At 41.0% G+C, this 57,671-nt stretch carries 59 protein-coding genes and 2 riboswitches (2 of these 61 cut by a window edge); of the genes, 50 read left to right on the plus strand and 9 right to left on the minus strand.

The window, feature by feature from the left end; all coding sequences use genetic code 11:
• Both HHO41_RS05165 and HHO41_RS05170 read left to right on the plus strand, forming a co-directional pair.
• Positions 1-482, plus strand: the 3' portion of a protein-coding gene (locus HHO41_RS05165; protein ID WP_169096173.1) for a hypothetical protein. The gene continues 145 nt to the left of window position 1, outside the view; only the last 482 of its 627 coding nucleotides appear in the window; the start codon falls outside the window, past its left edge; it ends in the stop codon at positions 480-482.
• A 17-nt stretch (positions 483-499) separates the two neighbouring features.
• Positions 500-1,069 (plus strand): polyhydroxyalkanoate biosynthesis repressor PhaR, encoded by a 570-nt coding sequence (locus HHO41_RS05170; RefSeq protein ID WP_169096175.1) that lies wholly within the window; start codon positions 500-502, stop codon positions 1,067-1,069.
• 170 nt (positions 1,070-1,239) lie between these two features.
• Here the strand turns inward: HHO41_RS05170 and HHO41_RS05175 are convergent, their stop codons facing one another.
• Positions 1,240-2,028: an alpha/beta fold hydrolase gene (locus HHO41_RS05175; RefSeq protein ID WP_169096177.1), complete on the minus strand. Its 789-nt coding sequence runs from the start codon at positions 2,026-2,028 to the stop codon at positions 1,240-1,242.
• Between the two features lie 157 nt (positions 2,029-2,185).
• Here HHO41_RS05175 and phaQ point away from each other — a divergent pair, with 157 nt between their 5' ends.
• A complete protein-coding gene (phaQ, locus tag HHO41_RS05180; protein ID WP_248278372.1) occupies positions 2,186-2,629 on the plus strand; it encodes a poly-beta-hydroxybutyrate-responsive repressor in 444 nt (147 codons plus the stop codon).
• Complete coding sequence (locus HHO41_RS05185) at positions 2,610-3,182, plus strand: hypothetical protein (protein ID WP_169096179.1); 573 nt, start codon at positions 2,610-2,612, stop codon at positions 3,180-3,182. Before phaQ ends, HHO41_RS05185 begins: the two co-directional genes overlap by 20 nt.
• A 42-nt stretch (positions 3,183-3,224) precedes the next feature.
• Here the strand turns inward: HHO41_RS05185 and HHO41_RS05190 are convergent, their stop codons facing one another.
• A complete protein-coding gene (locus HHO41_RS05190) occupies positions 3,225-4,157 on the minus strand; it encodes a DMT family transporter (RefSeq protein ID WP_248278373.1) in 933 nt (310 codons plus the stop codon).
• Positions 4,158-4,541: 384 nt separating this feature from the next.
• Here HHO41_RS05190 and HHO41_RS05195 point away from each other — a divergent pair, with 384 nt between their 5' ends.
• The 25 genes from HHO41_RS05195 (at position 4,542) to HHO41_RS05315 (ending at position 27,734) form a co-directional block, all read left to right on the plus strand.
• A complete protein-coding gene (locus HHO41_RS05195) occupies positions 4,542-5,378 on the plus strand; it encodes a formate/nitrite transporter family protein (RefSeq protein ID WP_169096181.1) in 837 nt (278 codons plus the stop codon).
• The gene (locus tag HHO41_RS05200; RefSeq protein ID WP_169096183.1) at positions 5,378-5,743 is read left to right on the plus strand and encodes a DUF3147 family protein; all 366 of its coding nucleotides are present in this window, start codon (positions 5,378-5,380) and stop codon (positions 5,741-5,743) included. Before HHO41_RS05195 ends, HHO41_RS05200 begins: the two co-directional genes overlap by 1 nt.
• Before the next feature lie 14 nt (positions 5,744-5,757).
• A complete protein-coding gene (locus tag HHO41_RS05205) occupies positions 5,758-6,150 on the plus strand; it encodes a DUF3147 family protein (protein WP_169096185.1) in 393 nt (130 codons plus the stop codon).
• A 164-nt stretch (positions 6,151-6,314) separates the two neighbouring features.
• Positions 6,315-6,508: riboswitch (cobalamin riboswitch) on the plus strand.
• A 127-nt stretch (positions 6,509-6,635) separates the two neighbouring features.
• Complete coding sequence (locus HHO41_RS05210; RefSeq protein WP_169096187.1) at positions 6,636-7,349, plus strand: HoxN/HupN/NixA family nickel/cobalt transporter; 714 nt, start codon at positions 6,636-6,638, stop codon at positions 7,347-7,349.
• Positions 7,350-8,981 carry a precorrin-3B C(17)-methyltransferase gene (gene cobJ / locus HHO41_RS05215; protein WP_169096189.1) on the plus strand — a complete coding sequence of 544 codons (1,632 nt, stop codon included), beginning with the start codon at positions 7,350-7,352 and terminating at the stop codon, positions 8,979-8,981.
• Between the two features lie 40 nt (positions 8,982-9,021).
• A complete protein-coding gene (locus HHO41_RS05220; RefSeq protein ID WP_169096191.1) occupies positions 9,022-10,011 on the plus strand; it encodes a sirohydrochlorin chelatase in 990 nt (329 codons plus the stop codon).
• The gene (gene cobK / locus HHO41_RS05225; RefSeq protein ID WP_169096193.1) at positions 10,008-10,796 is read left to right on the plus strand and encodes a precorrin-6A reductase; all 789 of its coding nucleotides are present in this window, start codon (positions 10,008-10,010) and stop codon (positions 10,794-10,796) included. The genes HHO41_RS05220 and cobK overlap by 4 nt, the downstream gene beginning before the upstream one ends.
• Positions 10,797-10,814: 18 nt before the next feature.
• Complete coding sequence (locus HHO41_RS05230; protein ID WP_169096195.1) at positions 10,815-11,462, plus strand: precorrin-8X methylmutase; 648 nt, start codon at positions 10,815-10,817, stop codon at positions 11,460-11,462.
• Between the two features lie 33 nt (positions 11,463-11,495).
• Entirely contained in the window at positions 11,496-12,614 is a 1,119-nt protein-coding gene (locus tag HHO41_RS05235; protein WP_169096197.1) for a cobalt-precorrin-5B (C(1))-methyltransferase, read from the plus strand.
• Positions 12,598-13,806 (plus strand): precorrin-6y C5,15-methyltransferase (decarboxylating) subunit CbiE, encoded by a 1,209-nt coding sequence (gene cbiE / locus HHO41_RS05240; RefSeq protein ID WP_169096199.1) that lies wholly within the window; start codon positions 12,598-12,600, stop codon positions 13,804-13,806. The genes HHO41_RS05235 and cbiE overlap by 17 nt, the downstream gene beginning before the upstream one ends.
• 1 nt (position 13,807) lies before the next feature.
• Positions 13,808-14,509, plus strand: a complete 702-nt coding sequence (gene cobI, locus HHO41_RS05245) for a precorrin-2 C(20)-methyltransferase (protein ID WP_169096201.1) — start codon at positions 13,808-13,810, stop codon at positions 14,507-14,509.
• Positions 14,510-15,283, plus strand: a complete 774-nt coding sequence (cobM, locus tag HHO41_RS05250) for a precorrin-4 C(11)-methyltransferase (RefSeq protein ID WP_169096203.1) — start codon at positions 14,510-14,512, stop codon at positions 15,281-15,283. It abuts the gene before it with no gap.
• Positions 15,284-16,417, plus strand: coding sequence for a cobalt-precorrin 5A hydrolase (locus tag HHO41_RS05255; RefSeq protein ID WP_169096205.1), 1,134 nt, complete (start codon positions 15,284-15,286; stop codon positions 16,415-16,417).
• Positions 16,418-16,559: 142 nt separating this feature from the next.
• Positions 16,560-16,747, plus strand: a riboswitch (cobalamin riboswitch).
• A gap of 124 nt (positions 16,748-16,871) precedes the next feature.
• Complete coding sequence (locus HHO41_RS05260) at positions 16,872-18,251, plus strand: cobyrinic acid a,c-diamide synthase CobB (protein WP_169096207.1); 1,380 nt, start codon at positions 16,872-16,874, stop codon at positions 18,249-18,251.
• On the plus strand, positions 18,244-19,800 hold the full coding sequence (locus tag HHO41_RS05265) for a cobyric acid synthase (RefSeq protein ID WP_169096209.1): 1,557 nt from the start codon (positions 18,244-18,246) through the stop codon (positions 19,798-19,800). The genes HHO41_RS05260 and HHO41_RS05265 overlap by 8 nt, the downstream gene beginning before the upstream one ends.
• Positions 19,763-20,806 carry a nicotinate-nucleotide--dimethylbenzimidazole phosphoribosyltransferase gene (gene cobT / locus HHO41_RS05270; protein ID WP_169096211.1) on the plus strand — a complete coding sequence of 348 codons (1,044 nt, stop codon included), beginning with the start codon at positions 19,763-19,765 and terminating at the stop codon, positions 20,804-20,806. Before HHO41_RS05265 ends, cobT begins: the two co-directional genes overlap by 38 nt.
• Before the next feature lie 18 nt (positions 20,807-20,824).
• Positions 20,825-21,574: a uroporphyrinogen-III C-methyltransferase gene (gene cobA / locus HHO41_RS05275; protein WP_169096212.1), complete on the plus strand. Its 750-nt coding sequence runs from the start codon at positions 20,825-20,827 to the stop codon at positions 21,572-21,574.
• A 61-nt stretch (positions 21,575-21,635) separates the two neighbouring features.
• Positions 21,636-22,193: a cob(I)yrinic acid a,c-diamide adenosyltransferase gene (cobO, locus tag HHO41_RS05280; protein ID WP_169096460.1), complete on the plus strand. Its 558-nt coding sequence runs from the start codon at positions 21,636-21,638 to the stop codon at positions 22,191-22,193.
• The gene (gene cobD, locus HHO41_RS05285; protein WP_169096214.1) at positions 22,193-23,305 is read left to right on the plus strand and encodes a threonine-phosphate decarboxylase CobD; all 1,113 of its coding nucleotides are present in this window, start codon (positions 22,193-22,195) and stop codon (positions 23,303-23,305) included. Before cobO ends, cobD begins: the two co-directional genes overlap by 1 nt.
• Positions 23,296-23,832, plus strand: a complete 537-nt coding sequence (gene cobU, locus HHO41_RS05290; RefSeq protein ID WP_169096216.1) for a bifunctional adenosylcobinamide kinase/adenosylcobinamide-phosphate guanylyltransferase — start codon at positions 23,296-23,298, stop codon at positions 23,830-23,832. Before cobD ends, cobU begins: the two co-directional genes overlap by 10 nt.
• Positions 23,832-24,572 (plus strand): adenosylcobinamide-GDP ribazoletransferase, encoded by a 741-nt coding sequence (gene cobS / locus HHO41_RS05295; protein ID WP_169096218.1) that lies wholly within the window; start codon positions 23,832-23,834, stop codon positions 24,570-24,572. The genes cobU and cobS overlap by 1 nt, the downstream gene beginning before the upstream one ends.
• Positions 24,572-25,171 carry a histidine phosphatase family protein gene (locus HHO41_RS05300; RefSeq protein WP_169096220.1) on the plus strand — a complete coding sequence of 200 codons (600 nt, stop codon included), beginning with the start codon at positions 24,572-24,574 and terminating at the stop codon, positions 25,169-25,171. Before cobS ends, HHO41_RS05300 begins: the two co-directional genes overlap by 1 nt.
• A 19-nt stretch (positions 25,172-25,190) precedes the next feature.
• Positions 25,191-25,892 (plus strand): adenosylcobinamide amidohydrolase, encoded by a 702-nt coding sequence (locus HHO41_RS05305; RefSeq protein ID WP_169096222.1) that lies wholly within the window; start codon positions 25,191-25,193, stop codon positions 25,890-25,892.
• An 8-nt stretch (positions 25,893-25,900) separates the two neighbouring features.
• Positions 25,901-26,863 (plus strand): adenosylcobinamide-phosphate synthase CbiB, encoded by a 963-nt coding sequence (gene cbiB, locus HHO41_RS05310; protein WP_211171045.1) that lies wholly within the window; start codon positions 25,901-25,903, stop codon positions 26,861-26,863.
• Positions 26,864-26,879: 16 nt separating this feature from the next.
• Positions 26,880-27,734, plus strand: a complete 855-nt coding sequence (locus HHO41_RS05315; protein WP_169096224.1) for a GHMP family kinase ATP-binding protein — start codon at positions 26,880-26,882, stop codon at positions 27,732-27,734.
• 294 nt (positions 27,735-28,028) lie between these two features.
• Here HHO41_RS05315 and HHO41_RS05320 read toward each other — a convergent pair whose 3' ends face one another.
• Positions 28,029-28,391, minus strand: a complete 363-nt coding sequence (locus HHO41_RS05320) for a cytochrome-c oxidase (RefSeq protein ID WP_169096226.1) — start codon at positions 28,389-28,391, stop codon at positions 28,029-28,031.
• A gap of 173 nt (positions 28,392-28,564) precedes the next feature.
• On the opposite strand from HHO41_RS05320, the gene HHO41_RS05325 reads away from it, so the two are divergent.
• The 3 genes from HHO41_RS05325 to HHO41_RS05335 all read left to right on the plus strand — a co-directional run bounded on the left by HHO41_RS05325 (position 28,565) and on the right by HHO41_RS05335 (position 32,783).
• The gene (locus tag HHO41_RS05325) at positions 28,565-28,723 is read left to right on the plus strand and encodes a hypothetical protein (RefSeq protein WP_169096228.1); all 159 of its coding nucleotides are present in this window, start codon (positions 28,565-28,567) and stop codon (positions 28,721-28,723) included.
• Positions 28,724-28,839: 116 nt separating this feature from the next.
• Entirely contained in the window at positions 28,840-29,772 is a 933-nt protein-coding gene (locus HHO41_RS05330; protein ID WP_169096230.1) for a dipeptidase, read from the plus strand.
• A gap of 311 nt (positions 29,773-30,083) precedes the next feature.
• On the plus strand, positions 30,084-32,783 hold the full coding sequence (locus HHO41_RS05335) for a tetratricopeptide repeat protein (RefSeq protein ID WP_169096232.1): 2,700 nt from the start codon (positions 30,084-30,086) through the stop codon (positions 32,781-32,783).
• A 44-nt stretch (positions 32,784-32,827) separates the two neighbouring features.
• Here the strand turns inward: HHO41_RS05335 and HHO41_RS05340 are convergent, their stop codons facing one another.
• Positions 32,828-33,901 carry a DUF5667 domain-containing protein gene (locus tag HHO41_RS05340; RefSeq protein ID WP_169096234.1) on the minus strand — a complete coding sequence of 358 codons (1,074 nt, stop codon included), beginning with the start codon at positions 33,899-33,901 and terminating at the stop codon, positions 32,828-32,830.
• Between the two features lie 120 nt (positions 33,902-34,021).
• On the minus strand, positions 34,022-34,201 hold the full coding sequence (locus tag HHO41_RS05345) for a Fur-regulated basic protein FbpA (protein WP_169096236.1): 180 nt from the start codon (positions 34,199-34,201) through the stop codon (positions 34,022-34,024).
• A 186-nt stretch (positions 34,202-34,387) separates the two neighbouring features.
• Between HHO41_RS05345 and HHO41_RS05350 the strand changes: the two genes are divergently transcribed.
• The 9 genes from HHO41_RS05350 (at position 34,388) to HHO41_RS05390 (ending at position 45,591) form a co-directional block, all read left to right on the plus strand.
• Positions 34,388-34,714, plus strand: a complete 327-nt coding sequence (locus HHO41_RS05350) for a MerR family transcriptional regulator (RefSeq protein ID WP_348981220.1) — start codon at positions 34,388-34,390, stop codon at positions 34,712-34,714.
• A gap of 295 nt (positions 34,715-35,009) precedes the next feature.
• On the plus strand, positions 35,010-35,828 hold the full coding sequence (locus tag HHO41_RS05355) for a basic amino acid ABC transporter substrate-binding protein (protein ID WP_169096238.1): 819 nt from the start codon (positions 35,010-35,012) through the stop codon (positions 35,826-35,828).
• Between the two features lie 94 nt (positions 35,829-35,922).
• Positions 35,923-36,579 (plus strand): amino acid ABC transporter permease, encoded by a 657-nt coding sequence (locus HHO41_RS05360; RefSeq protein ID WP_169096240.1) that lies wholly within the window; start codon positions 35,923-35,925, stop codon positions 36,577-36,579.
• Complete coding sequence (locus HHO41_RS05365) at positions 36,576-37,298, plus strand: amino acid ABC transporter ATP-binding protein (protein WP_169096242.1); 723 nt, start codon at positions 36,576-36,578, stop codon at positions 37,296-37,298. The genes HHO41_RS05360 and HHO41_RS05365 overlap by 4 nt, the downstream gene beginning before the upstream one ends.
• Positions 37,299-37,618: 320 nt before the next feature.
• Complete coding sequence (locus HHO41_RS05370) at positions 37,619-38,920, plus strand: hypothetical protein (protein WP_169096244.1); 1,302 nt, start codon at positions 37,619-37,621, stop codon at positions 38,918-38,920.
• Between the two features lie 264 nt (positions 38,921-39,184).
• The gene (locus tag HHO41_RS22230) at positions 39,185-41,131 is read left to right on the plus strand and encodes an LPXTG cell wall anchor domain-containing protein (RefSeq protein WP_211171046.1); all 1,947 of its coding nucleotides are present in this window, start codon (positions 39,185-39,187) and stop codon (positions 41,129-41,131) included.
• 71 nt (positions 41,132-41,202) lie between these two features.
• Positions 41,203-42,897 carry a hypothetical protein gene (locus HHO41_RS05380; protein WP_169096246.1) on the plus strand — a complete coding sequence of 565 codons (1,695 nt, stop codon included), beginning with the start codon at positions 41,203-41,205 and terminating at the stop codon, positions 42,895-42,897.
• Between the two features lie 139 nt (positions 42,898-43,036).
• The gene (gene panE, locus HHO41_RS05385; protein WP_169096248.1) at positions 43,037-43,957 is read left to right on the plus strand and encodes a 2-dehydropantoate 2-reductase; all 921 of its coding nucleotides are present in this window, start codon (positions 43,037-43,039) and stop codon (positions 43,955-43,957) included.
• Between the two features lie 479 nt (positions 43,958-44,436).
• Positions 44,437-45,591 (plus strand): CaiB/BaiF CoA transferase family protein, encoded by a 1,155-nt coding sequence (locus HHO41_RS05390; RefSeq protein WP_169096250.1) that lies wholly within the window; start codon positions 44,437-44,439, stop codon positions 45,589-45,591.
• A gap of 217 nt (positions 45,592-45,808) precedes the next feature.
• Here the strand turns inward: HHO41_RS05390 and HHO41_RS05395 are convergent, their stop codons facing one another.
• Entirely contained in the window at positions 45,809-46,366 is a 558-nt protein-coding gene (locus HHO41_RS05395; RefSeq protein ID WP_169096252.1) for a hypothetical protein, read from the minus strand.
• Between the two features lie 443 nt (positions 46,367-46,809).
• On the opposite strand from HHO41_RS05395, the gene HHO41_RS05400 reads away from it, so the two are divergent.
• Positions 46,810-47,571, plus strand: a complete 762-nt coding sequence (locus HHO41_RS05400; protein ID WP_169096254.1) for a threonine/serine exporter family protein — start codon at positions 46,810-46,812, stop codon at positions 47,569-47,571.
• Positions 47,572-47,600: 29 nt separating this feature from the next.
• Complete coding sequence (locus HHO41_RS05405) at positions 47,601-48,044, plus strand: threonine/serine exporter family protein (protein ID WP_169096256.1); 444 nt, start codon at positions 47,601-47,603, stop codon at positions 48,042-48,044.
• Positions 48,045-48,116: 72 nt separating this feature from the next.
• Here HHO41_RS05405 and HHO41_RS05410 read toward each other — a convergent pair whose 3' ends face one another.
• From HHO41_RS05410 to pxpB, 3 genes are read right to left on the minus strand one after another with little or no spacing between them, the layout of a single operon-like run.
• Positions 48,117-48,890, minus strand: coding sequence for a LamB/YcsF family protein (locus HHO41_RS05410; protein ID WP_169096258.1), 774 nt, complete (start codon positions 48,888-48,890; stop codon positions 48,117-48,119).
• 14 nt (positions 48,891-48,904) lie between these two features.
• Positions 48,905-49,909: a 5-oxoprolinase subunit C family protein gene (locus HHO41_RS05415; RefSeq protein ID WP_211171047.1), complete on the minus strand. Its 1,005-nt coding sequence runs from the start codon at positions 49,907-49,909 to the stop codon at positions 48,905-48,907.
• Complete coding sequence (gene pxpB / locus HHO41_RS05420; RefSeq protein ID WP_169096259.1) at positions 49,909-50,619, minus strand: 5-oxoprolinase subunit PxpB; 711 nt, start codon at positions 50,617-50,619, stop codon at positions 49,909-49,911. Before pxpB ends, HHO41_RS05415 begins: the two co-directional genes overlap by 1 nt.
• 767 nt (positions 50,620-51,386) lie before the next feature.
• Between pxpB and HHO41_RS05425 the strand changes: the two genes are divergently transcribed.
• The 7 genes from HHO41_RS05425 to HHO41_RS05455 all read left to right on the plus strand — a co-directional run.
• Positions 51,387-52,244, plus strand: coding sequence for a hypothetical protein (locus tag HHO41_RS05425; RefSeq protein WP_169096261.1), 858 nt, complete (start codon positions 51,387-51,389; stop codon positions 52,242-52,244).
• Positions 52,245-52,278: 34 nt separating this feature from the next.
• Positions 52,279-52,998 (plus strand): ABC transporter ATP-binding protein, encoded by a 720-nt coding sequence (locus HHO41_RS05430; protein ID WP_169096263.1) that lies wholly within the window; start codon positions 52,279-52,281, stop codon positions 52,996-52,998.
• Positions 52,979-53,716, plus strand: a complete 738-nt coding sequence (locus tag HHO41_RS05435; RefSeq protein ID WP_169096265.1) for an ABC transporter permease subunit — start codon at positions 52,979-52,981, stop codon at positions 53,714-53,716. The genes HHO41_RS05430 and HHO41_RS05435 overlap by 20 nt, the downstream gene beginning before the upstream one ends.
• A gap of 17 nt (positions 53,717-53,733) precedes the next feature.
• Positions 53,734-55,203 (plus strand): sensor histidine kinase, encoded by a 1,470-nt coding sequence (locus tag HHO41_RS05440; RefSeq protein WP_169096267.1) that lies wholly within the window; start codon positions 53,734-53,736, stop codon positions 55,201-55,203.
• Positions 55,203-55,895: a response regulator transcription factor gene (locus HHO41_RS05445; protein ID WP_169096468.1), complete on the plus strand. Its 693-nt coding sequence runs from the start codon at positions 55,203-55,205 to the stop codon at positions 55,893-55,895. The genes HHO41_RS05440 and HHO41_RS05445 overlap by 1 nt, the downstream gene beginning before the upstream one ends.
• Positions 55,896-55,916: 21 nt before the next feature.
• Positions 55,917-56,267 carry a YisL family protein gene (locus tag HHO41_RS05450; RefSeq protein ID WP_169096269.1) on the plus strand — a complete coding sequence of 117 codons (351 nt, stop codon included), beginning with the start codon at positions 55,917-55,919 and terminating at the stop codon, positions 56,265-56,267.
• Positions 56,268-56,434: 167 nt separating this feature from the next.
• Positions 56,435-57,671: the 5' portion of an ABC transporter transmembrane domain-containing protein gene (locus HHO41_RS05455; RefSeq protein ID WP_169096271.1), read on the plus strand. The gene runs 572 nt beyond the window's last position; 1,237 of the gene's 1,809 nt are visible here — the first part of the coding sequence; the start codon lies at positions 56,435-56,437; the stop codon falls past the right edge of the window.

Raw genomic sequence — 57,671 nt, forward strand, 5'->3', positions numbered from 1 at the left:
ATTATGACCAAGTGCTATTAACTGCGGTTCGAAAATATGTTGAAAGAGTCAATCTGAATCGTGAAAGCTTAAAGACTATCACAGATCAATTCAATAAAGAGCTTTGCGAATGGGAAGGAACCGCACGGGAAGAACTCCTAATGACAACCACAATAATTAAACAACTTTTTCCAAAGAAATCTTACCATGATATCAATCGAGTAATTGATGATATCCAGAGTAAAACGGCCAAAATTCTTATAACGCCAATTAATGCTATAACAAGTGAGCAATCAACAGGAAAATATTTGCATGCGGTTGAAAGCTACGTGGCGCTTCGCCGTCAAGCAAGACAGCAATATTTAGAGAATATCATGCAAACTGCATCTGTTTTTTATGGAAATCAAAAAATGATTGTTAACTTATTTCAAAACCAGTTTAAATCGATCTTTTTTCCTTTGCAAAGATATATGGAAAGTTCAGCAAATATAATCAAAAAATAATTTAAGGAGGAGTCAGGATGCCGATTCAAAGTATACAGGATTCGTATGCTGTCCTAAACAAAATCAATGAGATTTGGGAAAAGCAACTAAATGTTTACCTTTCAGTTATTAGCAACAATAAAGAATTGGAGCAGCTAACAGCAAAAGCTGAAGTTTCTCAGTTCCGTACCTTGGAACTATTTCGAAAAAATCAAGAAGTCATTGCGAGTATATTGAATGTACCGACTAAAAGTGACCTTGCAAAGCTCACTAGTCGCGAAAATCAAACAGAAGAAAAGCTTGATTCACTAGAAGAGCAACTATTCGGTTTAAGTGAAGCTGTTCAGTCAACAAACAAGGATATTGAAAGTGTAATCGATGTATCGAAAGAAATTATTAAATTAACAAAGCAATTGAAGACGGAATTGACTAGAACGAAAAAACAACTATCTGAAACAAAAGATCTGCAAACAGATATAGTAGCAATGAAGAAAGAGCTAGTTCAGTTGAATACCTTCAAAGATGAAATTGAAGCGTTAAAAACGTTAATTGATAAGGGCGAGCAAAAGGAGCCAGTTGTTGCTGGATCTTCTGGCCAATCTAAATAATATGAATCCTCCATCTGTGGAGGTCTAACTGCCCGTTAATGCGGGATAAACCAAAAACAAAACCAAAACAATAAGGCTGACATACAAGGATGAATCCGTATGTCAGCCTTATTGTTGTAATTTGAGGGTTCAGGGGCTTTAGACTAAAGCTTAGGCTGCTTTATCTTTCCTTAGCAAGCGGGCTTTTGTTTCTCGTGTTTCTGCAAAAATTCCCGCAGTGTTTGATTAAAGGTTGCTTTTGCTTCTATTTTTGCCGCATGTCCAGCGTTTCTAATAATGACGAATTCAGAATGTCCAATTTGTTTATGCATTAAAAGCTGCACCCAAACCGGTGTTACAGTATCATATTGCCCGCCGATAATAAGTGTTGGCACTTTAATTTGGGGAAGCAATGTAATATTATTTACTTTCATAGCTGACGCAACTGAGCGTATATAGATTTCACGGTCCGGCCGATAGTGGTCTAGGAAGTGTTGGTAATTTTCTTTGCTCCAAGAATAAAGACAAACTCGCGCAGCAATCTCTTTGTGCGCATCAACTGATATCGCATTGGTTTTCAATTTCCGCATAGAATAAATTAAATACCCCAAATGTTTCGGCATGAAATGGAAGGTACTGACCAGCATTAACGATCGGCATTTTTCTGGCCGTTGCCGATAAATTTCTTGGGCGACTAGGCCCCCTAACGACAACCCACATATGTGAGCGTTTTCAATATTGAGCTCTTCAAGTAATGTGATGACATCTTGAGCAAAGTGTTCAATCGAAATATCTTCGGTTGTTTTATGATCACCATGTCCACGAAGGTCTGGGATTATCAGATTGAATTGATCTGACAGCTCAAACTGATTGTTCCATGCTTCTTTCATTTCACCTAAACCATGTATCAGGATTAAAGGTTCACCGGCACCGATGCGTAAATAAGGAATCCCGGAATTACTAAGTAAGTAATTTCCCATGTTTTAATCCCTCCAACTTGTTTATACTACACCTTATTCCCATCCAACATGAAATGTAATCATTTTTATAATTGTTTAATTTATGTATATGATGAATTGACAGAAAATTACCCTTAAGTGTAAAATACATATATAGACAAGTGGAGGTGGAAAGCACTTGACAAAGGATTATGAAACTCCATCGATACAACCTTCGAAAAACTTCGTAATGCCATTTATCTTATTACTTTTAAGTAAAATGTCATTACACGGATACGAGCTCAGCCAGAAGCTGCAAGCGTTTGGTTTTCATACGATTGATCAAGGAAACCTATACCGACTACTAAGGCAGCTTGAAAAGGAAAATCTTGTTCAATCTGAATGGGATACAACTGGCGCCGGTCCTGCCAAACGAAGATACACGATTACCGATGTGGGTGTAACTTACTTGAAGGGCTATGCGAACCAATTGGAGAGCTACCAAACAATGTTGGACCAATTTTTCAATATGTATTCTAGTTTTCTTGACCTCTATATCCCTTCATTTTTGAGTGAAGGATCCAATAGAGAAAAAAATGCGAACAAGGGGAGAAATATTAAAAATGAATCCGAAGAAGAGTGATAAAGTAGTAATTAAAGCTGCACAAAAAAACACTGCCACAGAAACGACAAATGCTACGGATTTATTTGTTGATACAGTGTGGGACCAGTATGAACAAGGCCTTGAGCGGTCAAAGCAATTTGGGGAAGAACGAGAAGATGCATTTTTGAAATCGGTTAAGGAAGTTATTAAACTAAATCAAGAGTTTCGCAAGTCGCTAACAAGCTTTTACCAGGAGTCAAAGAAAACGAATAATGAAATCGTTAAAGAGATTTCTAACAATCTTCCAGGGTCAAATGAAACCGCTGGTGCTGATCTAAAAGAGCAAATTAGCGATGTATCTTCACGAATTGAGGATCTTACATTAACGCCAATAAAATCAACATTTGGTTTACTAGACCGCATTGAAAAAAACATCGAGGAAAAAAGCGAATCCTATGTTGAGTTTGCCCGTGACAGCCGTCAGCGCTGGGAAAAGGTAACTTATGAATATGTGAAGCAAACACGCAATTCACAAAAGCAATTGGTTAATCGATTTGAAGAAAGCTTTAAAGTATTACTAAACACAAAATAAAAAGCAGCCTGATCCTTTATGTTTGAATCAGACATAAAAGGGTCAGGCGCTTAAATTTTTCATTTTGTTTTTTCGGGAGTTTCTGATGATTTCAATCCATAAGTCGGAACCAACCACGACACCGGCGATGATGAAGCAAAATCCAAAAATCTGGCTCAGTACAATTTTTTCATGGAGAAAAATAACCGCTCCAAGCAGTGCGAAAAACGGGTTTAAGTTGATGAAGATGGATGTTTCCGCTGCCCCGATTTGACCAACCGAGAAATTATAGACCATGTGTCCAACCGCTGTTGCAATGAATGCAGATGCAAAAAACACTAGCCACACGAGAGCGGAGCCATTTGCCAAGCTCTGCAATCCTTTTGGTTCAACTACTAAGCTAATCACAAACAAAACCAAGGAGCCAAACAAAAGCATGTACCCGGTCATTAATCTTGGGTCTAATGTTTTTGCGATTTTGCTAATAAAAATAAAGCTAATTGCCTGCGATAAAATCGAGATAAACACGAACAAATCCCCGATTGAGACTCCACTGACGTTGCCGTTTTTCAACACCACCAAGGCCACCCCAGTAAAACCTAGCAACACACCTACAATACGTGCCATTGTTAAAGTCGCTCCTAAAAAGGCAATCGCAAGTATGGTCGTTAATAATGGTCCTAAACCAAGAATGAGTCCGCCATTTGACGCAGTGGTTTCCTTCAAGCCAAGCGATAAGAAAAAATGATGGGCGACAACATTGAATAACCCACCAATGATAATAAACTTAACCTCACGTTTTGTTGGAATTCTCACCTTTTTCATTGCTCCGAGAATGATAAAAACACATATTGAAGCGGCAAAAATCCGAAACGCTGTAATTGTAACAGGGCTAAAACTCGTTACCAGTAATTTCGTCGCAATGACGTTTAGACCCCAAGCAATCATGACTAGGACGAGTGTGATATAGATAAATCGTTTATTTCTAGATGCCAATCCCTTCCACTTCTTTCTTTCCAATTTATTTTTTTAAAATAAATGAATAACAACTATTATAAAGCAAATCGGAATTTTGTGAATAATAATTTTAAAATAGTGAATAGAACCAAAAACTATACCGTGTTTTAGATTTATATACAGTAAAACGTTGAAAAAATGGAAATGTAAGCGTTTAATAAACAGTTGAAAAAAGTTCACATGGCTGTATAGAGGAGTTGGGTTAAAATAAATATGGATGTAATACTATGTGACGTAATTCACATTTTATTATTTTTGCATTATATTTCATTTAAAAAATAATAACATTTTGAACTTAGACTAGTAGTGTCTAGCTCCAACGAAGGCGCTTCCGCTTTTCTAAGTCGAAAGGGACTGGTTAACATGTCGTTTTTCAAGCCGGAACAAATCGCTAATATTACAGTGGAAAATGGATATAAAAAATCAAAATATCCATTGCTGAAATCTGTAGTTTTAGGGTTCCAGGCAGGAGCTTTTATTGCTTTGGGTTACTTGCTATTTATTCGGGTAACTGCACCTTTGACTGGTGATATTGCCGGGTTAAGCTCACTTTTAGGAGCATCCATTTTTCCTATTGGACTTATTTTAACATTAATCGCAGGTGGAGAACTATTAACCGGTAATATGATGGCTGTACCATTAGCATGGATATCTCGGAAAATAAATTTAACACAGCTGTTGAAAAATTGGACCATTATTACTTTAAGTAATTTTATCGGTGCTGTTTTTGTTGCCTATGTGTTTGGCCATATTGTTGGCTTGACAGAGACAGGTGTATTTTTAGACAAAACGGTAAGCATTGCTGAACATAAGTTGGAAGCAACCTTCCTTCAGGCATTCTTTTCAGGAATTGGTTGTAACTGGTTAGTCGCCGCTGCTGTTTGGTTATCGTATGGATCTGAGGATATGACAGGCAAGATTTTAGGGATTTGGTTTCCAACTATGACGTTTGTGGCAATTGGCTTCCAGCACGTTGTCGCTAATATGTTTGTTATCCCTGCAGCTATTTTTGCTGGTCACTTTACATGGCTTGAGTATCTTCAAAACTTTGTTCCAGTATTTTTAGGTAATGCTGTTGGTGGGACCGTGTTCGTTGCACTGGCTTATTATTTAGCTTACAAAAAAAATATTGTGAAAGCAGATGCGGATATTTCTGCAGTCACTCCTAATCTCAAATTAATGAAACGAGGCGGAATGTAGTGGCAGAAATTTCAATAAGCGCCGCATTAATCAGATTTATTTTAGGCGGGACAGCCGTTCTGGTTGCAACTATTGTTGCGAAAAAGCTTGGTGAACGAGCAGGAGGAATTTTTGCTGCCTTTCCAGCAGTTTATTTAGCGGCCATATTGACAACAAAGCTTGATTTTCATGGTGAGGAACTTATCAGCCAATCGGTTATCCTATCAAAGGGTGCGATGATTGGCATGGGTATTAATATATTTATTGCGATTATTGCCGGTTACTTACTCCCAAAACAGGGTTGGAAGGTCGGCTTAGTGCAAACAGTTTTATGCTGGCTAGGTGTGTCGACAGCAGTGGTATTTATTACATCTTACTTATTCTAACAAAGGTGGAAATCATGAATAAACAGGATTTATTTATTCGATTTATTCTTGGCGGAACAGCCGTCATGCTAAGCTATTTAATCACGGTTTTGTCACCTTGGAAAATACTCGCGGGAATTTTTGCTGCGTTTCCAGCTGTTATGCTAACAGCGGTTTTGATGGTAGGGATTGCTTCAGGCTCGAAGAAAGCTGGAAAAATTGCTAACGGCTCAGTTTTTGGCATGATTGGCGGAATCGTCTGTGTGGCAACGGTGTTGTTAGTGCTCCAAACGAGTCAAAATTGGGGCTTAAGCATCGCGCTTGGTTTATTGTTCTGGCTCGCTAGCTCGGTAGCTATATCATCACTTCGTGAAAAGCTTAAAGATCGTGAACTACACCGTATATTCATCATCCAAAAAAAGGTCTGAATCCCCATAAGGGACTCAGACCTTTTTCACGTTAAAGCGGTGGGGGACAGTCCCCCACCGCTTTAGTGTGGTAAAATTTTTAAAATTTATTTGTTGAAATATAAGGAATATTAAGATAATATGAATTCTATCGAATTCGATATAACTATTAAGCTATAACAATTTAATATTCGTTTAGGAAAGGTGCACAGTAAATTGCTATATGAACTGTGTGAAAAGGGAAGACGGTTAAAATCCGTCACGGTACCCGCCACTGTATTGGGGAATTCCATTGCATGTTGTCACTGATGAAAAATCGGGAAGACGCATTGGAATGATGAACCAGAGTCAGGAGACCTGCCTTATCCTAAACACTTCGGTAACCTACGGGCATATGGGTGGAAGTGTGATGGAATGCATATCTTGATTTATTATGATGTATTTATTTTCGCACCCCTATTTCGGTAGGGGTGCTTTTTGTTGTGGGAAAAAGGAGGAGTAATAAGATGGGGCTTCTAACTTATTCGCTATTAGCCATATTGGTTGGAATGAGACATGGCATGGACGGGGACCATGTGGCAGCACTTGCGGACATGGTCGGCAGCGAAAAGAAAAAGCGAAAACAGCTTTCGATGGGACTAATGTATGCATTTGGACATAGCTCAATCGTGTTGTTGATTGGCTTAGTATCGATCTTTATTGGTTTGGAGTTATCTGAAGGTGCGCGTGAAGCGATGGAGTGCTTAGTAAGTGTTACCTTGATTGCGCTTGGTAGCTACATGCTCCTATCTGTATTCAAACAAAAGGATGAGTATGAGTACAAAAGTCGAGTGCAAATCGCATTTGATTTTTTTGGGAAATTATCCAAGAAAAGCGGTTTTGGAGAGAGTGGGCAACGACTTTCGCCCATTCAGTTTGGGGTTGCAAGTGCATTTATTATCGGAGTGATTCATGGAATTGGCGTTGAAAGTCCGACACAGATTGCACTGTTATCCAATGTCATAGGTGAGAATAGCTTAACGGGTGCGACCTTCCAACTGATTTTATTTGTAATCGGTCTGTTGGTTTCAACGATTTTGATTTCTGTGGTACTGACTTGGGGTTTTATGAAAGCAAGAATTAGAAAAGCGTTGTTTCTGGCGCTTGGTTCTCTAACAGGAGTATATAGCCTGTGGCTAGGAGCAACGATGCTGATTGAAATTTTGAAAGGCGGGTTTTAAATGAAAAATGGGAAATTGCTGGTAATTGGTTTTGGGCCAGGGAGTTTTCAGCATATCACAGAGCGGGCAAGAGCGGCCATTCATGAAAGCAATATAATCATTGGCTATAGTACGTATGTTGATCTGATTGAAGGCTTATTAACTGACCAAGAGATTATCAGCACGGGAATGACTGAGGAAGTAAGTCGTGCTCAAGAAGCAGTTAAGCAGGCTGAACGAGGCAACAAGGTGGCGGTGATTTCGAGTGGTGATGCCGGTGTATACGGTATGGCTGGGTTAATTTATGAGGTTTTAATCGAGAAAGGTTGGAAGAAAGAGACGGGTGTTGAAGTGGAAATCATACCTGGTATATCAGCAATCAATTCCTGTGCCTCGCTGTTAGGAGCACCAGTTATGCATGACGCTTGTACTATCAGCCTAAGCGACCATTTGACACCATGGCAACAGATCGAAAGCCGGATTGTGGCTGCGGCAAAGACGGACTTTGTCATTGCTTTTTATAATCCGAAAAGTGGTAGACGAACAAAGCAAATTGAAGAAGCACAAAAAATTCTATTAAAGTACCGTTCTCCAGAAACGCCGGTTGGTTTAGTAAAAAGCGCCTATCGTGACCGAGAACAAGTAGTCGTTACGAACTTAAAGGACATGCTCAATCATGAAATAGGGATGCTCACAACAGTGATCGTCGGGAATTCTGCAACTGTTTTACATGATGGCTTAATGATTACACCACGCGGCTACCAGCGCAAATACACGCTCAATCAAGCTGATCAGCCTTTAAAGCTGCATCAACGTTTAACGAAGGAAGCCGAGCCGTGGTCACTAGCTGCGGCAAGCGCAAATGCAAGTGTGCCATCTGCAATTAGCCCGGCGCCATCAAAAACTGCCCCTTCTTTAAGGGATTTAGCTGAGCAAGCATTGCAACTGGTAAGTGGTAATACCGAAGTGACAGCACCAGTTACTGATTCTCGTCAGCCTGCTGAAGCCATTTTTGAACTTGCTGTTAGTCCTGGTGTAGCGAATAAGAAATTTACCGCGGCGCAGCTCCTCATCTTGGCCGAGGTAGTAGGTGAAACTGGCGTGATGGAATATACGCAGGATCACCAAATGAAGCTTGCCCTTCCGACTGCAAACCCTGATGGAATCGTAGCCAAATTAACAGAAGCCAACCTATTGCTAACTCCAGTAGGCGATGTATTAACGATCAAGGCTTGTGATTTCTGTGATGGAGACAAAAAGGACAGCATTCCGTATGCAGAGGAACTGCAGCAGAAGCTTGGTGGCGTCGAATTGCCAAAAGAGCTAAAGCTCGGTTTTAACGGCTGCGGGATGGCGTGCTACGGTGCTGTCAAGGAGGATATCGGTATCGTTTATCGCCAAGGTGCCTTTGATTTATTTTTAGGTGGAAAAACCGTTGGGCGCACAGGGCATCCTGGTCAAATTGTTGCAGAAGGCATTAAACCAGACGAAATCGTGCGTGTGATTGAGAATATTATTGTTGATTATCAAGAGTATGGCTATCGAAATGAACGATTTTATAAATATTTTAAACGGGTCAAAGAAGTGCAAGGCTTCACCCATGTAGATATTACCCCTAAACTTCACGTTACCGCAGCACCATGTGGTGACTAATGTTTTTTGAAAAATAAAGATGCGAAAAGGAGTGGACAAGTTGCAGGCAGTCTTATTTGTTGGCCATGGAAGCCGAGATCCAGAAGGAAATGACCAGGTTCGCCAATTTATCAAAAATATGAAAAAGCAGCTCAACGATTCTTTACTAGTTGAAACCTGCTTTCTGGAATTTGAACTTCCAACTGTATTTCAAGGAATTGAAGCATGTATTAACAAGGGAGCGGGCCACATCGCCATTATTCCGATTATGCTGTTGCAGGCGGGCCATTCAAAAATTCATATACCGGCAGCAATTGATGAAGCACGCGAAAAATATCCGCATATTGGCATCACTTACGGAAGACCAATTGGAATTCACGAAGAAAATATCTCGATTTTAACGAGCCGATTAGCGGAGATTGACGAGGATGTGAGTAGCCCTAGTGAAGATGCTGCGGTCCTTTTATTAGGCAGAGGGGGCAGTGATCCTGATGCTAACAGTGACCTCTACAAGATGGCTAGACTATTTTGGGAGAAAACCAATTATTCAATTATCGAACCAGCATTTATGGGGGTGACGGGTCCGCTTGTCGATGAGGGGGTGGAACGCTGTATTAAGCTTGGTGCCAAGAAAGTTGTGATTTTACCTTATTTCTTATTCACCGGGATTTTAATAAAGCGACTTGAGAAAATGCTGGTTGGTTTTTCGGAAAAATATCCGGAGATTGAATTTAAATTAGCAAACTATTTTGGGTTTCACCCGAAGTTGGAATTGATACTAGTCGACCGCGTTAACGAGGCGTTGAGTGATAATGTGAAAATGAACTGTGATACGTGTATTTATCGAATTGGCGCGATGGAGAATATCGCTCATCATCACCATCACGAACATGAGCATGGGCATCACCATCACGAGCACGAGCATCACCAACATGAGCATGAGCACCACCACCACGAGCACGAGCATCACCAACATGAGCATGGCCACCATCACGATCATCACCATGATCAAATCCAGGAATCTGACGAAAAGGCTGGCGTTTCATCATGATTTTAGTGTTGGCTGGGACAAGCGATGCTCGCGAGCTTGCCGTGCTAATGAAAAAAGCAGGACTTTCCCTGTTAACGACAGTCGTCACTGAAAATGCGGCAATTGAGCTCGACAAAGCTGGACTTGATGTTCAGGTTGGCAGATTAACAGCTGATGAGATGGTGAGTTTAATAGCTAACAGAAAGGTTCGTGCTGTCGTTGATGCAAGTCATCCATTTGCTGAGGAGGCCTCTCGCAATGCGATCCAAGCAGCTGAACAGGCTGGGATTCCATACATACGTTATGAACGGGAATCACAAAGCTATGATTTTGAAAAATTAACCATCGTGGAGAGCTATGAAACCGCCGCAAGCCTTGCCGCCCGAAAAAAAGGTGTCATCATGCTAACAACTGGCAGTAAAACACTGCAAATTTATACAGAAAGGCTATTGGAGCTTGACGGAGTGCGACTCATCGCTCGGATGCTCCCGCGAATGGATAATCTTGAAAAATGTGAAAAACTAGGCTTCCCACAAAAGAATATCATTGCCATTCAAGGGCCGTTTTCAAAGGAATTTGATAAAGCACTGTACCAGCAATATGGTGTGACGTTGATGATTACGAAGGATAGCGGCAAGGTCGGTTCGGTCAATGAAAAAATCGCCGCTGCCAAGGAACTGGGGATTGAGACCATATTAATTCGCAGACCGACGATTGCCTATGGAAACGTACATCACGATTTTAACAGTGTTCTCAAAGCTTTAAATGAAGTAGCACCATTTACGGAAAGCAATAAACGAAAATAAATAAGGAGTTGGGTCAATATGGATTTTTTAACAGAGTTTAAACCGGTTACCGTTCAACCGCAGCAAATTGAAACAGTAAGCTTTCAAATCATTGATGAAGAGGTTGGAGAGCATCCGTTTACTCCGGAACAATACAAAGTTGCGCAACGGGTCATTCATGCATCAGCGGATTTTGAATTAGGAAAAAGCCTATTATTTCACCGTGATGCAATTGAAGCTGGAATTAAGGCGATCAAAAGCGGCAAAAAGGTTGTTGCCGATGTGCAAATGATTCAAAGCGGAGTGAATAAAGCGAGAATCGAGAAGTACGGTGGTGAAGTGAAGGTATATATTTCTGATGCCGACGTGGTCGAGGAGGCAAAACGCCTTAACACAACACGGGCGATTATCTCGATGCGTAAAGCAATCCGTGAGGCAGACGGTGGAATCTTTGCAATTGGTAACGCTCCTACCGCGTTATTAGAGCTCATCCGCCTTGTAAAAGAAGGCGAAGCAAAGCCAGGGTTGGTCATTGGATTACCAGTTGGCTTCGTTTCTGCGGCTGAATCAAAGGAAGAGTTGGCCAAGCTTGATATTCCCTTTATCACAAATATTGGACGCAAAGGTGGCAGCACGGTGACAGTTGCAGCATTAAACGCCTTGACGCTCCTTGCAGAGCAGCAATAATGCATGAAAAGAAGTGAGGAATGAACGAAAGATATGAGCGAGGTTCAGGAAACACCTAAGCCGGAAAAACTAAGACAAGGATACACGACAGGGGCATGTGCCACAGCGGCAACAAAGGCGGCCCTGACTGCATTGCTGACTGGAGAAATGCAAACAGAGGTAGAAATTTATCTTCCTGTTGGTCGGAATGTGAAGTTTGAAATTGTAGCCTGTGAAATTTCTGCTACACGAGCTGTAGCGACAGTCATTAAGGATGGTGGCGATGACCCGGATGCGACCCATGGTGCGGCAATTATTGCAACGGTGTCATGGTCTATCGCTGAAGGGATTATGCTAGATGGCGGAGTAGGCGTCGGCCGAGTCACGAAAGCGGGCTTACCAGTTCAAGTGGGCGAGGCTGCTATCAATCCTGTGCCGCGCCAAATGATCACCGAAACAGCCCTAACGGTTCTAGCGGAATTTGGCGTCAGAAAAGGGATTTCCATCGTCATTTCAGTACCTGATGGCGAGGAGATTGCTAAAAAAACTTTAAATGGCCGTCTGGGGATTATCGGTGGGATATCCATTTTAGGGACGAGGGGCATTGTTGTTCCCTTTTCAACATCAGCCTATAAAGCAAGCATTGTACAAGCAATAAAGGTAGCTCGTGCCAGCGGTTGTGATCATGTGATCATCACAACCGGGGGTCGCAGTGAAAAATATGCAATGAAACGCTTTCCCGAGCTTCCTGAAGAAGCATTTATCGAAATGGGTGATTTTGTTGGGTTTACATTAAAGCAGTGTAAGCGGCTGGGTGTAAAGCGGATATCCATGGTTGGAATGATGGGGAAGTTTTCCAAGGTTGCTCAAGGTGTGATGATGGTTCACTCGAAAAGTGCGCCTATCAATTTTTCCTTTTTAGCAAAAATAGCTACGGAAGCCGGGGCTCCAGTTCAGCTTGTGGAAGAAATTCACCATGCTAATACGGCGTCGCAAGTAGGAGATATGATGGTAGCTGCAAGAATTCCTGCGTTTTTCACCAAGATGTCCGAGTATTGCTGCTTAACTGCGCTCAACGAGGTTGGCGGTGGAGTCGTTGTGGACACAGCATTATACACACTTAAAGGAGAATTATTAGGGGAGGTGAGTCTGACGCATGAAAAAGTCGATTAAACTGATTGGAATCGGTGATGATGGTAAACAGAGCTTGCTACCAATCTATGAAAAATGGATATATGAAAGTGAAGTTCTGATTGGAGGAAAGCGCCATTTAAGCTTTTTCCCTGATTACAAGGGAGAAACCTGGGCGATAGAGGGCGGCTTGACCTCACTTGTCGGGGCGTTGTGCGAGGAGACTCGAAACGTAGTTATTTTAGCCTCAGGGGATCCGATGTTTTACGGAATTGGCGGGTTTCTTTCAAGTAAGCTCGAGCTAGAGATTTACCCAGCGCTTAGCTCGATTCAACTGGCATTTGCCCGGATGGGTGAGTGCTGGCACGATGCTTATTTAACGAGCGTTCATGGGCGGAGCATGATGGGGCTTTCTCAGCGCATTGATGGAAGGGAAAAGATTGCGATTTTAACAGATGGCACAAATACACCTAATAAACTAGCAAGCTATTTATTGTCATTTGGAATGATGGAATATACGGCGTTTGTCGCTGAGAATTTAGGCGGCGAAGCGGAGCGATGCCGCTGGTTTGAGCTACAGGAAATGCTGGATGAAACCTTTTCACCACTTAATGTGGTGATCTTAAAAAAGGTTGGTGATAGTCCCGTTTGGCCGCTTGGGATTGACGATGAGCACTTTATTCAGCGCAAGCCTTTAAAAGGATTAATTACGAAGAAAGAGGTTCGGACGTTAAGCTTGAGCGCATTGCGATTATCAGAAAAAAGTGTGGTTTGGGACATTGGTACTTGTACTGGCTCAGTTGCGATTGAAGCTGGAAAAATCGCGCGTGAAGGTAGCGTGTTTGCGATAGAGAAAAATGAGGCTGATTTGGCTAATTGTCGTGAAAATTTACGGAAGTTTCGAGTGGATGCCACGGTGGTACAGGGGAAAGCGCCAGAGGGCTTAGCGGATTTTTCAGCCCCAGATGCTGTCTTTATTGGCGGAACTGGCGGTGGAATGTCCGGAATTCTCGATGTATGCTGCAGCCGTTTGAAGCCAAATGGTCGGATTGTCTTGAATGCTGTAACGATTGAAAATTTAGCCGATGCTCAGACAGCTTTTAAAGAACGAGGCTTTAAAACAGAGATTACTTTAGTGCAAATCTCGCGGAGTCAGCCGATTTTAAACTTAACGCGATTTGAAGGGTTAAATCCGGTATATATTATTGCGGCGGAGCGGGAGGAAGGAGAATAACATGATAGGAACTTTATATGGTTTAGGGGTCGGACCTGGAGATCCGGAATTAATCACTGTCAAAGCGTTTCGGAAATTAAAGGAAGCAGCAGTGATAGCTTACCCAAAAAAACAGCGCGGCAGTAAAAGCTATGCCCAAAAAATTATTGATGCTTATTTTCAGCCTCAGGAAAAGGAATTGCTTGGTCTTGTGTTCCCGATGACGAAAAATCAGGAAATCCTTGATCAGAAATGGACTGAAACGGTCGAGGATGTATGGGACAAACTTCAAGAAGGCAAAGATGTTGCCTTTGTCACGGAAGGTGATCCGTTATTATACAGTACCTTCATTCACATGATGCGGTTGATGCAGGAGCGCCATCCAGAGGCGCCAATTGAGGTGGTCCCGGGGATTTCATCAATTAATGGGGCTGCATCAAGACTCGGATTGCCACTTGCCGATGGCGATGAGCAGGTCGCAATTGTGCCAGCACGGGATGATTATGAAGCGATGAAAAAAGTATTAGAAGACAATGACTGCGTTATTTTTATCAAAATTGCCAAAGTCATTGAGTCGATGCTGTCGTTATTACGTGACATGGATTTGCTTGAAAACGCCTCTGTCGTCACGAAGGTAACATCAGATGAGGAGATCATTTGGAAGGCATCCGAGCTTGATGGAGTTGAGTTGCAATATTTAACGCTAATGGTGGTGAGAAAATAAATGAAGCTATACATAATTGGTGCAGGCCCGGGCGATCCGGATTTGATTACGGTTAAAGGCTTGAAGCTGCTGCAGGAGGCAGATGTGGTGCTGTATGCGGATTCGCTTGTCAGTGAGGATTTGGTGAAAAAATCCAAACCTAGTGCTGAAGTATTAAAAACGGCTGGAATGCATTTGGAAGAAATGGTTGAGGTTATGGTTGAACGGATTCGCGCTGGTAAAAAAGTTGTTCGCGTTCACACTGGCGATCCAGCGATGTATGGAGCAATTATGGAACAAATTTCCCTGTTGAAAAAAGCAGGGATTGCGGTGGAAATTGTTCCTGGAGTGAGCTCGGTATTTGCCGCAGCTGCTGCAGCACAGGCGGAGTTAACGATCCCTGATTTGACGCAAACAGTGATTTTAACACGGGCTGAAGGACGTACCCCGGTACCGGAATTGGAAAAACTACGGGATTTAGCGTCCCATCAATGTACGATTGGGTTATTTTTAAGTGCGACGTTGACGAAAAAGGTTGTTCAAGAGCTGCTTGATGCAGGCTGGAGCAAGGATACACCTGTTGTTGTTGTTTATAAAGCAACATGGCCGGATCAAAAAATTATTCGGACAACGGTGGAAAATTTGGATGAAGCAATGCGTACAAATGGTGTTAGAAAACAGGCGATGATTTTAGCCGGCTGGGCCCTTGATGAAAATATTCATAATAAAGAGTATCGTTCAAAGCTTTATGATAAGCACTTTACACATGGCTTCCGGCGAAAGGTTGATGCGTAAATGATTACGCTTGCTGAGGGACAGATACCAGAGGTTCGGGTTGAGGGCGATTATGCGATTGTGGCAATCACAAAGCATGGGGTTGAAATCGCACGCACGCTTGGACAGTCATTCCAAAATGCCGATGTTTATTACATGTCCAAGCTTGCAAAGCGCGATGAGGAACGACGGGGCATTCAGTTATTCGAAGGCAGCGTCCGTTTGTTGTTTCCCGCGTTGTTTCCTGCCTATAAAGGCTTGATAGTAATCATTTCACTAGGAGCAGTGGTACGAATGATTGCTCCGCTTTTGCAGGATAAAAAGGTCGATCCGGCAGTTGTCGTTATTGATGATAAGGGTGAACATGTTATCAGCGTTTTATCAGGACATCTTGGTGGAGCGAATGAATTGACGCATGAGGTGGCAGCTTCACTTGGCGCTCGGCCAATTATCACTACGGCTTCCGATGTTGGGCAAACGATTCCGGTTGACTTGTTTGGGAAGCGATTCGGTTGGGTTTGGGATTCAGCATCGGCTTTGAAGCTAACCCCAGTTAGCGCAGCGGTAGTGAATGAAGAAGCGGTGGCGATTGTCCAGGAATCTGGTGAGAAAACTTGGTGGGAATATGATCGACCACTGCCGGGGCATTTTAGTGTTTATGCTTCGGTTGAGGAGGCACTTTCGGTGGGCGGTTTCTCAGCTACGCTTGTCATTACCCACCGTTTGTTGGAGGATGCGGTGTCTCGGCAGATTCTCGAGAATGGTGTACTGTATCGACCAAAGGTACTTGCGCTTGGAATCGGCTGTAATCGCGGGACATCTGCTGAGGAGATTGGTGCGGTTATTGATGAAACGTTAGTGGAATTAGGCTTTTCCAAGAAGTGCGTCAAGGCGATTTGCACGATTGATTTGAAAAAGGATGAAGTTGGGCTGCTTGAAGTGGCCGAACGCCATGGCTGGGAGTTTGTCTATTATTCTCCGGAGGTGCTTAATTCAGTTAAGATTAAGGACCCATCCGAAACAGTGTTCAAATATACTGGTGCATATGGAGTCAGCGAGCCGGCAGTAATGTTGTATAGCGGAGCTTGCGAGTTAGCGTTGGTAAAGAAAAAATCAGGCAATGTCACCATCTCAGTCGGGGTCATTCAGCATTAAAGTCTAGTCTGTTACCGCGTTAAAGCAATGGGGGACTGTCCCCCATCGCTTTAATGCGGTAAAAATTTTGTTGAAAATTAACAAATATTAAGATAATATGAGTCTGAGTTAGATAATAATAATCTATTAAGATAATAATAATTAAATATCCGTTTAGAAAGGTGCATAGCTCGCGTTTGGGGTTGTGTGAAAAGGGAAGACGGTGTAAATCCGTCACGGTACCCGCCACTGTATTGGGGAGTTCCATTGCATTTGTCACTGATGAAAGTTGGGAAGACACATGGAATAGAGAACCAGAGTCAGGAGACCTGCCTTTATCTAAACACTTCTGTAACCTACGGGCCTATGGGTGGAAGTGTGAAGGAATACATATTGTTAATTCTGTTATATGTAAATTCGCACCCCTGCTATAGTAGGGGTGTTTTTTGTGTATGCAGCGAAAGGAGGCAACAAAATGTCAACAACAATATCCCGAAGACTTGTTATTGCCGGAACAGGAAGCGGCGTTGGCAAAACAACCATTACAATCGGACTCATGGCAGCACTAATACAGAAGGGCTACAGTGTTCAAGGCTTCAAATGTGGCCCGGATTATATTGATCCAAGTTATCACAGTGCTATTACGGGCAGGCCATCGCGGAACATTGACAGCTGGATGCTGAACCATGAGCTCGTCAAAGAAATCGTCCAAAAAAATAGCCAAAATGTAGACATTGCCATCATTGAAGGTGTTATGGGCTTTTATGATGGAAAAGATCCTCGCAACAATTCTGGGACAACAGCGGAAATTAGCGTCATTACAAAAAGTCCAGTTGTCCTAATCGTCAATTGTGCCAGTATCGCCCGCAGTGCTGCAGCAATTGTGAAAGGCTTTCAGCTACTGGACCCGGAAACGAATATCGCTGCGGTTATCGTCAATCGTGTCGGTAGTGAGGGTCATTACAAACTTGTAAAAACGGCGATTGAGCAGGAATGCGGTATTCCGGTTGTCGGCTATTTAAAACGAGATGCAGATCTGACTATTCCAGAGCGTCATCTCGGGCTTGTCCCATCAATTGAGCGGGGTGAGCTAGATTTCTTTTTTGAAAAATTAACCCAAACCATCCTTGAAACAGTTGATGTTGATCAACTATTTGAATTAGCCATCGCACCAGAGCTTGAAATCACCTCGAGCCAATTCGCGAAGCGCTGTGAAGAACCGAGCGTCAGAATCGCTGTCGCAAAGGATGCCGCGTTTAATTTTTACTATCAGGAAAATTTGGAGCTGCTTGAAGCTTATGGAGCAGAGCTTGTCCCATTTTCGCCCTTAGCTGGCGAAGTAATCCCTGAAAATGTGCAGGGCTTGTACCTTGGCGGAGGTTTTCCAGAGGAGTTTGCTGCGGAATTAGCAGCCAATAATGAGGTCAAGGATTCAATAAGAGCAGCCATTACAGATGGTTTACCAACCTTGGCCGAATGCGGAGGATTTATGTATTTAACCGGGGCGATCGAAACCACTGACGCAAAGCAATTCCCAATGGTCGGAATCATTCCTGGTAAAGTAAAAATGCAATCAAAATTAGCTGCACTTGGATATCGAGAAATTACTGGTGAGCCTGGCAACTTCCTTTTACCGGGACAGCTTCAAGCAAAGGGACATGAATTTCACTATTCTACCTTTGAACCAGCAACAGAAATCCAGCCCGCTTACCAAACGAAAGGGATGCGTGGCAAGAAGCCTGAAGGTTATTTAAATGGAAATCTTATTGCCGGGTACACCCATTTTCATTTTGGCTCATGCCCTGAGATGGTAGAAAATTGGATTAACAAGTGTAAGGAGCGTCAATATGACTAAAGCCCTTCCGATTATGTTTCAAGGAACCCATTCCGATGCGGGAAAAAGTGTAATTGTAACAGCGTTTTGCCGAATCTTTGCCCAAGATGGCTGGAAAACGGTGCCGTTTAAATCGCAAAACATGGCGCTAAATTCCTATATCACGGTTGATGGAAAAGAAATTGGCCGAGCTCAAGGTGTTCAGGCTGAGGCAGCAAAGGTTATTGCAACGACTGATATGAATCCGATTTTACTAAAGCCGAATCGCGGCAATCAAGCCCAGGTTGTGGTGCATGGCAAGCCGTATAAAAATATGGAAGCAGGCGCATACCGTCAGGATTTTTATCAGCAAGGATTACAAATGATTAGCGAAGCTTTGGATCGTCTTTCCGAAACAAATGAGCGGATTGTGATTGAAGGGGCAGGCAGTCCGGCAGAAATTAATTTGAATGACCGTGAGATGGTCAATATGCGCGTGGCGCGGATGGCTAACGCACCGGTTGTTTTGGTTGGTGATATCGAAAAAGGCGGGGTGTTTGCGAGTTTAGTAGGAACCCTTCAGCTTCTAGAGCCGGAGGACCGCGACCGTGTTATAGGCGTGGTCATTAATAAATTCCGCGGTGATGTGAAGCTGCTTGAGTCAGGTCTTACGTGGTTTGAGGAGTACACCGGCAAGCCTGTCTTAGGTGTCGTTCCGTATCTACCAAACCTAAATATCGACGCCGAGGATTCGGTTATTTTGGATCAATATACATCCGCGCAAAATCACGACAAAGAAATTGATATTGCCGTGATTCAATACCCGAAAATTTCTAATTTTACCGATGTTGATCCATTTTTTGTGGAGCCCGACTGTCATGTTCGGTTTATCACGTCAGTTGACCAGTTGAAGGAACCTGATTTAATTATTTTACCTGGCAGTAAAAATACAATAGAAGATTTTCAGTTTTTACAAGATAGTGGTTTAGCTAAAAAAATCATTGAGTTACATCATCAGAAAAAGACAAGGTTGTTTGGAATCTGTGGCGGATATCAAATGCTAGGTGAGTCCGTTGCGGACCCATATGCAATTGAATCACCGCTTGCGTTATCGGAAGGACTCGGTCTATTACCGGTGCAAACGACGATTACCCAAGAAAAGACGACGGTCCAATCTCAAGGGGAAATTCATTTTTGTGGTAAAATATTCAAGGTGGAAGGTTACGAGATTCACATGGGCAGCTCGCTCATTGCAGGTGATGGACAGAAGTTGATTTCAACCATCGCAAGTACCGATGGCTGTAAAAATCAAGATGAGAGTGTCGTTGGTACGTATTTCCATGGGATTTTCCATAATGATGAATTACGCGAAACGCTAATCAATGAACTTCGTGCGCATAAAGGGTTAGCACCAATCTTTGAACGAGTTTCTTTTAATCAAATTCGGGAAGAAGCGTTTGACCGTTTGGCTGATCACGTTCGAGCGCATGTTAATATCGCTTTTATAGAAGAAAAAATGATAGAATTTCACCAACAAAAAGGAGAGTTGAAAAATGATTCAACAATTAACAGCAATTCAACCAGTCGATAAGGAACAAGGTAAACAGGTAGCACAGTACATCGATACGTTAACAAAGCCAATTGGCAGTCTTGGCAGATTAGAGGAGCTTGCAATTCAGCTTGGTGAAATTACGGGCGAGGCATTTCCAACCGTAACACCACCAGCAGTTATTACATTTGCTGCTGATCATGGAATTGTTAAGGAAGGCGTGTCAGCTTATCCGCAAGAAGTAACAGCGCAAATGGTGTTGAATTTCTTAAGCGGTGGCGCAGGTATTAACGTGTTTAGCCGCCAAATTGGCGCTAAATTTGAAATTGTTGATGTTGGAGTGGCAGGAGATTTAGAGCATCCAGGCTTAACGTCGAAAAAAGTTCGCTATGGTACCGGCAATTTCTTGGTTGAGGATGCCATGACTCGTGATGAAGTCGAACAAGCCTTGGCGGTTGGTTATGAGCGTGCTCAGAAAATGTTTGATGAAGGTGCAAAATGCTTAATCGTTGGTGAAATGGGGATTGGAAACACGACGCCAAGCAGTGCGATTATTCAGGTGTTAAGTGGAAAAAATATTACCGAGCTTGTCGGTAGCGGTACTGGAATTGATTCAGACCAAGTTAAACATAAGCAAGCAATCATCATGCGTTCGATTGAAGCACGCCAGCCTGATAAGACTGATGCAATTGATTTATTGGTAAAACTCGGTGGCTTGGAAATTGCGGCGATGACAGGGGCGATGCTTGCTGCTTGTGCAAATCGAGTTCCTATTTTACTAGATGGATTTATTTGTACGGTTTCTGGGGTGTTAGCAGCAATGATGAACGAGCATGCTCGTGATTATATGATTGTTGGTCACCGTTCGGTTGAGATTGGCCATGATGTTGCCATCAATCTACTTGGGAAAAAACCATTGCTTGACCTCGGTTTACGATTAGGCGAAGGTACAGGCGCAGCGGTCGCATTCCCGATTTTACAATCAGCAACGCTTATGTTAAAAGAAATGGCAACATTTGCGTCTGCAGGTGTTTCAGGCAAAGAATAACGTTCAGGGGGAACAAAGATGGCAGGTACGGTTTATTTAGTAGGAGCGGGTCCAGGGGATCCAAAATTAATTACGGTGTACGGAATGGAATGCATCCAAAAAGCGGATGTGATTCTTTACGACCGTCTTGTTAATGAAAAATTGTTAGGATATGCGAAGCCTGAGGCCGAGCTGATCTTTGTTGGCAAACTACCTGGCAAGCATGAGGTCATTCAGGATAGAATTAACGAGCTGATGGTGGAGCATGCGCAGCTTGGTAAGACCGTTACTCGCTTGAAAGGCGGCGACCCGTGCGTATTCGGTCGGGTTGGTGAAGAGGCCGAGGTCTTGGCAGAGCACGGGATTGGCTTTGAAATCGTTCCCGGCATTACGTCTGGGATTGCCGCACCGGCTTATGCTGGAATTCCAGTCACGCATCGCGATTTTGCCTCATCATTTGCGATTGTAACTGGCCACGGTCGTGCAGAAAAGAACGCTGATGGGATCAATTGGGCGGCTTTGGCAACAGGAATTGATACGATTGCCTTTTATATGGGAGTGGGCAATTTACAATATATTTGCGAGCAGCTTATTGCACATGGAAAAAGTAAAGATACACCTGCAGCGCTGATTCAGTGGGGCACGACAGCTAAACAGCGGACGGTCACGGGTACATTGGCGACGATTGAAGGGGTAGCAGCCGAAGCAAATATTACCCATCCAGCGATTGTCTTGGTTGGGGAAGTAATTTCTTTGCGTGAAAAAATAAAATGGTTCACCGAAGCGTAAGCAAATATGTAATTAGATTTTGAACTGTAACCAAAGGGTTAGGATGATTACAACAATGAGGATGGTGGAACAAAAAATGAAAAAAACACAACAAGGCCTGACATTAGTTTATACCGGAGATGGCAAAGGGAAAACCACCGCAGCGTTAGGGATTGCCATCCGTGCAACTGGTAGTGGCAAAAAGGTACTAATGATTCAATTCATCAAATCGCCAGACCGCAGCACAGGCGAAAAAACAATGTTTGAAAAAATCGGTATTGAAATGCACCAGCTCGGCATTGGCTTTACATGGACAAAAACGCCTGAAGAACATCGCGAGGCCCTTCGTAAAGCGTGGGAGTTCACGAAAGAAAAGGTTTATTCTGGCGATTACGATGTCGTTATTTTAGATGAAATTAACAATGCGCTAGCAATCGACAGCTTTCCAATTGATGATGTACTGCCACTTTCTGAAGTACTTGCGCTCATCAAAAATCGCAGCCAGAGCATGCACTTAATCATTACTGGCCGTTCAGCTAAGCCAGAAATTATCGATGCAGCTGACCTAGTGACGGAGATGAAAGAAATCAAGCACTATTATCAGGACGGAATACCCGCGGTGAAAGGGATTGAGTATTAATGGCGTGGATTGAAAAATATGGCCATGGTGGTGACTTATTAACGGCTCAAGCGCAATTTGGTTTGGGTTCAGTGCCACTGCTTGATTTTAGCGCAAATATTAATCCGCTTGGACCGCCGCCAAAGGTGATGGAGACGATCAAACAGCAGCTCGATTCAATCATCCACTACCCAGACCCTGCCCAACGAAAGCTCAAAGAGAAGCTAGCGGATCGATTTGCTCTGAAGCTTGAGCAAATCATAATCGGCAATGGCGCTGCAGAATGTATGGCGTTAATTATTCTGGCTCTCGAGCCGCAGACGGTTGGCGTCGTTTATCCATGCTTCTCGGAATATGAGAAACTATCAACGGCCTTTGGGGCAAAAATCAAAGCTTGTTACGGTCGGGTTGAACAGCAGTTTAAACCAGACCTTCAAGATTTGTTTGCGTTGTTCAAAGAGGTTGATTTAGCGTTTATTGGTCACCCTAACAATCCAACTGGAATCACTTACAGTCTTGAGGAGCTGGAAGCAATTGCGGCTCAGGCTGAAGCTACCAACACTTATCTTGTTATTGACGAGGCATTTATTGATTTTATTCCAAAAAATAAACAAGTAACCCTGCTGCCAAACTTACCACAATACACAAAACTGATCATCGTTCGTTCGCTGACTAAGTTTTACGCAATCCCCGGACTGCGGCTGGGTTATGCCGTTTCGGAGCCGGAAACAATTGCTAGATTACAAGAAAAACAAGTGACCTGGAGCGTGAACCAGCTCGCACTCACTGCAGGAGAAATTTGTTTGGATGAGATGGAGTATGAGGAACAGACGATTGCCCTAATTGAGGAGCAACGAGAATATTTAAAGCAATCTATTGAAGAAAAGCTTGGTTGGTTTGTTTTTTCGGGACAAGCCAATTTTCTATTAGTACGGCTGCCGGAAACAATGAAGGCTGCAGAGTTGCAGTGGGAAATGGGTAAGCGCGGGGTTATGATTCGTTCTTGTGCGATGTATCCGGGCTTAACAGAGCATGATTTTCGGATTGCTGTTCGTACGAAGCAGGAAAACGATCAACTTCTGACTACTTTGCAAAAGGTTGCTGAAGAGAGGAGCTTGGACTTATGTCGTTAACATACGTAACGGGTGGGGTTCGCTCCGGAAAAAGCGAATATGCCGAGAAGGTTGCAGCATCGTTCGAGCGGCCAGTTTTATATGTGGCATTTGGCGTGAATACGGACGAAGAAATGCAGGAGCGGATTGAAAAGCATCAACTGCGCCGCCCGAATACCTGGGGAACCATCGAAAAACCATACGAGCTCCTCGCGCCAATCAAGCAATATCAAGAATATGAAGTTGTCCTCGTTGATTGTTTTTCAACATGGCTGACCAATCGGCTCATACAAATTCCAGAAGGAGAGCTGCACAATGAGAAATACCGACGTGAAATCCTCAACGAGGTCGAAGCGTGGCTTGCGCAAATTGCTGATATGTCGCAACGAGTCATCGTCGTTTCAAGTGAGGTCGGCCTAGGTGGAGTGGCAATGTCATCGCTCGGACGATTGTTCCATGATGTCCTCGGAGAATGCAATCAGCGCATTGCTCAGAGTGCTGATGAAGCCTATGCCGTTCTATCCGGACTACCAGTGAGGTTGAAATAATGAAAGCTTTTTTTGCCGCATTGATGTTTATGTCACGTATCCCGTTGCCACAAATGAATATTTCTAAAACAGATTGGCATAAAAGTGCTCGTTATTTTCCGCTAGTCGGTTTGGTGATTGGTGGAGTGCTGTATCTTGCTGCCATAACACTAGAACAGTTTTTTCCAACAACCATAACAGCATTTTTGCTCGTCCTCCTCTGGATTTGGATCACTGGTGGCTTGCACATTGATGGTTGGATGGACCTTGCAGATGGCTTTGGCTCGAACAAGAGCCGGGAGCAAATTTTGGAAATAATGAAGGACAGTCGTGTTGGTGCAATGGGGGTTATTGCCGCAATTTGCTTAATTGGCGGCAAATGGATTGCTGTATATGAACTGCTGCATCAAGAAGGTGCTGTTATTCTATTGTTGAGTCCAATTTTGGCGCGATTTTTATTAATCAGTGCCATTTACTTTTTTCCTTATCGCAATCAAGGAGGAATTGGTGAAGGGCTACGAGTAAATTTGTCATGGTTGATAATTTTTTTGAATTTTGTATTTATTTTATCGTTGTCTTATTATTTAATAAGTATGGATGGCGTAATATGGCTATTCATCACGGCCATTTTTAGTGGGCTACTTGTTGTTACGATTTTTAAAAAATTAGGAATGTTAACAGGAGATTGCTACGGGGCGCTCGTCGAGTGGAGTGAAGCCGTCTCTTTGTTTGTCGCCTTGGCGTTATGGGGGCTGATGTAATGAAAATTGTTTTTGTCAGGCATGGGGAAACCGATGAAAATGCGGCACAAACGTATCTAGGACATACTGATGCCTCGCTAAATGAGCATGGACAAGACCAAATCGAGAGATTCTCACCGCAATTAGTGGATGAGTGGGATACATTTTATTCCAGTGATTTAAAGCGGTGTCAGGAAACGGCGGGTATTATTGCTAAAAATCTTAATTTGAAGCGGACTCCCACCCTTGTTCCTGCTTTACGTGAATTAAACTTTGGAGCCTGGGAATGCAGAACCTACGAGCAGATAATGGCAGCTGACCATGTACAAGTTACTGCCTGGATTGATAATCCGTTTGAAATTGCCCCTCCGAACGGCGAAACACTGGTTCAGCTTGGCGGGCGCTTTGATGCATGGTTTGAGCAGCTCTTACAACAGGCTCATTTTGATGAAAAAATCATGATTGTTTGTCACGGCGGACCGATTCGCTGGTTTAAATCAAAATGGCTGCTCGGTGACCCGAAGCAGTTTTGGTACATTGATGGAATTAAGCATGGACATGGATTGCTTGTCCATTATGATAAAAATGAAAAACAATTTACGAAAGTAAAATACATATAGAATCTGCGAGGAAGAAAAAATGCAGCCTTTCATACAACAAAATTTCTATCAATCTCAGGTTTGGCCAGAGCTGGTCATTGAAAAAAAGGAAGATCATATTTTATGCAAATTGCCAGCTAAACTGGAAACGCTGAGTAGTGCTGTTTATGGTGGCGGCTTACACCAGGCAAGTCATTTTGTGAATTGGAAGGTTCCGCTTGATTATTCATCAATAGATCCAACTCTTTTAATGGAACAGAAGCTAACTGAATGGGGCTATCCTGTTAGCGAAAGCCTTGGCCTACAAACTGCTGCTTACATCCACACTGCATCGGTGAAAGAAATGGTGGGCGATGAATTTAAGCTGGTTTGTGTGGTGACGGCGGGACTTGGGAATAACGCTCGGGCTGGCAGAAGCCGTGAAACGTTTCCTGCTTATCAATGTTCAACGATTAACGTGTGTATATTTATTGATAGCAGTATGACGCCAGCAGCAGTTACCAATTCTATTATCACCGCCACAGAAGCAAAGGCGGCCGCGCTGCAGGATTTACAAATAGTTGATGAAAATGGTGAAATTGCAACGGGCACGACAACGGATTCAGTCGTCATTGCGGTAAGCCAAAACAGTGCACAATATCGAACACATCAATTCGCCGGGGTTGCTACATCAATTGGAAATGCAATCGGATGCCTTGTCTATGAGGCGATTTGTAAAGTGGTACGATATCAGGAGGATTAAAACAAACCATGTTTATTCATGCAATTTATATTTTTATAGCTTATTTAGTTGATTTAGTGGTTGGCGATCCTCGATTTTTACCACATCCAGTTGTGATCATCGGCAAGTATATTAGCCGATTAGAAAAACTCATCCGAAAGGTCTTTCCGAAGGAAGAACAGCTAAAACGTGCGGGGCTACTGTTACCGCTTTTGATTGTCGGTGGTACATATTTAGTCGTTGCATTGCTGATTTATGGTGCAGGTCTTATCCATGATTGGCTGGCCGTTGCGCTTGAAATATGGCTCATTTCGACGACAATTGCTGTCAAAGGTCTTGGTAAAGCTGGAATGGAAGTATACCAACATTTAAAAAATAACAATCTAACCGAGGCTCGGAAAAGTCTCGGAATGATTGTTGGAAGAGATACCGAGCAATTGGACGAAAGTGAAATCTCGCGTGGAACAGTCGAGACTGTCGCCGAAAACATAGTTGATGCCATCATCTCTCCCTTGTTCTTTGCCGTAATCGGTGGCGCACCCTTAGCGATGGCTTATCGGGCGGTAAATACGCTTGATTCAATGGTGGGCTATAAAAATGAGAAGTATCAAAATTTAGGCTGGGCATCGGCGCGATTGGATGATGTGGCTAATTTCATCCCGGCCCGGTTAACGGTCGTTGCCCTATTATTTGTTGTCTGGATCAAAGCATTTAATGTCAGAAACGCTTTGAAAACAATACTCCGGGATGCTCGTAAACATCCCTCGCCTAATTCTGGCTTTACTGAGGCCGGTGTCGCAGGCGCGTTAGGTATCCAATTGGGTGGTTTAAACTATTATGGAGGCATTGCCTCTAACCGAGCAAAAATGGGGGACCCCTACCGCAAAATCATTGCGGATGATATCATCAATACTGTACGAATTATGATGTTAACTGCATTTGTGTTTTGCTTATCATTATTAACGATAACCTTTGTGATAAATTTTAATTAAAATATAGGTGTTTATTATGAAAATTGGTAAGGGTAGCTGTAATGGGACATTTGGAGAATTAGTACAAGGCGTTCTTGATGAACGTCCTTTTTTGGTTACCCTGCCAATCCCGGCTTTGAAAAGTGAAGCAAAATTTATTCCTAATCTGGAATCTCCTGGATTAATTGGACCCGCTGGGAAAACAAAGGCTGTCACGGCTTGTAAAAAGCTATTGGAACGTTACGAGATAAAATGTGGCGGCACGCTTGTGATTGAGTCAAATATTTTGGTGGGAAAAGGTATGGCAAGCAGCTCAGCGGATATCGTGGCGGCGATTCGGGCAGTTGCTGATAGTTTTGATTTGCAGATTACGGAAGAAATTATTTCTGAGATTGCAATTGGGATTGAGCCGACTGATGGGGTGATGTATCAAGACGTTGTTGCCTACGATCACATCAATGGAAGATTGATTGAGAAACTCGGAAAAATGCCTGATTTTACAATTGTTGGTTTAGATTTTGGAGATGTAGTTGACACTGTACAATTTAATAAAATTTATAAAAATTACTCCATTGGGGATCGAAAAAGATTTCATGAAGCGTATGAGATGTTAAGGATGGGGATAAAAGACCAGAATTTCACTTTAATATATAGAGCAAGTACAATTAGTGCTCAAATTAATCAAAAAATCCTGACCAAACCTTATTTTGCTGAATTTGAACGTTTAGCAAAAAGGTTTAATGGAGGAGTAGTAATAGCTCACAGTGGTACAGTTATGGGATTATTACTAAGTTCTGGGAATCCTAAAATAGATGATGTGTTTCATGAAGTATCATTAAGATTCTCTAATCAATCATTTAGGTTAGTCAATACAACTTTTGTGAAAACATAAAGGAAGCTGTCCTATAACTTTTAAGGACAGCTTTTTCTTAATTGATTTTATAGTCCAAACGTTTCTTTGGACATTGAGTTCGTTATTTTCATAAAAACTCTATTTTTAAAATATTTTCGGACATTGAGTTCCTTATTTGCTAAAAAATCAAACAAATAACACCTATTAAGGCTAAATAAGGAATCGTATGTCCTGCAAAACCTGAAATCACCTTTTTGCATTGAAATAAGGGATTGTATGTCCGATTACCTGAAGCGACTCATGTTCCATTTGAGGATATCCTCGTGTATATTATCACACATTCCTAAACAAGTTCACCGCAAACAATATTCCACCTAAAACAACAGCTATTGAAGCAACAATGATCACAATGGCAAGGCTTTCACTGTCAGCCAAAATCGAATAAGCGAGTCCGCCCTGCATGAGGGGTACACCAAGGTTATGGAGCCAAAAATGGATTTTGGCCAAACCGGTTTCACCGGCTTGCGGATAAAAATGATAAATTGCCCCAAAGAGTGCCATGGAAACCCAACCGAGTAAATTGATGTGCGCGTGGACCGGTGCCAACTCAAATTCATGTATAATTCCCATTACAATACCCAGGATAATGCCAATTACAAAATAGACCACCGCAATCTTAAACCACTTTGCTCCCATCATCATTTCCTCCTTTTTAAATTTGGGTAAATGTACTACCAATACCATTTTATTAGCTTTATAACTTAGGTATTACATTTCCACTGTAAAAATAGTGAAAACTATGATAATAAATCGATGTATGATTTTTCTATTGCTCCCTAAAACTAATCTTAGAAAGGGTGGTGGATGATATGGGAAAATGGAATGAACAAGCAGCGCCAAACAATAATTTAAAGCCGGTAACAATTTCTACTTCATCAAAATTGGTAGGTAAGGACGTAAATTATGAATTCTCCAAAAGCCCATTTGACAAAAACAAGCAGGACCAAATAACAAAAAATCAGCCCTGAAAGCAGCCCAATCTCCTAATTGTTATTTGGAGGTTGGGCTATTTATTTTCAGTCTAATAGCAATTAATGCTTCATACATTAAATAGTTAAGATGATCGTAAAAGGAGGGTACTTCGATGGAAGTCATCGACCTGCACTGTGACGCACTACTCAAGTTATGGGAAGAAAAGGGAAAGCTAAGTTTTGCCAATGCACCTGAACTCAATACAAATAAACATCGCCTAATGAAAGGCCAAGTAAAAGTACAGTGTTTTGCAATTTTTATTGAACCTGAAATCAAGCAAGAGCAGAAATTCCAGGTTGTTCTCGAGCAAATTGATTATTTTTATCAAGAGGTACTCGAGAAAAATCCAGATATGAAGCATATTAAAAAATGGTCTGATTTTTATAAATTGAAGCCTGGGCAGATCGGTGCGATGCTGACGCTTGAAGGCGTTGATGCTATCGCTGATGATTTAACCAAGCTTCGCATTCTTTACCAGTTGGGTGTGAAGTCAGTAGGATTGACGTGGAATTATGCAAATTTGGCAGCTGATGGAGCGCTTGAGGGGCGGGGTGGAGGCTTAACGCTATTCGGGAAAGAAGTAGTGAAGCAAAACAATCAACATCAGGTATTGACTGATGTATCGCATCTTAGTGAGCGGGGATTTTGGGATGTGATGGAACTTGCGCAATACCCGATCGCTAGTCACTCAAATGCTAAAGCTATATGTCATCACCCAAGAAATTTAACAGATGAGCAAGCGAAAGCGATGTTTAATGCTGGGGGAACAGTTCATGTTGTGTATTATCCGCCGTTTATTAAGAAAGATGGAACTGCGCAATTGGCTGACCTCATCAAGCATATTGATCATTTCTGTGCGTTAGGGGGAGTAAAGCATATTGGCTTGGGGTCTGATTTTGATGGCATAAACTTGTTCGTAGAAAATCTCGAAAATGCTGAGCAAACCCAGAACTTGATCAACGAACTACTGAAGTATTACAAAGAGGAAGAGGTCATTGGTTTTGCTTATCGAAACTTTCTGAACCGGTTGCAGGGTCGGATTTAATGGGGCTGGCACAACAGCCCCTCAGCTTACCAGTTTTATTTTTATAAAATCCTTCCAAAAAAGGGGAAAAGCTACAAAACCCGTGCGATTCCTTCCCACTTTTTGTCCATAAAACGATATAATAATGTTATAAACTAAATAATTTGCTAATTATCGAATCTAAATAATGAAAATACCCACAAGATGCTCCACTTTTTGCGAACGGTATACTATCGACCTATTAATCTAACGAATTCAACAATCTGAACCCATGCCTAGGGAATTATTCAAACAAAGCCTTATCCAAACTTTTACATAACCGGAGGAAAGCCATGTCTGAGGAACAGTTTCTTAATAAGACGTATTACAAAACTTTTTTAGAGCCAAGAGATGACCGTCATCCGATCGAGGTGCTTGGGGAAGCGTATGTGAAGGAGCAGCAAAACTTGCCTGAATTAGCAGCGATCCGCTTTGCACAAGGAGAAGTGTATTATGCAGCGAGGGATTATGAAGCGGCTATTTTTAAATGGCAAAATATCGATAGTGAGTTGGGGCCTTGGGCAAAGAAAAACATGGCGGATGCCTATTTTGAACTTGAGGAGTATTATTCGGCAGAATCAATTTATAAAGCAATTGCCACTGACTCAAGCACACTGAACTCAGAAATTTTAATCAGTTTATTTTATCTTTACATTGAGGAAATGAAGCTCGATCTTGCCGTACAAATGATTAAATCGGCTGTATTGCAAAATCCAGACTACCGCGATGTTACGGAGATTGCTCGAAGATTTTTTGAAGAGAATAAATATTGGGATCATGCAATCGAGCTCGCTGTGAACGAAGCAACGCGAACAGAGACAATGGACTGGGTCGACAGTCTGATTGATTATATTGAAAATGGCCATGCCCAAGGTTTGCCACCGGCCTATTTTTATCAAGTTCAATTAGTTGTTGTGGGCAACGATGCGGAGCGCTTTGAGAGATTAGCAAGTGCGCTTTGGGAAAATTACCATGATGGGGAGTACTATTTTAATTGGCTCAATCAGTTTAATAATCTCTTTGAGGCGATTGGCGTTTCGTCAGGAAAGCCATGGAACAGTTTATCCAGCCTTTATCAAGAGACGTATTTGTACTTGCTTGACGGTAAATATTTAATGAACGACATTGTTGAAATCATGCCGGGATTGTTAACGAATTGGGTTAAAATCGCCACTAATGAGCAGCGATTCTTCGCTGCGGCTGCCGTACTTGCTTGGGATGAAATGAATTCTTCAAGTGAATTAAAAGAATTAGTGTATGAGGCAGATAAAATCATTCAAACGATGAAAACTAGTAAGCTTAGCTTTGATCATTGCCAAGCCCTTGTCGAATCAATCGATATCTGGACAAAAGTACAGGGCATACAGGTAAGTCCGAAGTTGAAATGGATCATAGATCGACTAGCAGACCTCAAGACTCAATACATCATCATTGCTGGGGAATCTGTGAAAGGGAAGTCGATTTTTTATAATCAATTGCTTGGTGAATTACCAGTTGATTCGATTGAAACGAATTTGTTAATTGCTGACAGTGATACGGAGGAAGTTCAGAATTGGACAGATATGGATGATGCCCCGTGGATGTCTGATGTTAGTGATGAGCAGCAGCAAACGGAATTGAGCAACAATTGGAGTGAGCTTAAGCTGCCTAACGTGTTTTTACGAGAAAGTGGGCTTGCTTTCATTCATGCAGAAGATGTTTATGAGCGAAATGCAGAAAGCATACATATGGCTGATAGTTTGGTATTTGCGATTTCTGATAATGAGCCATTCTTGGAACAAGATCGCAATCTATTTATGAAGCTTCAGCAAAAGTATCCGCGCTTAAACGTTAAATTTTTGCTTATTAACGAAAATGGTGACCAAAACTCAAATGCAGAAGGTTTAACAACGATTATTAACAGCTTTTTCCCGAATGCGGAAATCATGCAGGTTTCCCTTGATAATCCGAGCTGGGCTGAGCTACAGGATTTGGCTGATTTCTTAAGAGGTAATATTGATCAAATAACGCTTGAACAGCAACGTGCCACAAAAACATTATTTTTTTTACAAAAAATGCTGAACCAAATTATTGAAAAACGAGTGATTAAGGAAAATAATCTTGTTCATTCAGTGAATTGGAATGGGCAAATGGTCGGGAAGCTTACTGGGGCAATTAATCAATTACATGATGTAAAATCAGAATCAATTCGCAATATTAAAAAGGCCTATCAACATGAGATTGACGGGATTCGCACCGAAATTACTTCGGCAATTCCTGAATTACTTAAAGGTTGTGGCGCACTTGTCAAAGAATCAAGTGATTTTGGTAAAATTCACGTGGAACTAAACAACGAGATGAATAAGCGAATTGATGATTATATCATGCAAACGGCGTTGCCGAAATTCCAAGATGCGCTACAGCGCTGGATTGAAACAGCTAATAGTGAATTTAATAAATCTCAAAGTTTCCTAAAGGAATTAGCAGATGGCTTTAATTCGATGTATGAAGAAGAACGAGTCCAGCTAGAGGGTGACTTTAAAATATTGAATGATTGGCGTCGGGATGTGATTCGGATGACCAGTATTGTTCAAATTGAAAAGGTAAATATCCTAAATCGATTTACGCCAACACAAGTCCTCCTAAAAGGTGCTGGTAAGCTATTTGGAGCATTACCGCAAAATAAGAAGCTGTTAAGTTCGAAGTATAAGAGCTTTATCGAAAATGAAAATTATAGTGAGATCGCAGAATCAGTTGCAAGCAGATTACTGATGCAACTTGAGTTGTTTGAAAAGGGCCTTGAGCGGGATGTGACAATGTTCTTTACGGACCCAGAGGTTACCTTGCAGCAACTTGTATCAGAAACCAACACAACGATTATCGATAGCCAGTCTCAGCTGAATAAGATGAGAGAATGTCCGGAACGCTTTAATGACCCATTAGCGATGCTCCAAATTAGATTGCGTCAATATGAGTATGTATCAGGCAGCGCCAAGGAAACGATCTATCAATAAAAGTAAAGCCCCGGCACTTTTGGAGTGCCGGGGCTTTGTTTTGCTTATTTCTCTTTGTTACCTTTTTGTTCTTGTTTGTTTTGGTGGGCTTGAGCGCTGTTACCTCTTTCGGGTTGTGCTTTCTCAGCTTGTTTTTCTTGTTTCTTTTCATACCCTTTTGTTTGTGGGGCCTGGCTGTTTGAATTCTGGACTGATTCAGTGGTTTGTGGTGCGGTAACAGTTGGATTAATGGTTTCCGTACCAGTAGTGGCTAGAACTGATTCGCTTGTTTCAGGAGTCGCTTCAGCATCAGGTGCTGGAGTCACAACTTCCTCTGTATTTGTAGTTTCTTCAGTAACTGCACTATTTTCTTCTTCGGTTTCAGTTTTGCCATATTTCTTCTCGAGTTTTGCTAGCTTTTTAGCAATTTTAGCATAGGTTTTATCAATATTTTTCTGTAATGAAGCGCGGGCTTGATCATTGCCGACATGCTCCATTGCTTTAGTTAAGGCAATGATATTATGTCTTAATGTCCCTTCAACTTCATCGAGATCGCCTTGCTCTCCGTCATTTTCTTCATCAACGACTGTCGAATCTTCATTAGTATTGCCATCTTCTGATACAGCTTCACCTGTTGTGGTTTCATCGGTTACTGCTTCATCCGTACTGTCAGTTGTAGAATCTGCTTCATCTGCAACTGCCTCGTCAGAACCTGATACATCATCAATGATGGCTTGTGAACTTTCCATGTATTCAATTGCTGTTTGGATGACTTCTAATGCTTCAGTTTCTTTTCCTTCACCATATAAAGCAGCTGCTTCTGCAAGACGTTCAGATGCATATGTTGCCATTAATTCTGCTTCCTTAGCATCATCAAAGGTAAAGGCTAAGGTGATCTTTTCAAGGGCAATTTTTGCAAAATAAAAGAAATCCCCAGGTACAACGCTTGGTGTTTCTGTTTGTGAATTTTCTAATTCTGATTGTATTTCTTGTAAATCTACGGTTTCGTAGTTATTTGATGTTTCTGTTGTTGTTTCATCAGCGAATGCAGCTGTAGAAACAGTAAAGGAACCGGCTAGCACAAGGGCTAGTGATGCTTTAGTAATTTTTTTAAGATGATTTGTAGAAAAAATATTCATTGTGTCCACCTCTATTGTTTTTTTTGCGATCGCATCTTCCAATAAAAGATTACGAAATAGAGGATGGGATATGTGGGGGCAGAGAATAAATAATTTTTTACTGATTTAGCATGCTTGAATCTAGCTTTGCTTCCGTTGTTTTGTTTTGTAATCCTTTTTCGTGTTTTTATACTCATCGATTAATTCGGATAATGTTAATTTATGAAGCATCGGATCACTCTGTTTGTATGCACCTATACGGATTAGCCGATTAATGAAAACTAGTCGCAAATTTTCTACTGCCTCTCTTAATAGCGGCATGAGCAACACATCCTTCATTGATTGTTGAGGAAATATTAATATGTTTTGGAAATCTTTACATCATTCTTGTTAGTTTTTCTTACGAACTTTTAATATATGTTATATAATCTAACATAATAATGTAAATATTCAGTACATTTAGATATAATTTTGCTTAAAACAACTATTATGTGAGGTGAGATGCACGTGGCGATGGATTCTTCCTATAAAAGCAGAAAAGTCATTACGATCGGTGTTGTTAGCGAGTTAACAGGCCTTTCTGAACGGCAAATACGATATTACGAAGAAAGAAGGTTGATTTTCCCAGAAAGGTCAGCACGGGGTAATCGGAAATATTCCTTTGATGATGTTGAAATTCTTATCGAGATTGCTAACAAGCGGGAAGAAGGTGTCCAAACGAATGAAATCAGACAGGAACTGTTAAAAGAAATTCGCAAAGAGGAAAATCGGAAAATTAGAAAACAAATGCTAAAAGGGCAAATAAATGCAAGATTTGGAATACAAAAGGAATAGCCTGAAAATATTGAATGGTTGAATAAAAATATTCACTATTATAATCAGTGATTGGTTTTCGAAGAAAATACCGATTAGAAGCGGTGTATTAATGTATCTCTTGAAAACCATGAGGGTCTAATTGAAAATCTTCATGGTTTTTATTTTAAAATAATAGTTTGATAAAGTTTTTTTATACGAATTATTGAATAAAAACACATTAGCAATTATAATGAACTATATTCATATATGAAAGAAATCAAAAATACTATATTAAGTGAGGCGTATAAAAAACAAAAATTGGGGGACAGTGTTCATGAGAAAAAATTTATCTATTATGTTTGTTTTGTTCTTATCATTTTCTTTGATTTTGTCCGCATGTGGGACAAGCAAGGAAACATCAAATGACGAAGGAAACAATTCACAAGAGACAAAGAAAACACTTCGAATTGTTACAGACGCAGCGTATGCTCCTTTTGAATATATGGATAAAGGTGATATTGTCGGTTTTGATATCGATTTTATTACTGCGGTAGCTAAGGAAGCTGGTTATGAAGTGAAGATTGAACACGTCGGTTGGGATCCGATTTTTGTTGAAATTGAAGGGAAGCAAGCTGACTTGGCCGTTTCAGCAGTCACCATTAATGATGAAAGAAAGCAAAGCTATGATTTTTCGTCACCATACTTCTTATCCACCAATAAAATCTTGGTGAAAGAAGGAAGTCCAATCAAAAGTGGTGCGGATTTAAAGGGGAAAGTAGTGGCTGTGCAAAATGGTACGACTGGCCAAGAAGCAGCTGAGGCCATTCTTGGAAAAAATAGTCCGAGCTTAAAGAAGTTTGAAAACAATGTATTAGCGATCCAAGAGTTACTTGCTGGTGGTGCAGATGCGGTTGTAGCAGATAATACCGTTGTGGAAGAATATGCGAAAAATAATCCGCAGGACAAGTTGGTTGTTATTGAGGATGCAGATGCATTTGAGGCAGAATTTTATGGTATTTTATTTCCAAAAGGCAGCAAGCTAGTAAAAGAGTTTGATGAAGCCCTACAAGCAATCTTCGACAATGGCACTTATACCAAAGTTTACGAAGAGTGGTTTGGGAGCAGGCCTGAATTGGATAAATTGCAAAAGTAAAAAAATCCTAGTTGAGAAACAATAATATTAAAAAATTGCGTAACTCTAAGGTTTGAGGTGTTACGCAATTTTTTCGCTAAAAGGAGGGTGAACAATGGATTTCAGGTTTGATATCATTGCAGAATATGCCCCGTTTTTCGTTAAAGGGACACTTCTGACAATTGGTTTTTCGTTAGCAGGAATCTTGATTGGTACAGTATTAGGTTTAATGATAGGACTTGGAAAAATGATGAGAAACAAAATTCTCGCTTTTCCATTTGATATTTATATTACTTTTTTCCGTGGAACGCCATTATTCGTACAAATATTACTCATTCACTTTGGGGTGGTACCGCTCTTTACAGGGGAAACAAATGCTGTCATTGCAGCAATTGTAGCCTTATCTCTAAATTCAGCTGCCTATATTTCAGAAATCTTCCGTGCTGGAATTCAGTCAATTGATAATGGGCAAATGGAAGCAGCGCGTTCGCTTGGAATGAATCACGTTCAAGCGATGCGATATGTTATTTTACCTCAAGCAGTAAAACGAATGATTCCACCACTTGGTAATGAATTTGTTACTCTTATCAAAGAATCATCATTAGCGGCAGTAATTGCAGCCCCGGAACTTATGTACTGGGGAAGAGCGATGGCAGGTCAGTATTACCGCGTTTGGGAGCCGTACTTAATGGCTGCACTCATTTACTTAGTACTGACTATGTCATTAACAGGGCTACTTAACCTCCTTGAAAGAAGGTTGAAAACAGAATGATTAAAGTAGAAAAATTAAAGAAGTCCTTTGGGAACCATGAAGTTTTAAAGGATATTAATGCCCATGTAAAAGAAAAAGAAGTTGTCGTGGTAATTGGTCCATCCGGTTCAGGTAAATCAACCTTCTTGAGATGTATCAATCTACTTGAGACAATCAGTGGAGGACATATTTACATCGAAGGTGTGGACATTTCTGACAAAAAAACGGACATAAATAAAATCCGCACAGAGGTCGGAATGGTATTCCAGCAATTTAATTTATTTCCGCATAAAAGTGTAATAGACAATATCACTCTATCTCCGATAAAGGTAAGAAAGATGGCTAAAGAAAAGGCAGAAGCGATTGGGATGGAGCTGCTTCGTAAGGTTGGCTTGGAAGATAAAGCTCATGCATTTCCTGATTCATTATCTGGCGGTCAAAAGCAGCGAGTAGCGATTGCTCGTGCGTTAGCAATGGGGCCGAAGATTATGTTGTTTGACGAACCTACGTCTGCGCTTGACCCTGAAATGGTTGGCGAGGTCCTTGAGGTTATGAAGCAACTTGCCAAGGAAGGGATGACGATGGTCGTTGTAACTCATGAAATGGGATTTGCTCGTGAAGTAGGCGATCGCGTGATATTCATGGATGGAGGCTTCATTGTTGAAGAAAACATACCAGCGGAGCTGTTTGAAAATCCGCAGCAGGATAGAACAAAGGCGTTCTTGAGCAAGGTGCTTTAAATATTTTAAAATAATATAATTTAATATTTTACACTAATAAGGAACAGCAAAGTGCTGTTCCTATTTTTATTGAAAAATCAAGAAAAATAGCCGAAAAGTAATATAAATACAGTGTTGATGAGTTTTAATTTTGGTAAAATATAACTATATATAGTAATATTTTACAGCAAAATAGGGCAATTGTGTCAACTTTTTTAAATTTTATCGAAATATTAAAAAAACACTGCTATTACTTTTCAGAATCGCTTGATTCGACAGAAAATTATATCTATTATCTATTCGAGTGATATATATCACAAACCTTGGGGGAGGTTAAGAAATTGAGCAAGAAAGTTTACGGTAAGTCAAGAGGAAGTCGGGGAAAAGTTTTAGCAGTAAAGGTTACTGCGCTATTTACGGCAGCATCGATTGTATTTGCTCCAATTCAAACGTCAGCAGCATTACTGGGAGATTTAACCAAAGGCATTACTGATACGACATCGAAGGTAACAGGAATTGTCGATAGTACTTTGAAGGATCCAGTCGGCACGGTAACAGGTGTAGTTAAAGATCCAGTCGGAACTGTATCAACAGTAACTGAACCCATTTTAACTCCTGTCAGTGGAGTGGTTTCTGGTGTTGTGAAAACAGTTGATCAAGTAGTGCCTGGAGGGTTACAAAATCCAGGTGGATTACCAGTTTCAGTTGAGCCACAAGATAAGGGCGCCGTTGTAAAAACTCCAGTTGGAAATGTTGGAGTTCTCAATCCAGGCGTTTCTGTTAACACACCCGTGGCAAATGTAGGCGTATTAAATCCAGGTGTAAGTGTTGAGGTGTTACCAAATGGTCAAGGAGGTCAAGGTGGCACATCAGGAGTAGTGAATGCAACTTTATTAACTAACCAAAAATTAACTGGAACACCAACTTCATTGGATTCCAAATCTAAAAAGATAACCTTAAATTACAGTGGTGAAGGTGCACTTGATCTTGGTGTTTTGGAAAATATTAAAGTTGTTTTTAAAATGCCAGATGAATTTGCTAGCTTGTTAAAGGATCCTAATTTTAAAAAGTCATTATCCGCATCATATGATGTACCTTTAGTAGAGGTACTTGGAATTAGACTGTTAGATAGAAAAGGATCATTTACAGAGGATCAAATTCATATTGATACGGCAACTAATAGCGTTTATATGAATTATGCTGATTTACTTCGCTTAGAATTATTACCAAAGTCTGTGTATAATTTTAAACTTGAAATCGCTCTAGATAAGCTCCCGTGTGCTACAGATAATGAATATACGTTTAATGCGTATACATCCAATGCATTTATTGATGTCTCTGTTTTGGAATCACAGGCAGCTGCTTTGAATGTTCCTGTAACTTTTCCAAAGGGTAGTTGTTCAAAAGACGATGACAACAATGGAACGAATCCAGGCGGAAATAACGGTGGTAATAATGGTGGTACAACTGGTGACCAACCAGGAGGTAATCCGGGAACAGGCACAGGTACTGCTGGCGGTGGATTAGGTGGTTTATTACCAATCACAAATACAAACATTGCAAATATCGGCTTAATTGGTTTGTTAACTTTATTAGTCGGAATGGTTATTAAGATGATTGGGTTTAAGAAATTAGCTGAATAAAGAATGATTTTTTCAAGAGCAGGGGAATTTCCTCTGCTCTTTTTGTGTTTGTAAAAGAGGAAAACGTCGTATGGAGTTTTTGGTGTTTTAAGTTGTATAAATTGGTGAAAATTTTGTTAAAATGTGACAATTTCAGTAATTTTTACAAATAACCGTATATTTTAACAAAATAATCCAATTTCAACATTGAAACAACAGAATATTATGCCTATTATGGCTGTGATAGTGACTAAAATCACATAAATTCTGGGGAGGGGTTTATTAGTGAGCAAGAAAAATGTTGATTACAAAAAAAGGATGAATAAGCGAAAGGTCGCATTAACGATGCGTGTAGCCGCAGTTTTAGCTACAACGACCTTAGCGATAACACCACAAAATGCCGGGGCTGCTGTGAAAGAAACAAGGTCTCTATTGATTGATGCTGGGGCTTTTGCAGCCCAACCTATGTCGGCAAGTGCAACAGTTTTTGATCACCAAAAGTTAGATGGAGTTAAGGGAATAGAGAATGTCTCGCTTAAATTCCATGGTGATGTTCAAACATTGGCATTGGCACTTACTACACCGACGATAAGCATTAAAATGCCAGCACAATTGAATCATTTATTACAAGACGAAAATTTTATTAATCAAATTGAGGCGCAGTTTAAGTTTTCAAAACAGGATACATTTGGCGCGATGTTAGTTGTTCCAATGGATCCTTTTGCTAATGAATTCGCAGGCGCTGTACAGGACATTGTAGTAAATCCTGAAACGAATACAATTAATTTTATCCTATTTGATAACGTTAATTTAGCTGGTAATTTTGTGGATTTTGAATTAGATATTCTTTTACCAATTAATCCAAGTGAACTTGAACCAGGAAGTTATGATTTTGTAGCTACTTCGCTAAAAGCAAATGTATTCGTTGATATTGGCATTGAAACAGATAATACTTGGGGATTCGATATAGATGATTCTGATGCAGATGCTGACGCCGACGCTGATGCAGATGCGGATGCTGACGCTGATGCTGACGCTGACGCTGATGCAGATGCGGATGCTGACGCGGATGCTGATGCAGATGCGGATGCTGACGCTGATGCTGATGCTGACGCTGATGCTGACGCTGACGCTGATGCTGACGCTGACGCTGACGCTGATGCCGATGCCGATGCTGACGCAGATGCTGACGCCGATGCGGATGCCGACGCAGATGCCGACGCAGATGCTGACGCAGATGCTGACGCAGATGCTGACGCCGATGCAGATGCGGATGCGGATGCCGACGCAGATGCAGATGCTGACGCCGATGCAGATGCTGACGCCGATGCAGATGCCGATGCTGACGCTGATGCTGACGCAGACGCTGACGCAGATGCAGATGCTGACGCGGATGCAGATGCCGATGCTGACGCCGATGCAGATGCGGATGCTGACGCCGATGCAGATGCCGATGCGGATGCCGATGCTGACGCCGATGCTGACGCCGATGCCGATGCTGACGCGGACGCAGATGCCGATGCGGATGCTGACGCAGATGCGGATGCAGATGCCGATGCCGATGCCGATGCGGATGCCGATGCTGACGCCGATGCCGATGCCGATGCCGATGCGGATGCCGATGCTGACGCAGATGCAGATGCAGATGCTGACGCAGATGCAGATGCCGATGCAGATGCGGATGCAGATGCTGACGCAGATGCAGATGCTGACGCGGACGCAGATGCTGACGCGGATGCAGATGCCGATGCTGACGCAGACGCTGACGCCGATGCCGATGCCGATGCTGACGCCGATGCCGATGCCGATGCTGACGCAGATGCAGATGCGGATGCGGATGCCGACGCAGATGCAGATGCAGATGCTGACGCAGATGCAGATGCAGATGCTGACGCAGATGCTGACGCAGATGCTGACGCAGACGCTGACGCCGATGCCGATGCTGACGCAGATGCGGATGCCGACGCTGACGCTGATGCCGACGCTGACGCAGATGCGGATGCAGATGCGGATGCAGATGCCGATGCTGACGATGATAAACCGGCCGATAAACCAGCTGACAAACCAGCAGATAAGCCAGTTGTTAAACCTGCTGACAATAACGCCGGAAAAGCACCAGCTAATAAACTTCCAAATACTGCAACCAATACTGGAAACCTAGGCTTGCTCGGTTTGGCAACTTTATTGATGGGACTAGCCTCAAGATTGTTCAAGCGTAAGGAAACAAACTAAAGGCATTGCAAATACCCACAGAACATTTGTGGGTATTTGCTATTTTTCTTTTAAAAGAGGTGATAGATAATATGAAAACAAAATTGAAGGTCAACCAATCTGGCGAGCTAGAAGTATTTAAGCAAAATATTAAAGCATTCAAAGAAATGCTATCCCCTCACCTTGAAAACCTGCAAAGACAATTAGCGATAGAACAAAAAGTGACAATTTTTCTCTCAATCGGGAGTCCGAATCGGCGGGCAGTAGTATTCAGCGGAACAGCAAATCAACTTGAAACAGCTTGGAAAAATGCATCAGATAAAGCTGGGAAATTAATCAAGAAACAAAAATTAAAGTCGGATTGGATTAAAGCTGATATCGTCACACAACGAGAAGATATCACTATCCAAGACTTTATTTTAAAAATAACCAAAACAAGATCAAACTATTTCAGATTTGGAATTTCACTAGATCCGGATTTTAATTTGGCATTCCTAGAACAAGAGGTAAATGGAAATGCTTTTATCAAGTTGGATAAAGAGCATAATCGTGCTCATTTGAGTGAGGACAACATGAATTACTATTGTAATCATTTTCGGAACATGAAAGGCAAAATAAACTTTAATACCGTAAAAGGGATTACGTTATTTACCACTGTCAGCTTTTTTTATAATGGTGAATTAATTGAGCTTGAAACTTCTCAATTAAGCAATGGGAGAAGGAGCGTTCCGACCTTAACTCATGAAACTGCTCTAGATATCATTAGAAAATCATCAGAATACCTTGCTAATCAAGTTCAAAAAGATGGAAAGTATTGCTATGGTTACTTTCCTTGCTACGATAAAAAGATTAGCTTTTACAATATACTGCGTCATGCCAGCTCTACTTATTCCATAATTGAAGCTTACGAAATGACCCAAACTCCGAACTTGATTCAGCCTATCGAACAAGCACTTGAGTATCTTGAACAGGAGTCTATCGCAACATATGAACAGGATGGTCAAACGTTGGCTTACGTTTTGGAAAAATCAAGTGATTCTGAAATAAAATTGGGGGCCAATGCCGCAGCTATTCTAGCATATTCAAAATATACAAAGGTATTTAAAGATGAGAGGTATCTACCGTTGATGCAGCAATTGGCAACGGGCATTGCGAAAATGCAGAACCAAGAAACAGGGCAATTTGTACATATTTTAAATCCAGATTTATCACTTAAAGAAGCATTCCGAATAATTTACTATGATGGAGAAGCGGCTTTTGCTTTAATGAGATTATATGAGCTTGATCGAAATCCGAAATGGCTTGAAATAGTTGAAAAGGCATTTTTATTTTTTATTAAAAATAATTATTGGAAGCATCACGATCATTGGCTAAGCTATTGTACCAATGAATTAACGCGCTATCGACCACTTGACCAATATTTCCGCTTTGGATTAGAAAATGTTAAGGATAAGCTCACATTTATGATGGAGAGAGAAACCACTTATCCAACGTTTTTGGAATTAACAACTGCAGCATACAAAATGATAAATAGAATGAAAGAATTAAACAAACATTCAATGCTGGCAGATTTCGACGAAGATCAGCTCTTATCGGTAATTCACCATCGTGCACATCATCAATTAAACGGGTTTTTCTACCCAGAGGTAGCGATGTATTTTGCAAACCCAGGCAAAATTTTAAACGGATTCTTTATTCGCCATCATTCGTTCCGTTGTAGAATTGATGATGTGGAGCATAATATTTCAGGATATTGCAGTTATTTGAAAGATGTACTGAATTCCTAGAATGAAGCAGGGGAAGTAGACCCCTGCTTTAATTATTTTGCCGATAGTTTACATAACCATATAATATAAATGAGTATTACCTTTATAATTGGATTATTGAAAAGTTGTAAAACTAACTAATAATATTAGGAGGTATATAATGAGAGTTTTAGTTGTTGGAGCAGGAGCCGTAGGCGGTTATTTTGGAGGTCGTTTAGTTGAAAAAGGCGAAGATGTCACTTTTTTAGTAAGAGAAAATCGCAAAAAGCAAATAGAAAAAAATGGACTTGTCATCAAGAGTGTAAACGGTGATGTTACACTTCAGCCAAAAACCATCTCGGCCGGAGACGAAGTGGAAGCTTTTGATGTCATTCTACTCTCTACGAAAGCCTATCACCTCCAAGGAGCAATCGATAGCATTAAGCCATATGTTGGTGAAAATACGATGATTGTCCCGCTATTAAACGGAATTATTCAAGTTGAAAAATTAATCGAGACGTTTGGTGAAGAAAAAGTATTAGGTGGCTTGTGCTTTATTGAGTCTACTTTAAATGGTGAAGGCGATGTTGTTCAAACTAGTCCTGCCCATACATTAATGTTTGGTGAGCGCAGTGGGGAGTTAACTGAGCGGGTTCAAAAACTTGCGTCAACTTTTGATGGAGCGAAGGCTAACTTCCGTTTAAGGCAAAATATCATGCAAGAAATGTGGCACAAATATATGTTTATTACGGCGATGTCCGGCGTAACCACATTAATGCGAGCGCCAATGGGTCCGATTCGCGAGGAGCCAACCGGTGCGGAATTAATCAAACGTTTGTTTAATGAAATAGCTGCAGTTATGAACAAAATGGAAGCACCGCTTGCTGAAAATGCCGTTGAGGTTGAGTTGGGTAAATTTTATAAAGTTGGTCCAGAAATGAAATCCTCGATGCAGCGTGATATGGAAAAAGGCTTATCAATCGAAGCGGATCATTTACAAGGCTATTTAATTGCCAAAGCAAACGAGCATCAGATACCTGTTCCAGTTCTTGAAACGATTTATGCAAATTTGAAGATCTACGAAAGACAATTAAATAAATAAGAATAAGAGAAGTGAAACTCGCCGTAGTAATTGGGCGAGTTTTCGTTTTTAATTCTTAATCTATTGATAAGACGGAGGACGATAAGCGGAGTTTTTCCGCTTAAATATAAAAAGGAGCTCGGTTCGGGGCAAATAAGCGGAGTTTTTCCGGTTATGCTTAGCAAAATCTCCTAATTTCGCTCCTTTTGTGTAAATAGGCGGAAATTCTCCGCCTATTTAGGCCTATTTTATTAATAATTTCTAATTAAGCGGAAATTCTCCGTCTAACTGTCCGCCCACCGTCCCACCGTCCCACGCCCACCGTCCTCATCCTGTCAGCCCCCCCTTTTGAAAGTGCCTACCGAAAATCCTGTCAAAAAAAGCTGTCGAATGTTTGGGTATTAAATTTTCTAAAAAATCAGTAAATTTATTGTAAAATAAAGACATATTTCTATTTTTGGAACGAGTTCGACACTAAATTGAAGGGTAGGCAAACACGAATGCTATCGAATATTAGAATTTTAGATTTCAGTAATTATATTCCGGGTCCCTTTGCAACACTGCGATTAGCAGAACTTGGTGCAGAGGTGATTAAAATTGAATCTTTATCAGGCGATTTAGCTAGATCTACCGAAATGATCGGTGATAAGGAAGGACCTGTATTCAGAGCAATGAACCGCAACAAAAAAAGCATCGCTGTGAACCTGAAGACAGCAGAAGGGAAAGAAATTGTACAACAACTAATCAAGAAAGCGGATGTCGTTGTTGAAAGCTTTCGTCCTGGTGTGATGGACAAGCTTGGATTGGGCTATGAAGCTGCTAAGGAACTCAAAAATGATATCGTCTATTGCTCGATTACTGGCTATGGTCAGGAGGGGGAGCTTAGCAAATTGGGCAGCCACGATCTCAATTTTTTATCGTTGAGTGGAGTCCTCTCACAAATGAAAAATAGTCACGGTGAGCCCATCCATCCAACGATAACTTTTGCTGATTATATCGGAGCTTTTGCGGCAAGTGAACGGATTCTTGCTGGAATAATTGCCAAGCTACAAACTGGCAAGGGAAGTTATCATTCAATTTCAGTTACTGATGTGATGACCTCCATTATGGTCAATCATGCGATTGTGGCGGAAGAAACGGGATTTCAGCAGGGGCTGTCTGTATTAAATGGAACAATGATTTCCTACGCCATTTACCCAACCAAGGATAAGCGCTTTGTGGGCTTCGGTGCATTAGAATTCAAATTCTGGGAAAACTTTTGTCAGGCAGTTTATCATCCAGAATGGATTAGCGCGCATGGCACAGAGGCTAATGAAGGTAACCCAGTTTACCTTGAGGTTAAAGATTTATTTTTACAAAAAACATTGGAGGAATGGGCAGTGTTTGGTCGAGAAGTGGACTGCTGTTTGACCCCAATCCTTGAGATTAATGAACTTAAGGGTTATGGAAATCAAAATGTGTACAAGGCTGAGTGGGAGGATGAGCAAGTGAAAATGCACGGTGATTTAAAGCAGAAGAATCAGACTCCGCCTCCTAAGCTTGGAGAGCACAGCATGGATATTGTCAGCAAACTGCTCGATAAGTCCGAGGAACAAGTTAAGGAATGGGAGAAAAAAGGAATCTTAAAGAGTGAAATATCGAAGCTATTGAAATAAACTTTTAGACAACTAAGAAGATGGAGGGGACACAGAATACCTTATATCGTGAAAATGAACAAGTTTTGGAGTAGAAGCGGACACGCAGGTCCTTATTTTGGAAAAAATCATGCTCTGGCACGAGTAAAAAGGCAAATAAGGTATTCTGAGTCCTTTAAAATTCAAAATTTGATATTTTCAAGAAAATAAGGTCTCTGGTGTCCCTATCAATCTCTAGTTAAGAGGCGAAAATATGAACAGCTCCTATTAACAATGCGAATGCGATTAAAATCGTATGGGTTGTTCGAAGGCTCTTTGCTTTTTTATTTTTGAATAATACTGCACCAACGATACCGGCGATTGCCATTAACACGACAGATCCAAGTCCGATGATACCTTCACTTTCTAGTTCACCCTCGCTTAAATACATTGTAATACCATGAAAAATACTTAAACCTAGAGCGATGATTCCAATCGGAATATGAAATTTTCCAAAAAACTTGGTAAGTGCAATAAAGCCCTTTTTTGCTTCAGGAAAATTCGTTGTCACTGCTTTCATTGATCGTCTAAGCGGGAAGATGATTCCGGCAGTCCCCATTGCAATCACTGTCCCCCAACCGACCGTTTTGCCTAAATCCTCGTAAGGACTATCCTCTCCACGTTCCTCGCCGCCCTCATATTGTTCATACTTTTTATCATCATCATCATCTGCAGAGACAAGGTTATTCCCCGTTGTAACAAAATTCAAAGCAAACACAAACAATAATGCCATGAGCACCATTTGCAAAGTTTTCATAAAAAAGCCCCCTCGTATACTTCGTTGTTTGTAGATTACCCCTCCAACATGAAAAATGTCTGAAAAAATTGCAGAAAAAAAGAAAGAGCTAAGGAAAAACTATGTTTCCTTAGCTCAAATTGGTAGGGGATGAAATATGTTTATATATTTGTCGAAAGTTGAGAGGTTTGGGAGAAATGCTTTATTAAAATAATCCACCCAATAACACAAGCATAGCTGTTGCAACAACTCCTGTAATACCTGTAAATACAAATTTGAATCTTTCCATTTGAAGACCACCTTTTCGTTTTGTTGATATTATCATAACTGGCAAATCTGACAATTTTATGAATTTTTAAAAGTATATCTAGACAAATGTTAATTTCTCCGAGTCATTATTGTTCAATAAGCCTTCTTAGGCTACACTACTATTATTGTGATATAGAAAACACAGGGAGATCAAAATGGAACAACAAATAGAACAAACCTATGAAGTACTCGACCTATGCTTATTAGCTGGAAAAATCATGCTGCAAAATGGGGCGGAAACTTATCGGGTTGAGGACACGATGATGCGGATTGCCAAGGCACTCGGAATCCCCGAAACCCATAGCTATGTTACGCCGACGGGCATCTTTTTTTCAGCGGAAGGCGCCGAACCAACAAAGACAAGACTCATTCGAATTGCCGACCGAACCACCGATTTAAGAAAGATAACCTTAGTCAATAGTGTATCTCGGAAAATCGCAGCAAAAGAGGTTCAACTTGAAGAAGCGTATCAGCTACTGAAGGAAATCGAAAGAGACAATCACTCCTTTTCATTATTGACACGGACCGTTGCCGCCGCAATTGCCAGCGGGTGCTTTTTGATTATGTTCAAAGGGGGATGGGGCGATTTTATCCCGTCATTGATAGCAGGTGGATTAGGCTATTTTAGTTCAGTTTATCTACATAAATTAGTACCAATTAAGTTCTTTGCAGAATTTACAGCATCATTATTGTTAGGGTTAATTGCCCTTCTTTTTGTGAAAATAGGGATAGGATCTGAGCTCGATAAGATTATCATTGGGTCCGTCATGCCACTAGTTCCTGGACTTTTACTGACCAATGCCGTGCGCGATTTGATGGCTGGCCATTTGGTTTCGGGATTATCAAAAGGGGCAGAGGCGATGCTGACGGCATCTGCCATCGGCTCAGGGATTGCAATTGTTCTATCATTTTTATAAAACAGTAATCAGAAGAAGGGGAAGCATTTATGATGATTATTGAACAACTCATCACGAGTTTTATTTCAACAGCCGGCTTCGGAATATTGTTTAATGTTCCCAAACAAACCTTGCTGAAATGTGGCATGGTAGGGATGGTGGGGTGGCTGATTTATGTTTTGCTAGATAAGGATGGCGTCAATGCCGTTATGGCGACATTGACTGCTTCCTTTTTTGTTGCTGTCATCAGTCAGATTTTTGCAAAGCTCTATAAAAGTCCTGTGATCATCTTTAGTGTTGCCGGAATCATCCCGCTAGTTCCAGGTGGGTTGGCTTACGATGCCATGCGCCATTTTGTTGAAAATGATTATAATACGGCGATTGCATTAGCGGCAAAGGCGACGATGTTGTCAGGAGCAATTGCAATGGGACTAGTATTTTCTGAAGTAGTCAACCAAACGATTCGCAATGCACGATTTAGCATCCATAAATAATGGAGCATCTTTGACTGTTAATTCGGGCGGACACTAGGTCAGGTAAAACTACCTGTAATGCTCGACTGATGATTACTTTTTTATGAAACGGTCGATTTTAGTAATGTTAATTCCAGCTTCCATTAATGCAGCAGATATTGATTTGGCGTAGTGAAGTGCATGCTTGCCGTCACCATGAATACAAATAGTATCTGCGTTTATTGGGACAATAGTTCCGCTAGTAGTTGTGACCATTCCGGTTTTTACCATTTGAATGACCTGATTAATAGCGGTCTGCTGTTCTTTAATAAGAGCGTTAGCCTCACTGCGAGGTGTTAATGTCCCGTCAGTTTGGTAGGTCCGATCAGAAAAAACTTCACTAGCTGTAAAAAGACCAATATTTCCACCAGCCTTCACAAGCTCACTACCAGCAAGTCCAAATAAAATTAATTCAGGATTTACCTTGTAAACTGCTTCAGCGATAGCTTCAGCCAAATGTTTATTTTTTGCAGCCATATTGTAAAGGGCACCATGCGGTTTAACATGATTGAGTTTTCCGCCTTCTGATGTTACAAAGGCATGAAGGGCGCCGATTTGATAAAGTACTAAATCGTAAGCCTCCTGTGGAGAGATATCGATATTCCTTCTACCAAAACCTACTAAATCTTGAAAGCCAGGATGAACCCCAATGCCTACTTTTTTCGTCAATGCTATTTTGACGGTTTTGCGCATTGTTGAAGGGTCCCCGGCATGAAATCCGCAAGCGATATTGGCTGAAGTAACATAATCGAGGATTTCCTCGTCATTTCCAATCCTGTATGCCCCGAAGCTTTCACCCATATCGCAATTTATATCAACCATATGCATGGAAAATTTCCTCCTTAACGAAATCTTGATTGTATTCCTTGTTTCAGTTCTGAAATTAGCCGTTCCCGTTGCAAAAACAGTAGTTGAGCTTGGGCAAGGGTAATTTCAATAAATCTAACCTTTGTTCCTGGTTTGGCCTGAGCAATTAATGGCAAATCTACAGCTGCAATCTGTCCAATTTTCGGATATCCACCGGTAGTTTGGTGATCGGCTAAAAGAATGATAGGATTACCATCGGCGGGAACTTGAATCGTGCCAAAGCTGACTGCTTCTGAAATCATTTCATGCTGCTCAGTTAAGCTAAGTCTAGGACCTGTCAGGCGATATCCCATCCGGTCCGATTGGGGTAAAATCGAGAAAGTATTCTCAAAAAATTTAGTTTGACTTGCTTGATCAAAAAGGTCAAAGTGCCTCCCTTTTATGACTCGAATCGAGGGGTGCTCCCGATAGCTTGGGACGATGCTTGAGTTGATGAGCCAGTTTGCTTCATGAAAAGGCTTTTGTGTCTGTTTATTGTTTAATGTATTGATTAGGCGTTTAGAAAGTGCGCTTGGTGTATCGATCGAGATTTGGTCACCAGCTTTAAGAGTGCGACCTTTAAAGCCACCAAGTTTGGCTCTAAAGTAAGTTGACCTACTATTGAGTACGATCGGGATATTAAATCCACCTGCAATAGCAAGGTAGGCCCGACAGCCTTCGGAAATTGTGCCAAACTCAAGAACGCTTCCTTGTTTAACAAGAACAGGGCGCCAGCATTTAATTGAGGCTCCGTCGATTTTAGGTTCCGCTTTACCACCACAGATAGCAATAAGGCAATCTTGATTAAACTTTAGCTTAGGTCCAATCATTGTTATTTCTAATGTCGGAGCATGTTCTGAATTACCTACTAATATATTGGAAATTCGATGAGCGATTTGGTCCATTGCGCCACTTGTTATTACTCCATATTGTTGAAATCCATATCTGCCTAAATCTTGAACACTTGTAAACAGTCCTGGTTTAAGGATGGTTAAGATCATTAGTCAGCCTCCCAATTGCTAAATTCCTTAAAGCTAATTGGCATAAAATGAATCCGGTCTCCCATCTTTAATAGACTGGGGATTTGTTGGTCAGGTCGAAACAGCTTAAGTGGTGTTTGTCCGATAATTTGCCAGCCTCCAGGCGAATCGATTGGGTAAACACCGGTTTGTCCGCCGGCAATTCCGACGGATCCTTCTGGGATGAGCAATCTCGGTGTATTTTTTCGTGGTGTAAAAATATTTTCTGATAGTCCCCCTAAATAAGGAAAACCAGGAGCGAATCCGACCATATAGACTATGTATTCACCGTTTGCATGAATGTTAATGACCTCGTCGGTACTTATATTGTTATGTTTTGCAACGAATTCCAAATCAGGGCCAAACTCCCCACCGTAGCATACGGGAATCGTGATTTTCCTTGGTTCGCTAATTTTTAATGTTTGTACCTTGGAAAGAAATAACTCTATCTGTTCAAGGGCGTATTGGGATGGAAGCTGCTTATAATCTGGCGCTAACTGCCAAATTTTTAATGGATCAAAATAAATTGTGATAGTGGTAAAGGCAGGTACGAATTCAACCATCCATGGAAACGGATGGTTTTCCAAGTACGAGGTGACTGATTGAATATCCTGAAGGGTCGTTTCGGCTATTTTATTTCCAAATTCAACTATTATGGCGTTTTCTGATACGACCTGTAAGTGATACTCCATTTCTGCACCCTCTTAATCATATTAATAATTAATCAGTATTATAGCGAAAAATTCTAAGTTATTAAAATATTAGGTGGAAAATTCACTTGTTTTTATAAAAAAAGTAACATGGTCTGACAGCATTATTTAATTCTGGAATTCGTTTATCAATAGTGGAAATGTATGGATATACTCTGTTCACAGCTTATTCATAATTACTACTATCGAAATGTGAAATAAGTGTGAAAACCATTGTTTTAAATATATCAAAATAGTATATTACTGAGTGTAGAGGGAATAAGTAATTGAAACAACTAGGTAAGACATCACATGAATTGCAACAAGACACGACTAATGAACAACATCAGAAACTTCTTTGCGATAACATCATGACACAACGAGCAACAAAGATATAACTTCCAAGAATAGAATTCATCATGAAAAACAGCATGAATACACCATGACTTTGCATCAAGAATTCAACTTAGAAGCATCAGGATTACAACCAGCATACACCGTGATTTATCAACAGAAGAGCATCATAGTAAAGACAACAAGACTCAACTTAGAAAACATAATGAATGATTCATGATTCCCGCTCTACCTTTACAAACCAATAATGAGATCACACCATAGTCATACACCATTAATGCAGGGAAGTACTTCACTTCCCTGTTTTTTTATATTCTAAAAATTATTTAAGAAAAACTTAAGATTTATTTTATATAGCATTTAGAACTCCTCTGTAATCTGTAAATGTATTAAATTTTGAGATCGGAGGAAGGAACATGAAGAAGAAAACTTTAGGTGTGATCGGACTGAGTGGAGCAATTTTGCTAGGTAGTGTTTATTCAATTTCTGCTAACACATCAGGTTATGAGCTTTATAAATCAGCGTTAAAACAAACTCATCAAGCTAATAGTGCAACAATGGAAATGAGTTTTAAACTAACTGATAATGACAATTCCTTATTTAAGATGAATTCGTTGTACAAGACTGATGTTGCTAAAGCGGTTAGCGCTGTAACAACAGAAATGGCAAATGAAGAAGCCACAAGTACAATGAACATGTATAAGCAGGATGGGGCTTGGTTTATTTCAAAAGTAGGCGAAGATGTTATTTATAAAACGGAAGTAAAAAACCCTCACAGTGAAGCTAGTCTAGAACTTCAAGATGATATGGAAAACTTAATTGATGTGTTAACGAAAAATCTGCAACAGCAAATTACCGTTGACGAAGCAAAAGATGGAGTGAAGGTAGTTGAATTAGACTTAACTGGAAAAGAAATTCCGCTCGCTGCCAATGCGCTGAGCTCATTAATGATTAAACACTCAGTGATGCTTCAGGATCGAATCGAAAATGATGGAACACAATTCCACTTAACACCAACAATGCCCGCTTTAGATCATGATATTACGGTTAAGCAAATTAACTTGATGGCAAAAGTTGATGGACAAAACATTATCGAACAGCAAACAGTAAAAGCGATTGTGACTGGTAAAGATAAACAAGGTAAGCTTCATGAATTAACCCTTAACATGGAACTAAATGTGAAGGATTACAATAACACGAACGTTTCGCCGGTTTCAATTCAAGCAGAAAAAGTTGAAAGTCTTGATATAAGCCATGGAAATCACGGAAAGTAAGGAATTTTAATTTAGTGGCAATGGGGGTGATGACTTGGAAAATGCAGTCGTATTATCTGATGTATCCAAACGATATGCTAACGGACGGGGTATCAAAAATATTGAACTAACTGTTCAAAAGGGTGATGTTTTAGGAATCCTTGGCCCAAACGGTGCAGGAAAAACAACATTGCTAAAATGTATGACAGGACTAGCTAAGCCTGACTATGGCAGGATTGAAATACTTGGATATGAGCTTGAGCACGACTTCAAGCAGGCAATCCGTTATGTCGGTGCTTGTATTGGCCAAGGAGTAATGTATGAGAATATGACAGCCTATCAGAATTTAAAAATGGCGTTGCGATTTTATGGAGACGTTCCGGAAACTTCAATAGATGAGGTGCTGGAACTGACTGGACTCATCCCTTATAAATATGAAAGATTAGCTTCTTATTCTATGGGGATGAAGCAGCGATTTGGAATTGCTACAGCACTTATATCTAGGCCGAAATTGGTCATATTGGATGAACCAACTAACGGTTTAGATATTGATGGACTACTGTTGTTTCGAAAAACAATTGGCGAACTTGCAAATAATTCTGATGTAACGTTTCTTATTTCCAGTCATCACATTTCCGAAATGGAACGACTATGTAACCGTTTTTGTTTTTTAATCAATGGTGAGCTCTCATTTAATGAAACGAATCAGCTATCGATAGAAGAGCTTTATATAAAAAAAGTGGAGGAAGGAAGCCATGGATTCAGTAAGAGCTAATATTTACAATGAGCTTGAAAAGCTATTCGCGAAGCGGATGACCAAGGTGTTTCTCGTAGCGGCAGGACTCCTGCCGTTTATCGTTAAGCTTTTGGTAAACAAAATGTTTTTTACTGACTGGATGGCGCTTCCTTCCTTAAACATTAATTTTATGATCCTAGATTTACTGATCAAAGTGATGTTACCATTATTTAGTTTTATTGCCGCAGCAGAGTTATTTACTGGAGAGGGAGAGCGAGGAACGCTTTTGCTTATTCGTCCAATTAATCGAATTGAGTTGTTTATTTCCAAGACAGCAGCAATTAGTTTGCTAATTGCCCTTCAATTACTGATGGCTTGGCTTGCGGTTTCAATAAGCAGTATTATTTTTGACCAAAGCTATCGGTTTAGCGATATTGGTTTAAGTTTATCGGCATTTCTTGTTTCGTGGCTTCCTTTAATTGTGTTAACGGCCTTAGCTGTACTACTGGCGCTTTTGCTGAAATCAAGTGTGGTTACTGTTTCAACATTGATTATTGTCTATATAGTGATGGTTTTTGTACCATATGTATTTCCTAGTGTCTTATATTTGCTGCCTTCTGCCTATTTGGATTGGTACATGCAATGGATTGGTGATGTTTCCATACGATGGGCACTTCAGACACTCACCTATTTATTCTCATCAGCTGCACTATTTTTAGCGAGTGGATATTATATCTTTCAAAAAAAAGAAGCATAATGGAAAGGTGACTTTTTATGTCAATTAAGCTCCGCCTAATTTTATCGAATCTGGCCATGATTATCGTACCGAGCATCCTATTTTGCGTCGCGGCTGGGATTCTTTCGGTTCTTTTCTTAGGCGATATTAAGGAAGTTACGACGTTATTGCCGGAAAGTCATAGCAAGGATAAAGTAATGCAACCGGATACGCAACTGTATTATGAATTGAAGGAAAAATCAGTAGTGGATCCGGAGTATTTATTGACAGATGATTATTTATCATCAGTTGATGAGCGGCTTAAAGACATTAATGCTGGGTTAATTGTTCGGAAAAATAATGACATTTTATTTTCCTCTAATAATGTTAAGTTGGTAAAACAGACGGATTTGCCACCATTCGGGACAACCACAATCATGCGGAACTTGGAAAAAGTCGGGGAACGAACCTTTGCGATTAAGCAGCATGATTATTATCAAAAGGATGGTAGCGAAATCTCCCTTTTTGTCATGAAGGATGCAAGTCCTTGGAATCATTTTGTCAAAACCTTTTTTCCGATTTTGATAGGACTGTGCCTGTTGAGTCTCGTTGCTACGAACGGTTTATTAACCTTTTTTGTTTCTAGGAGTATTATCCAGCCGATTAGTCGTTTAAAGGCAGCGGCGCAATCGATTAAAAATGGTCATTTTGATCATTCGATTTCACCTGAAAAGAAAGATGAGATTGGTGAACTGACGCAGATGTTTGAAGAAATGAGACTTAAATTAAATGAATCATTTGCGATTCAAAAGCAATACGAGGAAAACCGCAAGGAGCTTATTGCCCACATCTCGCATGATTTAAAAACACCGATTACCTCAATTAAAGGGTATGTTGAGGGACTTCGGGACGGTGTTGCAGACACACCAGAGAAGCAAAGTCGTTATATCCAAACGATATATGCTAAATCCTTTGACTTAGACCGGCTGATTGATGAATTATTTCTTTTTTCAAAGCTTGACTTAGGAAAGTTGCCTTTTGAATTTGAAATGATTGATTTAAAAAATTACTTAAGTGATTTTATCGAAGAACTAAGCTTTGATTTGGAAGAAAAAGGTGTACTCGTCAGCTTTACTGCAGATGATTATCAAACGGCACTTGTGAAAATCGATCGTGATAAATTTAAACGGGTACTCGCGAATATTGTAACCAATAGTGTGAAATATATGGATAAAGTCTCCAAAGAGCTGAAATTCACACTTTGTACCGATAGCAATAAGGTTGAACTAGCTATTGCTGATAATGGGCCAGGGATAAACGAAGAATCACTGCCGTATATCTTTGAGCAATTTTATCGTGCTGATCAGTCACGAAGTCAGCTTACTGGTGGCAGTGGCCTAGGTTTATCGATTGCCCGAATGATTGTGGAGGGGCATAATGGTTCAATAAAAGCGGAAAGCGAAGAAGGTTTGGGCACTAAAATCACAATTACATTACCGATTGAAATGGAAGCAAAGCAGGTGAAATGATGAAAACAATCTTAATCATTGAGGATGAAAAAAGTATTGCAGAGCTTGAGCAAGATTATTTAGAGATCAATGGTTTTCGAGTTGATTCGGCGTTGACGGGAGATCGGGGATTACAAATGGCGTTAACTGGTGATTATGATTTAATCCTGCTGGATGTAATGCTTCCAAATGTAGATGGTTTCGAAATTTGCAAAAGAGTTCGCAGTGTAAAAGATATTCCGATCATTTTAGTCACTGCGAAAAAAGAAGAGATTGATAAAGTGCGCGGGCTTGGGCTCGGGGCTGATGATTATTTAGTCAAACCGTTCAGTCCAAATGAGATGGTAGCTCGGGTTAAAGCTCATCTTTCAAGATATGAGCGGCTTATGTCAAGGCAGAAGCCGGAGTCGCATGAGCTTTATATTCGTGGCTTGACGATTGATACATCTTCACGAAGGGTGTTTGTAAATAATCAAGAGGTCGTTTTCACAACAAAGGAATTTGATGTATTGAGCTTTTTAGCCCTACACCCTAATCAAGTTTTTAGTAAGGACCACTTGTTTGAGCGGATTTGGGGATTTGATAGTGCGGGGGATGTCTCAACCGTGACAGTGCATATTCGCAAAATCCGTGAAAAAATTGAGCAAGACCCGTCTAATCCAATTTATATCGAAACAGTTTGGGGTGCCGGGTACCGTTTTATAGATTATTAAGATTAAGAAAGAGGGAACTAGATGATTCATGCACATTTAACTTCAATGTTACTCGCGTTAATTTTGTTTATTTTAGTTTATGTACAACTTGGCAAAGGGAAAAATCCAAAAGTGTTACAAATGATTTTAAGGGTGATGTATGTACTTATTATTATCACCGGTTTAATGATTTTCTTCGGATTGTATGAAATTAACTTCCTATATGTCCTTAAATTAATTGTTGGTCTAATGGTTATCGGAGTATTTGAAATGCTAATTAGCTGGAAGCAAAAAGGGAAGCCGACTGGACCGATGTGGATTGCATTTGTATTAGCGTTTGCAGCTGTACTTTTACTCGGAATGATGCTTCCGTTAGGAATGGACTATCTATAAAATTAAAACCAATGAGCCATGAAAGCTTATTGGTTTTTTGTTTTGCTTATAAAGCAATACATTGTAAAAAAAAGATTAAAAGTTATATCATGGATGTAATCAAATCAGCAGTTAATTGATATCTTTTTAAAGAACATTAAGGTTTGGATACATCTGGGGGTAGTTTCGTGAAAAAACTGTTATCGTTTTTAGCGCCATATCGAGTAGCGGTTGCAGTTGCACTGTTTTTTATGCTGCTTGAGCTCATTGTAGAACTGTTCTTGCCCTATTTTATGGTCAAAATTATCGATGAAGGTATCGTTGCGCGGGATATGTCTGTTGTTCTAACGTGGGGCGGGATTATGGTGGTGATTTCACTGCTTTCTTTCGCTTCGGGAATTACAAATTCGTTTTATGCGTCGCATGTTGGTCAGAGTTTTGGTTATGATGTTCGGAAAAGTTTGTTTGAACGCGTTCAATCGTTGGCGTTTGCAGATTTTCAGCGCTTTCCAGCATCATCATTAATTACTCGTCTGACAAATGATGTGACACAAATCCAAAATACCGTGTTTGCGAGTTTGCGGATTATGATGCGGGCACCGTTGTTTGTTGTAGGTGGAACGGTGATGGCTTTCGTGGTCAACGCCAAGCTTGCCCTTATTCTAATTTCGGTTGTTCCTTTTCTGGTTGTTTTTTTAAAATGGGCCTTTTCGAGGGCGGGAAAATTGTTTCGTTCTGCGCAGGGGAAACTCGACCGCGTCAATAGTGTGATGCGTGAAAATTTAGTTGGGATGCGCTTGATTAAGGTGTTGCTTAGAGGTGACCATGAGACTGAACGATTTAAACAGTCTAATGAAGAATTAATGAAGCGGACTATTTCAGCGCTTCGCCTGATTGATTTTACGATGCCGTTTTTACTAATGGTCATGAATATAAGTATCCTTGGTGTTTTGTGGTTTGGCAGCAGTCAGGTTGGAGCGGGGAATGCTGATGTTGGTGAAGTTGTCGCCGTCGTCAATTATGGTACGAGAATCGCTGCCTCATTATCGATGTTTTCGATGATCATACTTGTTTTTTCAAAAGCAAAAGCCTCGAGTCAACGTATCTTAGAGGTTCTCGACCCAGCACTAACAACGGAAATGGTAGCAGGTACAGGTGAATCTGAAGCTGGAGGCAAAATTGAGGATGATTTAGGGGATGTTATTTCCGGTAGGGTAAAATTTGACACGGTTGCGTTTCGGTATCCGGAGGGAAATGAAGATCAGGGAGTTGGAGGCGCTGTGGTTGGTGCCAATGGGAACCGTCTAGTGCTTGAGGATATTACCTTTGAAGTTCGTTCAGGAGAAACGGTTGCGGTAATAGGGGCAACGGGCTCAGGGAAAACTTCCTTATTTCAACTCATTCCTCGTCTTTATGATGTGGATG

The sequence above is a fragment of the Bacillus sp. DNRA2 genome, assembly GCF_012843265.1.
Lineage (GTDB): Bacteria > Bacillota > Bacilli > Bacillales > Cytobacillaceae > Bacillus_BU.

Excerpts from the sequence above, each read along its gene's own strand:
- HHO41_RS05170 (WP_169096175.1), top strand. The coding sequence starts at position 500 with ATGCCGATTCAAAGTATACAGGATTCGTATGCTGTCCTAAACAAAATC.
- HHO41_RS05175 (WP_169096177.1), bottom strand. The coding sequence starts at position 2,028 with ATGGGAAATTACTTACTTAGTAATTCCGGGATTCCTTATTTACGCATC.
- HHO41_RS05185 (WP_169096179.1), top strand. The coding sequence starts at position 2,610 with ATGAATCCGAAGAAGAGTGATAAAGTAGTAATTAAAGCTGCACAAAAA.
- HHO41_RS05195 (WP_169096181.1), top strand. The coding sequence starts at position 4,542 with ATGTCGTTTTTCAAGCCGGAACAAATCGCTAATATTACAGTGGAAAAT.
- HHO41_RS05205 (WP_169096185.1), top strand. The coding sequence starts at position 5,758 with ATGAATAAACAGGATTTATTTATTCGATTTATTCTTGGCGGAACAGCC.
- HHO41_RS05210 (WP_169096187.1), top strand. The coding sequence starts at position 6,636 with ATGGGGCTTCTAACTTATTCGCTATTAGCCATATTGGTTGGAATGAGA.
- cobJ (WP_169096189.1), top strand. The coding sequence starts at position 7,350 with ATGAAAAATGGGAAATTGCTGGTAATTGGTTTTGGGCCAGGGAGTTTT.
- cobK (WP_169096193.1), top strand. The coding sequence starts at position 10,008 with ATGATTTTAGTGTTGGCTGGGACAAGCGATGCTCGCGAGCTTGCCGTG.
- HHO41_RS05230 (WP_169096195.1), top strand. The coding sequence starts at position 10,815 with ATGGATTTTTTAACAGAGTTTAAACCGGTTACCGTTCAACCGCAGCAA.
- HHO41_RS05235 (WP_169096197.1), top strand. The coding sequence starts at position 11,496 with ATGAGCGAGGTTCAGGAAACACCTAAGCCGGAAAAACTAAGACAAGGA.
- cbiE (WP_169096199.1), top strand. The coding sequence starts at position 12,598 with ATGAAAAAGTCGATTAAACTGATTGGAATCGGTGATGATGGTAAACAG.
- cobI (WP_169096201.1), top strand. The coding sequence starts at position 13,808 with ATGATAGGAACTTTATATGGTTTAGGGGTCGGACCTGGAGATCCGGAA.
- cobM (WP_169096203.1), top strand. The coding sequence starts at position 14,510 with ATGAAGCTATACATAATTGGTGCAGGCCCGGGCGATCCGGATTTGATT.
- HHO41_RS05255 (WP_169096205.1), top strand. The coding sequence starts at position 15,284 with ATGATTACGCTTGCTGAGGGACAGATACCAGAGGTTCGGGTTGAGGGC.
- HHO41_RS05260 (WP_169096207.1), top strand. The coding sequence starts at position 16,872 with ATGTCAACAACAATATCCCGAAGACTTGTTATTGCCGGAACAGGAAGC.
- HHO41_RS05265 (WP_169096209.1), top strand. The coding sequence starts at position 18,244 with ATGACTAAAGCCCTTCCGATTATGTTTCAAGGAACCCATTCCGATGCG.
- cobT (WP_169096211.1), top strand. The coding sequence starts at position 19,763 with ATGATTCAACAATTAACAGCAATTCAACCAGTCGATAAGGAACAAGGT.
- cobA (WP_169096212.1), top strand. The coding sequence starts at position 20,825 with ATGGCAGGTACGGTTTATTTAGTAGGAGCGGGTCCAGGGGATCCAAAA.
- cobO (WP_169096460.1), top strand. The coding sequence starts at position 21,636 with ATGGTGGAACAAAAAATGAAAAAAACACAACAAGGCCTGACATTAGTT.
- cobD (WP_169096214.1), top strand. The coding sequence starts at position 22,193 with ATGGCGTGGATTGAAAAATATGGCCATGGTGGTGACTTATTAACGGCT.
- cobU (WP_169096216.1), top strand. The coding sequence starts at position 23,296 with ATGTCGTTAACATACGTAACGGGTGGGGTTCGCTCCGGAAAAAGCGAA.
- cobS (WP_169096218.1), top strand. The coding sequence starts at position 23,832 with ATGAAAGCTTTTTTTGCCGCATTGATGTTTATGTCACGTATCCCGTTG.
- HHO41_RS05300 (WP_169096220.1), top strand. The coding sequence starts at position 24,572 with ATGAAAATTGTTTTTGTCAGGCATGGGGAAACCGATGAAAATGCGGCA.
- HHO41_RS05305 (WP_169096222.1), top strand. The coding sequence starts at position 25,191 with ATGCAGCCTTTCATACAACAAAATTTCTATCAATCTCAGGTTTGGCCA.
- cbiB (WP_211171045.1), top strand. The coding sequence starts at position 25,901 with ATGTTTATTCATGCAATTTATATTTTTATAGCTTATTTAGTTGATTTA.
- HHO41_RS05315 (WP_169096224.1), top strand. The coding sequence starts at position 26,880 with ATGAAAATTGGTAAGGGTAGCTGTAATGGGACATTTGGAGAATTAGTA.
- HHO41_RS05320 (WP_169096226.1), bottom strand. The coding sequence starts at position 28,391 with ATGGGAGCAAAGTGGTTTAAGATTGCGGTGGTCTATTTTGTAATTGGC.
- HHO41_RS05325 (WP_169096228.1), top strand. The coding sequence starts at position 28,565 with ATGGGAAAATGGAATGAACAAGCAGCGCCAAACAATAATTTAAAGCCG.
- HHO41_RS05330 (WP_169096230.1), top strand. The coding sequence starts at position 28,840 with ATGGAAGTCATCGACCTGCACTGTGACGCACTACTCAAGTTATGGGAA.
- HHO41_RS05335 (WP_169096232.1), top strand. The coding sequence starts at position 30,084 with ATGTCTGAGGAACAGTTTCTTAATAAGACGTATTACAAAACTTTTTTA.
- HHO41_RS05340 (WP_169096234.1), bottom strand. The coding sequence starts at position 33,901 with ATGAATATTTTTTCTACAAATCATCTTAAAAAAATTACTAAAGCATCA.
- HHO41_RS05345 (WP_169096236.1), bottom strand. The coding sequence starts at position 34,201 with ATGCCGCTATTAAGAGAGGCAGTAGAAAATTTGCGACTAGTTTTCATT.
- HHO41_RS05355 (WP_169096238.1), top strand. The coding sequence starts at position 35,010 with ATGAGAAAAAATTTATCTATTATGTTTGTTTTGTTCTTATCATTTTCT.
- HHO41_RS05360 (WP_169096240.1), top strand. The coding sequence starts at position 35,923 with ATGGATTTCAGGTTTGATATCATTGCAGAATATGCCCCGTTTTTCGTT.
- HHO41_RS05365 (WP_169096242.1), top strand. The coding sequence starts at position 36,576 with ATGATTAAAGTAGAAAAATTAAAGAAGTCCTTTGGGAACCATGAAGTT.
- HHO41_RS05380 (WP_169096246.1), top strand. The coding sequence starts at position 41,203 with ATGAAAACAAAATTGAAGGTCAACCAATCTGGCGAGCTAGAAGTATTT.
- panE (WP_169096248.1), top strand. The coding sequence starts at position 43,037 with ATGAGAGTTTTAGTTGTTGGAGCAGGAGCCGTAGGCGGTTATTTTGGA.
- HHO41_RS05390 (WP_169096250.1), top strand. The coding sequence starts at position 44,437 with ATGCTATCGAATATTAGAATTTTAGATTTCAGTAATTATATTCCGGGT.
- HHO41_RS05395 (WP_169096252.1), bottom strand. The coding sequence starts at position 46,366 with ATGAAAACTTTGCAAATGGTGCTCATGGCATTATTGTTTGTGTTTGCT.
- HHO41_RS05400 (WP_169096254.1), top strand. The coding sequence starts at position 46,810 with ATGGAACAACAAATAGAACAAACCTATGAAGTACTCGACCTATGCTTA.
- HHO41_RS05405 (WP_169096256.1), top strand. The coding sequence starts at position 47,601 with ATGATGATTATTGAACAACTCATCACGAGTTTTATTTCAACAGCCGGC.
- HHO41_RS05410 (WP_169096258.1), bottom strand. The coding sequence starts at position 48,890 with ATGCATATGGTTGATATAAATTGCGATATGGGTGAAAGCTTCGGGGCA.
- HHO41_RS05415 (WP_211171047.1), bottom strand. The coding sequence starts at position 49,909 with ATGATCTTAACCATCCTTAAACCAGGACTGTTTACAAGTGTTCAAGAT.
- pxpB (WP_169096259.1), bottom strand. The coding sequence starts at position 50,619 with ATGGAGTATCACTTACAGGTCGTATCAGAAAACGCCATAATAGTTGAA.
- HHO41_RS05425 (WP_169096261.1), top strand. The coding sequence starts at position 51,387 with ATGAAGAAGAAAACTTTAGGTGTGATCGGACTGAGTGGAGCAATTTTG.
- HHO41_RS05435 (WP_169096265.1), top strand. The coding sequence starts at position 52,979 with ATGGATTCAGTAAGAGCTAATATTTACAATGAGCTTGAAAAGCTATTC.
- HHO41_RS05440 (WP_169096267.1), top strand. The coding sequence starts at position 53,734 with ATGTCAATTAAGCTCCGCCTAATTTTATCGAATCTGGCCATGATTATC.
- HHO41_RS05445 (WP_169096468.1), top strand. The coding sequence starts at position 55,203 with ATGAAAACAATCTTAATCATTGAGGATGAAAAAAGTATTGCAGAGCTT.
- HHO41_RS05450 (WP_169096269.1), top strand. The coding sequence starts at position 55,917 with ATGATTCATGCACATTTAACTTCAATGTTACTCGCGTTAATTTTGTTT.